Source organism: Scopulibacillus daqui (genome assembly GCF_016908855.1).
GTDB lineage: Bacteria > Bacillota > Bacilli > Bacillales > Sporolactobacillaceae > Scopulibacillus_A > Scopulibacillus_A daqui.
The window spans coordinates 1-57057 of sequence record NZ_JAFBER010000015.1 but is presented as its reverse complement, the minus strand read 5'-3'; the positions used below and the strand labels follow the sequence as shown (position 1 = coordinate 57057).

The following is a 57057-nucleotide window of genomic DNA, read 5'->3' as shown; positions in this document are numbered from 1 at the left end:
GAACTTCTCTTTTAGCAAGAACGTGATGTATGCTGTCAAGACATTTTTCGGTTGTCAGATCTTTAATGTAATCTTTTTGCAAAAAAAGCACAAGTTCAGCAATAGCCTCACAAGTGACGCCTCGTTCTTCCAGCCATTTTTTTGCTGTTTGTTCTATGATATCTGGCACAGAACAACTCACCGCCTTTTAAAGTATAGATCAGATTGCCAATCGGCAAGTTTCTTTACAATTTTTCATTAGAATTTACCTTTAGGGTACAGTTTATTCTCTGCGAGGGTCACTTGATATGAACAAAAACATAAACTGATATAAAATTGGGCTTAAAAAGGGTTGATAATGGTGAATAACAGAAGCTTTCATTATGATCAATATCGCAAAGACGCGGTTCAAAATCAGACTGTTGAGCTGCCGTTAGATAAATTTCATCATGATGATATTGAAGAATTGGCGGCTTTAGCTTATGGATTTCGCCAAAGGGGAGAAAAAGGTGTAGCTGTGATTGCCCCCGAACAAAAGAAAAAATGGGCGGCACGAAAAAATGAAGATACTGTTTTATTAATTGTACCGCCGCATTTTCGTCAAAACGTGCCGCTGCCAAAGGAACTTGCCCGGTTCCATCAATCTGGTTCATTCTTTCAATTTAGAAAGCTTGATGATACGCCTTATGTAAATAACGTTAATTATTGGATAAACCGCTTAGATGATCTTTGGGATCGCTACAAAGAATGCCAAAAGAGCCGAACAATCACTGATTTTGAAAATCACTTTATAAAAGTTTTCCCTTATTTTGCGGGATTAGGCGAAAATGCTGTTCAATATATGGTTGATTTAAGGCTCGATTATAGCGTGTTTGAGAAACCAGCCGTTTGTCATCATCGTTTTACAGATGATACATGGGCGTTTGGACCCTATTGGATAAAATCCCCTGCCGATTGGGTTATCGACCATCCTTCTCGTGATCTGGCTGAATGGATGCGGGGGGCGGTTTTGGACAATAAATCTTATCAAGAGATTGAATCATTTTTGCAGGCATATCATCAAGAGAATCCGATAACTTCACTCGGCAAATCACTGATTATGGGAAGGCTTCTATTTCCTCTGTCTTTTATAGAACTTAGTGAAGCTTATTTTGAAGACAAAAAGCGCAATGAATCATTATATATGGATGTTTTGTTAAAATCTTTATCGAGGATGGAACAATATGAATCCTTCCTCAAATGGTTTGCTCAAGAAAACTTAGCGGAAATAAAGACGGTTGATTGGCTTGTTTCAAATGTGAAAAGATAGGATATTTTTTCAATATTCCCTATTATGTTAAGATAATGAGTAACCATTTGAGAAAGGGGCCAGCCCATGAAAGAAACGGGTTCTAAAAACACATGGAATGCTAAGTTATATGATGAGAGTGCAAGCTTTGTATCGCAGCTTGGCAAAGGCGTTATCGAGCTGCTTAATCCCAAACAAGGCGAACAGATACTTGATCTTGGCTGCGGTACTGGAGATTTAACATATGAAATATCCAAAGCCGGGGCAATCCCTTTAGGCATTGATTCGGCTTCATCAATGATCGAAGCAGCAAAAAACAAATATCCAACCCTTGATTTTTTGGTGAAAGATGCCTTAACTTATAAAGCATCTAAGCCCTTTGACGCTGTATTTTCAAATGCAGTCCTCCACTGGATTAAAAACCCGTCTAAAGTCATAGAAACTGTTTGGCATGCATTAAAAAGCGGGGGACGTTTTGTTTGTGAATTTGGCGGTAAAGGAAATGTTGAAATGATTATTGACAGTATTTCATCTGTGCTTTCTGGATATGGCATCTCCGCCTCAGAACGCAATCCCTGGTATTATCCGAGCATTGGGGAGTACAGCACATTGCTTGAAAATCAAGGCTTTCGTGTCACTTATGCTCTCCACTTTGACAGACCGACTAAACTTAACGATGGCGTAAATGGATTAAACAATTGGCTGGATATGTTTACAAATGATTTCTTTTATGACATTCCTGGCTCTGAAAAAAAAGAGATTTATCAAAGAATTAATGAAAGATTAAAACCGGCTTTATATCGAAACGGCGCTTGGTATGCGGATTATAAAAGGATTCGGATGAGGGCAGAAAAAAATTAATGTCTCATTTTTGCAGAAGAAAACGGGCTAAAGGAAGGAGAAATGCACATGACAAAACCCAAAATTTATATTACTCGGAAGCTCCCTGATAAAAACTTGCAAATCCTTAAGGAGAAAGCAAACGTTGATATGTGGGATGATGAGTGGGAGCCGGTGCCGCATCATATTTTATTAGAAAAAGCGCAGCAAGCTGACGGGATGTTAACCATGCTGACTGAACGAGTAGATAAAAGCTTTTTTGATCATGCGCCTCATCTTAAAATTGTAGCCAATATGGCTGTCGGTTACGATAATATTGATATACAGGAAGCTAAGAAACGAGGCGTCATCGTCACTAATACGCCGGATGTATTAACTGAAACAACAGCAGATCTTGCTTTTGGACTATTGATGGCGGCGGCAAGACGGATTGTTGAGGCCTCAGAATACGTTAAAGCGGGATCATGGAAGAATTGGGGGCCGTTCTTGTTAGCCGGGAAGGATCTGCACCGCAAAACACTCGGAATTGTCGGCATGGGAAGGATAGGGGCTGCTGTCGCGAAGCGCTCTAAAGGTTTTGACATGAATATTTTGTATCATAACCGCTCAAGAGACTTGGAGACCGAAGAAGAATTGGGCGCTTCTTATGTGTCTTTTGAAAAGCTATTGAAGGAATCTGATTTTGTTGTTTGTTTAACGCCGCTGACCGAAGACACGAAAGGCATGTTTAACAAAAAAGCTTTTGAATTAATGAAGAATGATGCGGTATTTGTTAATGTTGGACGCGGTCCCGTCGTTGATGAACAAGCGCTGTATGAAGCGCTGAAAACAGGTGAAATTGGCGGGGCCGGACTTGATGTATGCAATGAAGAGCCGATCAGGCCGGATCATCCGCTTCTTTCATTAAGACAAGCTGTTATTTTACCGCATATTGGCAGTGCAAGTGTGGAAACCCGCCATGCCATGATAGATCTTGCCGTTAAAAATTTATATCAAGTATTAATTGAAAGTCACTCACCGTTAACTCCCGTTTGAGGAAAAACAAAACCACTTAACATTTTGCTTGTTAAGTGGTTTTCTCTCATGTTTATTAAAAAACCTGCTCTAGTTCTTTTACACCTGGCACTTCTTCAAGTAGAGCACGTTCAATGCCTGCTTTTAATGTAATAGTTGAACTAGGGCAGCTGCCGCATGCACCCATCAATCGAACTCTGACAACACCGTCTTCAATATCGACAAGCTCTACATCGCCGCCGTCACGCAATAGAAACGGGCGAAGCTTTTCAAGGACTTCTTCAACTTGTTCGCGCATTGCAGTTGACCCCTTTCATTATTCATATGGTTTCATTATAATATCTTTTTATAAAAAAATCTATGATATTAATTTGCGATCGAAAAAATAAACTGAAAGGATAGCTGAGCTGAAAAATTGCCGCCGGCTTTCTCCACCGTAAAAAAACATTGATTTTTTGAATATTGAAAACTCATTTAATTATAGTTCAATGATGTAAAATAGAAATAAGCAGAGGAGAAACCAATAGGGAGGAGGCTTTAGGATGGCGGAATCATTCAATATAACGATATACGGCGCCAATCAGCCGTGCCCAAGCTGCATTCATTCTCCATCATCAAAAGAAACGATGGAATGGATTCAAGCGGCAATAAAAAGGAAATTTCCCAATGAAGACATTCGTATCCGGTATATCGATATTTATTATCCTGAAACCGAAGAAGATCAAAAATTTGCCGAAAAGGTCATAAATGATGAATACTTTTACCCTTTAGTTGTTTCTAATGGAAAAGTTATTTGCGAAGGCGATCCGAAAATTAAAAGAATTTATCAAGAATTAGAAGAAAATGGCTTTAAAGCTGTATAAATTCAGAAAACCGGGCGCATCTGCCCGGTTTTCTTAACCATTATGGTGACGATACATCCATAAGATGCCTGATTTCAACAGTCTCGCTACACGTCCGGTTAACGGTTTGCCCATAAATTCGGCAAACCCTTTCTTTTTGCCGAGTGATCCAACCATGCCTTTTAATTTAATTTCTTCAAGTTTAGGCTCCGGCTGGTTATTCCATCTTGCTTTTAATACTTTATAAATCTGATCGCCCTGGGCCTCTGACAGCTGGGCGCTCGGGGCTTGATCATAATAAGCGCAGTCACCGACGACAAACACTTCAGGATGGTCCGGCAAATAGTGATGTTCAGTCACAATGGCACGGCCGCCGCTGCCTTTTTCGATATCAAGCTCTTGGACAAGATGGTGAGCTTGGATACCTGCAGTCCAAATGACAACATCGGTATGATTTGGCTCATCATTATTATACAAGCAGTCGGGCTCTACCTTCGTAATATTGCTGTTATTAATCACTGTCACACCGTTATTCTCGAACCATTCTTGTATATAATGGCTGACGCGTTCCGGGAAAGTAGAAAGAATCCGTTCCCCCCGGTCATAGAGACGAATGTTAAGATCTTTCCTGCTTTCGCACAGCTCGCTTGCCACTTCTATGCCGCTGAGCCCCGCGCCGACAATTGAGACAGTGCTTCCGGACGGCATGCTATGTAATTTTTGGGCGGTATAGCGAACATTTCGAATGGATTGAATACTTAGCGTATACTCAGGGGCACCGGGAACGCCGTGATACTTATCTTCACACCCTAACCCAATAACAACGGTATCATAAGAGACATCTTCCGCATTTTTTAAATGAATTTTCTTATCGGCAAGATTAATTTTTATCACTTCGGCGTTGATGATTTTTAATTGCGGGTGTTTTGGAAAAGAAACTCTGACATCCTGATCAGAAATTGTTCCTGCTGCAAGAGCGTAGTATTCAGTTTTCATACAATGATAGGGTTCTCGGTCAATCAAGGTCACTTCAACATCATTTGGCAGTCCGTCGGAGAATAGGTGGTTCATAACACGAACGTTACCATATCCGCCGCCTACTAGTACTAATCTTTCCATATGTCTAAGTCCTTTCTCTAAGAAGATGTTCAAAACACTCCGGGAAACATGGCCGGCGAATGTCTTCGCTCTGTTGACCCCCGTTTTTTTGAACACATACTTAACACGTCTATTCCAATAGAAAGTATATCGAATTGTTCATATAAAATCCAATGTATCTTATTGAATTTTATGATGAAGTTTGAAAAATCCGCAAGTCCTAGGGGGAAAAGATTGAAGTGTGTGCGGCCTCTGTGCAGCCGCCTATTCATCTTCACAAGAAGCATCGCTCGGTTCAATCCGCTCTCAGCCTTATAGGAAGCGTTTATCGTTCTTCATTTTTTAATGCGCATGTTAAGTAAAAGTTGACGTTAGGCTTTCAGAGGGGTAGGATATAAAAGAGGTGAGCCCTAATGAAGCCTATTATAGAGTTTTGCATGAGCAATCTTGCTGGCGGCTCCCAAAAGGCATTAGAGATGCTTGAGAAGGATCCTAATCTTGATGTTATTGAATATACTTGCCTTGGAAATTGCGGATTATGCTATGAAGGCCCATACGCCCTTGTAAATGGTGAGTTCGTTTCAGGCGAGACGCCAGATCAACTCGTTAAAAATATTTATCAATACTTGGAAGAAAATCCAATGTTTTAATAGACGCTTATGCCTAACACCGCTGTCCTTCATGCGGTGTTTTTTATACATCCGGAGGTGGGGAGCTTTTGTACAATTTTCATCATACATGGCCTTATGAAAAAATGATGGGGGAAATATATTTAAATGAATGTCCGTTTTGCCATGAATCCTCAGTGCACATTCATATGAAGAAAGACGATTTTGAAAAAGCCTTTGAAGAAGTCAAAACCCATGTTGTGATGCCTTGCTGTCACGAAAAATTAGTCATTCTTAAAATGGATGATGACTATATTTGGTCAGACCGCCCATTAAGATAATGAAAGAAGGTAGTTTTAATGAGTATAGAAATCCCATTTACTAAAATGCACGGTCTTGGAAATTGTTATGTTTATATTGATTTAGTCAGCCAATTAATAGATATCCCTTCTTATTCTGATTTAGCTGTCAAGGCAGCTGATGCGCATACAGGCATAGGCTCCGATGGTCTTATCCTTATTGTGCCTTCAAATCGGGCAGATATCATGATGCGTATATTTAACAAAGACGGTTCGGAAGGAAAAAATTGCGGCAATGGTTTACGGTGTGTTGCAAAGTATGCTTATGAACACGGGTTAGTTAATCGGAAGTCTTTTAAAATAGAAACATTAAGCGGAGTTGTTGATGCTGAGGTTCATTTGAAAGACGGACAGGTTGATCTCGTAACGATTGACATGGGCAAACCGGTTTTGGACCGCAAACGCATACCAATGAAAGGCGGTGACCAAGAAAAAGTGATTGACGAACCGATCTCTTTTAACGATCAAACATTCAATATAACCGCTGTATCAATGGGCAATCCGCATGGGCTGTTTTTTGTTGAAAAAATAGATGAAGCGCCTATTCATGAACTTGGACCATTCTTGGCAGATCATCATCCAGCCTTTCCCGAAGGCTTAAATGTTGGTTTTATTGAAAAAATTGCAAATGATGCCATTGAATATAGAGTATGGGAAAGAGGCTCCGGAATGACACAAGCGTGCGGAACGGGTGCTTGTGCAGCTGTTGCGGCTTCGGTCTTAACCGGTCGGTTGTCCATGGACGAAACCAACACTGTTCATTTAGCCGGCGGCGATTTATATATTAAATGGTTGTCCGATTCACAACATGTCCTCATGACAGGCGGAGCGACAACCATTTGTAAAGGGATTTTCTATTTATAGCGGATTCTGTTAGCAGCAAATAACAGCAAAAATGAAATGATCATTGTAAGAATAACCCATGCCCACGCTAAGGATGTTTCGTTCGTTTCCACTGCCAGATAAATGGCTGTCGGCATCGTTTGTGTTTTTCCAGGAATATTTCCGGCAAACATGAGTGTTGCGCCAAATTCGCCTAAGGCACGGGCAAATGATAGGATTCCCCCGGTTAATAACGCTTGCTTTGCCAACGGCATTTGAACAAAAAGGAAGCTGCGCCAAAACCCCGCCCCGTCAATTTTCGCAGCTTCCTTAATGGCAGGCGGAATAGAAGAAAAGCCTATTTTTACGGTCTGATACATAAGCGGAAAACTGACGACAGATGAAGACAGAATCGCTGCCCAAACCGTAAAGACAACAGGCTGATGGAAAAGCCATTCTATCCATTGGCCGACCGGGCTGCTGCGGCCAAAGACGGCCAGTAAGGCAAAGCCGACAACAGAAGGCGGTAAAACTAAAGGAAGCATCATGATTGTTTCTATGACTGATTTGCCCCGAAAATTTTTTTCAGCCATGAAACCTCCTATAAATATTCCGAAAAAAAAGACGATAATTAAAGTAACAGAAGCTACAAATATAGAACGGCAAACGGGATCCCAAAAAGATTGTTCCGACAAAAAATCAGGCATGGATCTTATCCTTTCTAACCGGGAGAAAGCAATGTTTCTGTAGGTTTAAAGAGTTCGCGCCATTGAATGATAAAATGGCAGGTACTAGACAAAAATTGCCGGGAGCCATCGAAATTCTCCTTTATGTAGTTTTATTCCACGATTTTTTTGATGACATAGGTTTATTTCATTATAAAACTGACTAAACAAATAAGACAAGAAGCATTAAAGGAAAACGATTCAAGGTGGTACAGCCATGACCGAAGAAGATTTGAATGATATTTATCGGAAAATTGAACAGCTGCGTCAAATGATGATTCAAACCGCAGATCAATTAGGTTTAAACCATCCCAAAGTTCTATGCTACAGCAGGAAAATCGATGATCTGTACAATATGATCTTCAGAATAAAAAACACTCATGCTTAAATGGACATGTGTGTTTTCTTGAGCTGCTATGAGTATGGCGATATAATGTAGTTAAAAGGAGATGCCAAAGAGGCCGGGATAATAGCTTTTACAAGGGCGGTGCTCCTTTAACGCAGCTCGAAGCCGGCCGGTCATTGCCCGGAGGAGGCGCTTCTAAACTTTGACGTACAGGATATGTACTGGTATTGTTTGTGTCATATAGTGTGATGTTTTTTCGTATCGGTTTCTTTTTGTCCCCTTTTTTGAACACTATTAAAAGTGGAGGAGGTATCTTTCATGGATTTGAATATAACAGTGACAGATGCTGCTATGCATCGTATAAAAGAAATGAGAAAAGAAGAAGGAAACGAAAGTCTGTTTCTTCGCTTGGGTGTTAAAGGCGGCGGATGTACTGGATTGACATATGGAATGGGATTTGACAATGAACTGAAAGATGATGACCAATCATTTGAGAATAAAGGTTTAAAGATCGTTATTGATTCGGAAAGCGCGCCGCTGCTTCGAGACGTTACGATTGATTATAAGCAAAATATGATGGGCGGCGGCTTTATCATTAATAATCCCAATGCCATTGCTACATGCGGCTGCGGACAATCATTTAAGACGGCAGCAAATGCAGGGACGCCTGCGAAGGATTGCTGATCATCGAGAGAAAAGAGGCCGGCTCTAGTTGTCCACTTTGGAGACTTTTGAGCCGGCCTCTTTTCTATTTTTCTTTTTGAAGAGGATTCCTTGTGGAAAAATGTGTGAACATCATTACTTTTTGTAAATCTTTATAAAACCTTTGCGAATCTATTGTTAAAACCCGAAAACCGCAAGTCCGCGTATATTTTGAAAGTTTTCGAAGCTTAATCATTTGCAATGTTTTGTTTTCATTAGGATATAGGCAGAGAATAATAATGTTGTGTTCGGGAAGGTAAAGATCGGCAATATAAGGTCCAATAGGTTCATTAATCTTAACTTCGAAACCTTGCATTTTTAATGTTTCAAAAATAACGTTCTGCAAGGAAGTTATTTTATTTTGCGGCTGACACTTTTTGAAGTCAGTTTGTTCTATGCGAAAAAATTTGTCATATAGCCATTTTTTAAATTTAATGATAACGTGCTTTATTTTCATTAACAACCACCATCTGACAGTGTTGACAAATCCTTTTTATGTTATGCGAGTAAAAATGAATTGCTTGGACGAATTTTGTTTAAAAAGGCAATGATTTGGGTAAATATTAAATAAAATATGTTTATATGAACTAACGATAAAAAATTTAAGCTGTGTGTTTTAACTAAAAGGTTGAAATATTTCAACAAAAATCATATGATTGATGTGGAAGCAGGGCGGGCTTAATAAGTGAAATACATCACAAAGCCTGCGTATCGAGACATTGCGACAAACTTTTAAAGATGGATGTGATGATAGTGAGTAAGCCAAGAATTCTTATCATTGGTGCCGGCTACGGCGGCATGATGACAGCAACGCGTTTGATTAAAGAATTAAGTCCTAACGACGCTGAGATTACTCTAGTAAACAAACACAATTATCATTATCAAACAACATGGCTGCATCAGCCGGCTGCGGGTACGCTCCATCACGACCGTACGCGCATGCTTATTAAGAAAGTTGTTGATCCAAGCCGAGTTAAATTTATCCAAGATACGGTTACAGAAATCAAGCCAAAAGAAAATAAGGTTATTACTGAAAACGGCGAGCTGGCGTATGATTATCTTGTTATCGGGCTAGGATTTGAGTCCAATACTTTTGGCATTAAAGGGTTAGACACACATGCCTTTACCATTCGCAGTATTGATACAGTCCGTAAGATTCGCGACCATATTGAATATCAATTTGCCAGCTATAATCACGATGAAGAGCCAAAAGATCACAAATTAACGATTGCTGTCGGCGGTGCCGGCCTAACTGGTGTTGAATTTGTGGCAGAACTGGCAAATCGCGTTCCGGAACTTTGTCGTGAATACGATATTGATCGGAGTAAAGTCCGCATCATAAATATTGAAGGCGCGCCGACTATTCTTCCAAACTTTGATAAAGAGCTTGTAGATTATGCTATTCATCAATTAGAGAGCAAAGGCGTCGAATTCAAATTAAACACATTTATTAAAGAATGCACTGAGGAGAGCGTTATTGTTCAGGAGAAAGACTCGGAAGATCTTGAAGAAATTAAAGCCGGCACAATCGTATGGACTGGCGGGGTTAAAGCTAACTCAATCGTAGAAAAATCCGGTTTTCAAACAAACCGCGGTAAGATTGAAGTTGATGACGCGCTTCGTTCACCGGAATATCCAAATGTTTTTGTAGTTGGGGATTGCTCGCTTGTTATGGACAAAGAAACCAATCGTCCTTGTCCGCCGACTGCACAGCTGGCAATGCAGCAAGGCGTGGCCTTAGCCAAAAACATTCGTCATATTCTCCATAATGAACCAACTGAACCGTTTGTTTATAAGAATAAAGGTACAGTCGCTTCTCTTGGTGCCGGTGATGCGATTGCTGTTGTCGGCAATAAAAGAATAAAAGGCGCACCTGCGGCCGCACTAAAGAAAATTGTAGATGATCGCTACTTATTGATGCTTGGCGGCGTAGGTCTTATGGTTAAAAAAGGCAAGCTGAATTTGTTTAAATAAAAGAATCAAAAGTCAGTCGAAAAGGTTTGGACCTTTTTTCCTCAGACTGCACGATATAAAATTCAGCAGCAATCAATGAGAACCGTCCTTTCTGTAAAATGGGTTTAGGCCATTACATTTTACAAGATCGGGCGGTTTTTTTTATGCCTTTTCCTACGTACCGCATTGGTCCGCAGATCATATGCTTTTCCCGCAATTCAGGGTTAGTCCTTTAAGCATTTATATTATTCAATCCATCAAGTATTCATTTAAGGTTAACAATAAGAAAAGAAGAATTCAAGTAATTGGCAGAAAATTTAAATAATAATTAGATTGATTAAGATGTACCCGCTTACATTAAGAAAAATCGATGCAAGTATCCCTTTTCATTATTGATCAAAAGTGGTAATATTATCAGAAAATTCGTGAAGGGGTGTTGATCTTGAAGAAAACAGGTGAAAAGAATAATTGTCCTTATTGCAAGGGGAAAGGTTACTTTCAGCTGTTGCTGGGAGGTTCTGAAACGTGCAGCCACTGTTGCGGCACCGGTAAGGCATAGCAGCCACTTGTTAAGTGGCTGTTTTTTTATTGTTTAGGAAATTATAAAATGTCGATTTGTGGATAATTGTTCGGTAAAATGTTCGTAGATTTACTTTGGGGTGGTAACATGGGGAAACATAAAAGTGGTGTTATTAAACAAATTCTAAAAGAACATTTTGACGGTTTCTGGAAGCTTCATGCTAATTTATTACCCGAATCCTATCGGAAAGATATCAAAGAAGCTGTTCAGAAAACAATTAAGTGTGGTACTCGTGACCTAGGCTATGCACGGTATGAATGTTTAGGATGTGAAGGTAACCCTCGTCCCGCTTTTTTTAATGCTCTTTCCAAAATTTGGATATAGACACATTTGTTATCAATGGAAATTTGACGATTCTGACATTTTTAAGTAAACTAATTTTAAATAAAAAAGGGGGAAAAGGCGTGTTTTTACCTCAGTTTATCATATCAATGCTGCTCTTTATGGTATTATTTTTCGGCATTGCTTTTATTATCAATATGTTGTTAAAAACATCTTGGTTAATGGCTTTTTGCTATCCATTTATTGTTATTATCATGATCGATAATGTGTCAACGCTTGATTATTTTACGCATCCCGCGGAGACTTTCAAAGCGGTTGGACATCGTTTGGCCAGTCTGACCATTCCGGATCTTATTGTTCTTAGCACAGGATTTATGGGAACGATTATTTCCGGATTTGTTATTAAAACGTTAAGGTCAAGGGGCTACCAAATGTTTTAAAATCAACCTGAGTATTTCGAGTTTTTGATCGTATTTCTAGCTCTGAGAACAACCGTTTCAATGTAAGACGAGTAGTATAAATTCCTCCTGTTTTGGGAACGATGAAACAGGAGGAGAGTGGAAAACATTGCAAACGGTTAAAATAGTCAAAAGGGCTGCGATGACATTGCTCTTTATTTGTGCCATTTTGACAAGTTTTCATGCGTTAACGGGATTAAAAGCTAGTGACTTTATTGATAGTTTTTTAAAAACAAGCCACAAGCCATTAAACGGAAATACCCCTAAAAAAACTCAAGCCTCTGAACCAAAAGAAATGACATTAGAAAAAACATTAGATTTAAAAAAATATCCGGCACAAAGAGTGATAGCGACGGGTTATACGGCCGGGATTGAATCAACGGGAAAAATGCCGGATGACCCAGGGTACGGCGTTACATACAGCGGGGTAAAGGTCCGCCGAGATTTATATTCGACAATCGCTGCCGATCCTAAAGTATTTCCGATTGGGACGATTCTTTTTATCCCTGGATACGGTTACGGCGTTGTTGCCGATACTGGATCAGCTATACACGGAAACAGACTTGATCTTTATTATAATACCGTAGATGATGTTTATCGCCATTGGGGCAAGAAAAAACTTAAAGTGTATGTTATAAAAAGAGGCAAAGGCACGCTTAAGGAGGACACGCTTAAGAAGTTAAACAACTCAAAGCATTTGCAGGTTTTTCGCCAAAAAATATTGGATAATTAAAGAAAACTTGGTCAGCGGGTACTGCACCCCGGAAGTTAGAGTAAAAAATCTAACTTCCGGGGTGTTTTTATATGGCAAAGTACAGCGATGAATTTAAACTAATGATAGTGAAGGAATATCTTGGTGGTCCTCTGGGTTATAGTTTATTGTCTAGAAAATATGGCATTCCAGATGGATCAATCATTAAAAAATGGGTAAATGCATATAAAGCATTTGGTAAAGAGGGATTGAGTAAAAAGCGTTCTAAAAAGGTTTATACTGTTCAATTTAAGTTAAATGTATTAAACTTTATGAAACAAACGGGCGCTTCTTACCAGGAAACTGCAATTGAATTTCAAATGAACGAACCATCTCTTATTGCGAAATGGAACATAACTTTTATTAAAGAAGGGATAGAAGGGCTCAAAGAGAAAACGAAAGGACGGCCTTCTATGTCTGGAAAAAGAAAACCGAAACAATCAAAACAAGAAAAAGTCATATCACGTGAAGAGCAATTAGAGCATGAAAATGAACTGCTTCGTTTAGAAAATGCTTATTTAAAAAAGTTAAAAGCTTTTCAGGACAACCCGAATGCCTACCTCGAAAAGCACAAGCAGCGTTGGCATTTGAACTCAAAGAAGAAGGATTTAAATTAAAAAATGTGTTAAAGGTAGTAAATATACCAGAAGCAACCTATCATTATCATATTCAACAATTAAAGAAAGAGGATCCAGATAAAGAATTGAAAGAGAAAATTACCGAGTTGTTTCAAAAACATGACGGAAAATATGGTTATCGTCGTATCCATTTAGAATTAAAAGGTGAAGGCAAAACGAATTAAAGTAAAATTGGCTGGTTTAAGCCCAGTACAATACCGAACTCAAACCAGCCAAACAGCTACATAATTAAAACTCTAACTTTTGGGGGTCACCACCTCAGCGCTAAGTTTTCTTTAATTTATATAAGGAATCTTCATTATTTGAAAAAGCCGGGAAAATCTCCGGATGCAAAAGTGCGGCTATCTTTTTCAGGCCCATTAATAATCTTGGCGACGGGCGGCAAAAGTATGCTTCTTCAAGAACATGGATATTTCCTTTAATAACAGCTTTCATGGTTTTCGCCTGGTTTCTTTTTATAACGAAATCCGGTTTAACTTTATGGCTGTCAACACCAACCCAAATCATGCAAATATGATCCGGCTGACGCGCTATCACATCTTCCCAAGAAGTTTGAACATTGGCCTTTGGCTCATTCTCAAAAAGGTTAATAGCACCAGCCAGCCTGCTTATTTCTGTCAGCCAATTGCGCCCGCCGGGAGTAAAGACAGGCTTTGGCCACCATTCCCAATAGATCGAAGGTTTATTTGAAACCTTATGTGCCAGTGTTTGATACTGATGTATCGTTTCATGATAACGCCTCACCACTTCTTCTGCCAAAGACTTCCGATTCGTCAACTCCCCAAGCATTATTAAATCATCGCCAATCTGCTTAAGGGAATGAGGATTAAGAACAACGTACGGAAGGCCGCGGGCTTTAAGTTCTTCTATGTTCCTTTCCATACCGGGAACACTAAGCGAAGCCACCACAAGATCCGGTTTTAAAGACGCCGTTTTATCCATATCAATAGATAAATCCGGACCAAGCCGGGGAAGCGTTTTAATATCTTCCGGCCAGTCAGAATAATTATCGACACCTACAACTTGAGGCATTAACTGAAGGTAGGCCAGCATTTCAGTGTTACTGGGGCAAATTGAAACAATTCGCAAGGTTATCGCTCCTTTAATATAGAGCCTTTGTAAGCCAATTTTGAACGGCAAGCTTCTTTTGTTGATTATAAATCGCGCCCCGCCAGCATTCATCTGTCATTAAAAAAGAGTGCCGAAGAAAGTGAGTAGCATACGTTATACTCCCGTATTGGATGCCTATAGCATTTTTAAGCTCTTATCTTTGGATGAATGAATGCTGATTGTTTTTGGGCTATGATTTTTCGGATTGATTGAGCGGATGCGGTTTGCGGTTAGGCTATGTATAACAATTTTACTTTCCATTAAAAAAGTCCTTCTTCTGATTTTAAATTCAAGTAAATTAGGATTATTGTCCATACATGATTGGGATTTTGCCGTAAGATATATAGTATGGGAAGGAGGCATTGATATTGAATAGCGGTTTGAGGAGCTGCCCTTGTTATTCGGCAGATAACTATGGATATGGGTATCCAGCTTATACAAATAAAATGTATGGCGACATTGATTCAGTCGTCTATGCACCTTATCAATCTTGTGATTGGTGCAAAACATGTTATATGCCGCCGCAAGCATGTTATCAACCAAGTTATGAATGTAAAGCAGTACCTCCCTGTTCGCCGGCCGTACCGCCATCTCCTTGCCAGACATACTGTCCCCCTCAACCTTATTGTTGTCCTCCCCGGCCAAGGGGCGGAGCTTTTGCACTAGGGGTCGTATTGTTTATCATTTTAGTTATCGGCGGCGGCTATTTTCTATACAGGTCAGGCTATTGGTTTGCCGGCGGCAGGTGTTAAGTTAAATTAAAAGCAGCAAAGGTTATTTTATCGCCTTTGCTGCTTTTCAATCTTTTAGGATGAGATAGATTTTTTTTAATTTATGAAAGAGCTCCTCATGATTTAGAAGATCATGAATAAAGGATTCAATTTCAGGAGCATTTTTAATGGATTTTATCAGCTTAATGTCCTCTTGGCTTAAATAAAGAGAAGCGTTTTCCTGAACTGTCGTTGAGGTTAATCCCAATAAGAAATCAGTCGGGACTTTAAAGAATTCTGCAAATGCAGCAATCATTTCTGGATCGGGTTTCCGGTCACCTGATTCGTAACGGCTGAGTTGGACGTTGCTGATGCCAAGAAGCTTTGCAAGCTGCTTTTGAGAAAGATCATGCTTTTCTCTAAGAAAACGAATTCTAGAACCAAGTGTATTTCCTATCAGAGGAAACACCCTTTCATTTGTTTTTTTTCTTATACTTTCAGAAAGTTTATCATGATAAATTTTTTATACTTATATTGTTGCCAAAAAGGATAAAAAATCTTGATATATCTTGTTTTATGAAGTAAAATAGGTTAAAAAGTTACCAATGTGGCAAGGAGATGCGGCGGTGAAATTAGTCGTTAATTTAGGTAAAATAAAGGAACTTCGAAAAGCTTCCAAATTGTCGTTGAATGATATGTCAAAACAGCTTGGATTTAAGAGTCCCAACGGTTATTTTTATTTAGAAACCGGAAAAACCAAAATATCAGCAGAAATGCTGGCAAATATTGCGCTTATTTTAAATGTTCCGATTGATGATTTGTTTATGGAAGTTGAGTCAAAGCCTTAGGGGATTATCCCCTGAGGCGTCTTTTTTTAATTTAATATCACCATAAATGAAATTGGCATAACGATATATATAACGTTAAAATAAAGGATGATACTAATTTTGTAAAAATAAAATCAACATATATCTAGGCAAGTTTTTATCAGAGTGATAAACTTAGGAGATGATGCCTAAATTTTTATCGATTTGGGCTAAAGAAAGGGGCAATCATTGTGTGCGGATTTGTTGGTTATATTTCAAATAAATTACTAAAACCAAATGATCACGAACAGAATTTAATGCCTGAAAGAACAGAAATTATTACTCATAGGGGCCCTGATGATGATGGGTTCTATACGGATGATACTGTTCAGCTGGGATTCAGGCGTCTGAGCATCATTGATTTAGAGGGTGGACACCAACCGCTTTCGTACGAAAATGATCGTTATCATATTATTTTTAATGGTGAAATTTATAATTATCTAGAGCTAAAAAAGACCTTAAAAGATAAAGGATACCAATTTGCAACAACATCTGATACTGAAGTGATTTTGGCGCTCTTCACTGACAAAAGGGAAGAGGCTTTTAAAGAGCTTCGCGGCATGTTCGGCATCGTCATTTGGGATAAGCAGGAAAAGGAACTTTACGCAGCCAGAGATCCGTTTGGCATTAAGCCGTTTTATTATATGGAAACAGAAGACGGCACATTTTTTGCATCTGAAAAGAAAAGCTTGTTAATTGGAAAAGACACTGATCCGGTTTCACAAGCTGCCTTGCAGCATTACCTGACTTTCCAATTTGTTCCAGAACCTTATACAATGGCAGAATCTATTAAGCGTTTGGAGCCGGGCCATTACTTAAAGAAAAAAGTCGGTGATGAACTCAAGGTACAAGCTTATTGGAAACCGGAATTTCACCCGGTTAATCAGACATTAGATGAAGTGAAGGAAAAAATTCGCAACGTATTAAGGGATTCCGTAAAAATTCATATGCGCAGTGATGTGCCGGTCGGCGCGTTCCTTTCCAGCGGCATCGATTCAACAAGCATCGTTGCCTTGGCTAAAGAATTCCATCCAGCCATCAAAACATTTACGGTAGGATTTGAGCGCCAAGGCTACAGCGAGATTGATATTGCTAAGGATTCTGCGGAAAAGCTTGGAGTAGAGAACATACATACTGTTATCACTCCAGAGGCTTTTGTGAATGAATTGCCGAAAATTATTTGGCACATGGATGATCCTGTCGCAGACCCTGCCGCTATTCCGCTGTACTTTGTGGCGAAAGAAGCCAGCAAACATGTTAAAGTTGTCCTGTCCGGAGAAGGGGCCGACGAACTGTTCGGCGGCTATAATATTTATCGCGAACCGCTTGCTTTAAACTGGTTTAATAAGATTCCATCTCCAGGAAAGTCAGCGATTAAGGCGATTGCACAAATGCTTCCGGATGATGTCAAAGGAAAAAGCTATTTCATGCGCGGCTGTACGCCGATTCAGAAGAGATATATAGGCAATGCCTTTATGTTTGATGAAGACGAGAAAAAATTCGTCTTGAAGACACATCAGGATACCAGACATTTTACTGATATCACATCGCCGATCTATCAACGTGCCGCATCTTATCAAGACGTTGAAAAGATGCAATATGTTGATATGCATACTTGGCTGAGAGGTGATATCTTAGTCAAAGCTGACCGGATGACAATGGCTCATTCACTGGAATTGCGGGTGCCGTTCCTTGATAAGGAAGTCTTTAATGTCGCTTCATCTATTCCTGCATCACTAAAAACGGCAGAAAAAACAACGAAATTTGCTCTGCGCGAAGCAATGAGAGGCATTGTTCCTGATTCAATTCTTTACCGGAAAAAGCTTGGATTCCCTGTTCCGATCCGTGTCTGGTTAAAAAATGAATTATACGATTGGGCTAAAAATATTATTCGAGATAGCCAAACAGAAGAATTTATTAACAAATCCTATGTCTTAAAGCTTTTGGAAGACCATAAGAATGGCAAGCGTGATAACAGCCGAAAGATTTGGACAGTGCTTGTCTTTATGATCTGGCATCAAATTTATATCGAAAAGTCGATAACCTTTGATCATGAATTAGTTCATGCATAAAAAAGAGACCTTTTCAGGTCTCTTTTTTTTCGACCATACATGGCAAAAACATGTGAAATATTTCCCGGGACATGAAAAATCGTGTTAAATGATCAATCTTCTTAAACGAATGTTTCCTTCTTGTTTATAGGGTTTTGTCTTCTGTTCTTTCCTATGTTATAATTAAAAAGTTAATAAAGTGAAACCTCCGTCAGCAGGCATTTTCCTGCTGGCGGTCAGATAAATAAATCGGGGGGTCAGCTCTGTCGGCTCCTATTTAGGCTTGCTCCTAAATAAGAGATTGGCGGATGCCTCACACCGGTATAAATTGTTAGGAGTTGTTTTCATGTCGGATAATTATAATGTTGGAGACATCATCGAAGGCAAGGTAACAGGCATTAAGCCTTTTGGGGCGTTTGTTGCTATAGATGATGATCATCAAGGTTTGGTTCATATTTCCGAGGTTGCCCATCAATATGTTAAAGATATCAACGAATTTCTTAATGTCGGCGATGTTGTCAAGGTGAAAATCTTATCAATTGATGAAGAAGCAGGCAAAATTTCTTTATCTATCCGTTCAACATTACCAAAGCCTGAAGAAAAGGTTCAAAAAGCGCCAAGAAACACTAACAAGCGTCAACCTTCATCATCATCGAAGCCTGGCTTCAACACGCTTGAACAAAAATTAAAAGATTGGTTAAAAGAATCTAATGAACGCCAAGCCCAATTAAATAAGCGCTTAAAAAAATAAAGCAGCCTGTCAGGCTGCCTTTTTTAATGATCTGATCACCTATTTTGTTGTTGGATCTGGATCGGCAGCAAATGCTTCTGACGGCTTAAATAGTAAAGTCAAGCAATACAAGGCGCTTATTCCAATGATCCCATATAGGACTCTTGATACTACGGCAGCCGGACCGCCGAAAATAGCTGCGATAAGATCAAAACGAAAGAATCCAATAAGTCCTAGATCGATGCCGCCAATAATAAGGATCGCTAAAGCGGTACGCTGTAAGCCATTCATTATATAAAGGCCTCCTTAAATAAGAAGATTCATTTCTTTAATAGCGTTTCTTTAGTAAGAATAATTTATTCGCATCCCTTATTATGCCAGGTTCATCTATGATCTAAATGAAAGAAAAAATGATAAAAAACGATGTTATTACGCATATTATTAAAGATTAAGGTTTAATTTGCTTATTAAATCAATTAAGTTTTTCTTTTGAAAGATAAATGTCAATATTCTCATTGTAAAATTTTTAAAGTGTACGCGTTTTCACAAACCAATTATTTGCTTTAAGAAAGACCATTTTGTAAATTAAAAGAAGAACGTTACATATTGGGGGCATTAATATGAGTAAAAAAGTGACTTTTGATTACAGTAAAGCATTACCTTTTTTTTCTCAACATGAAATAGACTACTTGTCTAATGCTGTTGAAGCAGCACACCATGCACTTCATAATAAAACAGGGCAAGGAAGCGACTTTTTAGGATGGCTTGATTTACCCACTAATTATGATAAAGAAGAATTCGCCCGAATAAAAAAAGCGGCTGAAAAAATCAAATCAGATTCTGATGTTCTTCTCGTCATCGGTATCGGCGGTTCCTATTTGGGCGCAAGGGCTGCCATCGAAATGTTAAATCATTCCTTCTACAACTTATTGGATAAAGAAGAGCGGAAAACACCGCAAATCTTCTTTGTTGGGAACAGCATTAGTTCAACTTATACAAAGGAACTGTTTGCGGTCCTTAAAGACAAAGATGTTTCTGTCAATGTTATTTCTAAATCCGGAACGACAACAGAGCCTGCGATTGCCTTTCGCATTTTCCGCAGTTTCCTTGAAGAAAAATACGGTAAGGAAGAAGCGAGAAAACGCATTTATGCGACCACAGATAAAGAGAAGGGCGCTTTAAAAACTTTAGCTGATAATGAAGGTTATGAGTCATTTGTTATTCCTGATGATGTAGGCGGACGTTATTCGGTTCTAACGGCTGTTGGTTTGCTGCCGATTGCAGTGAGCGGTATTGATATTGATGAAATGATGAAAGGCGCACGCGATGCCCAAGAAGACTTTAGCGTTCCAAGCCTTAAAGAAAATCAGGCCTATCAATACGCAGCAGCACGTCATGTTCTGTATAACAAAGGCAAAACAATGGAATTATTAGTGAACTATGAACCAGGATTACACTACTTCTCAGAATGGTGGAAGCAGTTGTTTGGCGAAAGCGAAGGCAAAGATTATAAAGGCTTGTGGCCGGCTTCTGCTGATTTTTCAACAGACTTGCACTCCCTTGGACAATATGTGCAAGAAGGCCGCCGTCAAATGATTGAAACAGCCGTATTAGTTGAAAAACCTCGGGAAGAAATCATCATTGAAGAAGATGCGGAAAATCTTGATAAACTCAATTATTTAGCAGGAAAAACAATGGACTTTGTCAATAAAAAAGCCGCTGAGGGTACACTCTTGGCACATACTGACGGGGACGTTCCAAACCTTAAAGTGGTTATTCCTGAGTTAACGCCATATCATTTCGGTTATACTGTATACTTCTTTGAAAAAGCATGTGCGATGAGCGGCTATCTGCTTGGCGTTAATCCATTTGACCAACCAGGTGTTGAAGCTTATAAGAAGAATATGTTTGCCCTTCTTGGTAAACCAGGGTTTGAAGCTGAAAAAGAAGCGCTTGAAAAACGATTAAATCAATAAAATTAACGCCCTCTTGCTGTAAAACAGGAGGGCGCTTTTTATTAGTTATGAAGCAGGATTTTGAATGTAGTGAAGCAAATGATCAGCATTTTTCTTACTATTCATGCTATATTAATGACGTGAGACATCTTTGAATAAAAGATGAAAATGAAAAAAGGAGTGAAGATTTTTTGATGAATGAGGAGAGCGTTTTTAAGCAATTAGACATTGTAAGAGCTGCTACAGCGGGACTTTTAGAATCAATTCCAGAATCAGATTGGGATGTTATACCTAAAGGATTCAGAAACAATATTCGCTGGAATGCAGGACATATTCTAACGATTCAAGACTTGTTTGCCAATGGTTTGCGCTCAATGACACAAAATCTTCCCGGCAATTATTTAGCTTATTTTGCGAAGGATACGAGCCCTGCTGATTGGAATGAACAGCCGCCTTCAAAAGAAGAGCTCATTAAATTTTTAAAAGACCAACCGGGTTGGATTCGTGAGGTATGCAAAGGAAAGCTAGATCAGAAATTAGACAAACCGTTTAAAGGTTTTGAGACAATCGGCGAATTGTTAACGTTCAGCGTTTATCATGAAGGGCTGCATGACGGTGTCATTAATACGCAAAGCAAGATAGTCAGTGCAGATAAATAATTTTATATTGAAAGGGATAGTCCGATAATCCCGATAAAATAAAGCAAGCGGAGAAAATCGCCTTTTTTCTCCGCTTGCTTATGTATGTTGTGAACTCATGCTGCGATGCCCTGAGAGTCATCCGGCAAAAGAGCAAAGGCTTTTCCGCTCGTTAAACTTAACCATTTACAATGGTGCCGCCGTTCACATGAAGCATTTGTCCCGTCATGTAAGAGGAGTCATCGGATGCAAGAAAGACATAAGCAGGAGCCAGTTCTTTCGGCTGTCCCGGGCGTTTCATCGGCGTATCTTTGCCAAAGCGGTTTAAGTGATTTTCTGTAAAAGTTGCCGGGATGAGCGGTGTCCAAATAGGACCGGGAGCGACACCGTTAACTCTTATGCCTTTATTTAAAATATCTTGGTTTTGAGAAAGCGAACGGGTAAAAGAAACGATAGCCCCTTTTGTTGAAGAATAATCAAGCAAAGTTGGGTGGCCTTTATAGGCTGTAATGGATGCGGTATTAATCACTGTGCCTCCAGGGGGCAGGTGATCGACCGCCGCTTTCGTCAAATAAAACATGGAAAAAATATTTGTTCTAAAGGTGCGGTCGAGCTGTTCTTTTGTAATGTCTTGTATGCGGTCGCAAACATGCTGCTCCCCGGCATTATTCACTAAAATGTCTAAGCGTCCAAAGCTTTCGGCGACTTGATTAACGGCTTGCTGGCAAAAATCTTCATCACCAATATCGCCGGCAATTGTTAAGCAGCGCTGTCCCAGCTGTTCGACGAAGTTTTTTGTATCGTCCGCATCGCTGTGTGCTTCGTAGTAAATAACAGCAACATCGGCGCCCTCTTTTGCATAAGCGATTGCGACTGCTTGGCCAATACCGCTGTCGCCGCCGGTAATAAGAGCAGTTTTTCCTTTTAGTTTGCCGCTGCCGACATAATGAGGATTGTCGGTTTCAGAATGAGGAACCATATTCTTTTGGATATCAGCTTGTAAATACCCGTGCTGAGGTTCTTGAGTCGTAAGTTCTAATGGTTTATTATCCGCCATTATTCATCTCTCCTAACTTATTTTGTCCTTAACTTTCCCGAAAGCGATCTGTCTAAAACAAACATGATGAAAAACTTTGGAGAGTGAATAAAAAATTTGATATAAGAAATGGAGAAGCCATCATGAATGAAAAGAACATGTTAAAGAGTGACACTTAAGGTCATCCAATGATAAAATAAATAAAGTGATTAAAGGGTTGAAACGGATTGTTGAATGTTCTCTTTAACACATATACTGTCATTTATCGGTTTATGATACGAAACATTTAGTGTTAAAGGGGAAGAGGTGTTATAAGATGACAAAAAATGCGAAACAATCATTTTTAGCTAAAATCATTAATATTATTCTTAGCATTGTTCAAATTATAATTGCCCTTTATATTGTTATCAAACTATTCGGCGCTTCGAACGTGCCGTTTGTTCAGTGGCTGAATACAATAAGCGAGCCTTTGCTTCGACCATTTGAGGGAATGTTTCATCCTGTCGAAATCAGTAAAGGGTATATATTGGATCTGTCAGCTGTATTCGCATTGATTGCATATAGTGCTATCGGTTATATCTTAATAAGGCTTGCCTCTATGTTAAAACTGTAAAAATAAAAAGCACTTGCCAAGTGCTTTTTATTTTTGCAGTGAAAAGTATTTGTTAAAATTGTTACAATAAAAAAACACAGTATCCCGCTTGGAGAATCTGTGTTCGAATAGGCGTTGTTATGGTGGAGCATAGGGGGCTCGAACCCCTGACCTCTACGCTGCCAGCGTAGCGCTCTCCCAGCTGAGCTAATGCCCCGTTGTTTCCGACAAGTAATAATTTATCATACTAATAGTGACATGTCAACAATCTCATGAAAAATTAATTATTAATAAAAAAGTTTGTAATAGAACCCCAATAAAAACAAGTTTGTAACGAATTTTTTAATAAAGTTACAGTTTCATAATATGACTCCTGATTCGTACACCATTAACGCCTTTTTGAAAAGGCGTTAATTTTTTCATTGCATGAAGTCAATCGATGCATGAAGTCAATCGAAGCAGTAATGTTTAAACACCTGTGGCAGATAAATGAATGACAGTTCATCTTTCTGAAAACGATAAAGTGTAATAAATGAGCGGACAAAATTAAAGCGCTTCCAAAGGAAGCGCTTTAATTATCCGTGCAAATCATTTTTGATGGTTGCTTTAATTGGATAATTGCCGAATACAATTTTATTAATTGCATTAATTTCTGTTTGGGTTAAATGAGCGTTCTTTTCGATTTTATTTACTAATTCTAAAAGAACTTGGCAAATCTCATCTTGTTTGTGCATTCTTCTTGTTTTCTTTTTGAGCTCGTTCGCTAAATAGTGCTTCTGCTCACTGGTTAATGGCAGAGATTCGATAACATTGCTCATGGAAGAAGTGAATTGCTTTAATTTTACGGTGTAAGCAATAGCATGTATCACTGCAAGTGCTGCTAAAACAATAAAGAATGGTACCATGATCCCCATATCCATTAAGGTTCCGTAAATCAAGATTAGAATGATTTCGCAGATTGCTGATGTGGCTAGAAAGGATGTGATATAATATGCTAAGTTTGGTTTGAGTTGATGATGTTTATTTGACAAAACCATGCTCATGTTCATCACTCCTTTTCAAATGTTCACAAAGTTTTAACATTTTTCGTTTTCATTATATAATATGCACTTGACAAATTGCAATGATTAAAAAGATAAATTTCCAATTATTCTAAATTATCATAACAAACGTAGTTTTGTTATAAAATTTTCTATAGTTTATTGGCGGTCGAATTAAAATGATAATCAATACGCCGAAACAATGAGGTTTACATGTTAATTCATGTCAACCATATAAAGCACAGGATTAAATATTTTGTAATCAGGGAATAGGATTATAAGCGGAATAATATTCGCGATAAATGGTTTCTATGCTTCTTCATAAAAGATGTTTCCAAATTGTTAATCATAATTGGAGGTCTTTAAATGATAGTAAGAGAGCGGGATACGGAGTTTGTTATGATTCGCCAAGATGATCATGCACGCATTTCCGGAGAATTTGCGCGGTCGTGGAGGGAGGATTATTTTTCCGGCAAAGAAAAGAAAAAAGAGGTGGTGACGGCTGTTAGTGAGCATGATCGCGGCTGGATTGGACCGGACAGTGAACCGTTTATTGATGATAAAACAGGTAAGCCCTTTTCCTTTTCAAATTATCCTTTAAATACAAAGCTTATTTTTTATAAACATGGCATTGATGAAACAGAGGCGATGAATGCCTATGCCGGATTGCTCTCAAGCTGCCATTATATGCGGTTTGTTGAGGAGGAAAATGCTTCGGAAGCAAAGGGGTTTGTTCACTTGGAAAAGCAAAGGCAGAAGCGGATCGTTCAGCAAATCAGTCCATTGAATCAAAACAGCTTTATTTTTCATTATGATTTACTCAGGTTTTGCGATTCCTTATCGTTATACCTTTGTTTAAATGAACCAGGCGCATCAAAAAAGCATGAGCACCCTTGGTTTAAAAACGGCATACCTGTACCGGAAACTTTCAAATTCGCCCGATCTGAAACGTTTGATGTTAGATGGATAGACAGACAAACCGTTTCTTTAACCCCTTATCCCTTTATCAGCCATTTCACCATTTCTCTAAAATACAAATGTGTACAAAAGGAAGACATGGCGTCTCAAGGATTAATAGAGACATACAAAAAAGCGCCTTGGATGGAGCTGCGGATTCTCATAAAAGAGCCGGAAAGCAAAAATGAAACAGGATTCTCCTTTTCATAAGAACATTTAAGGAGAATCCTGCTCACGTTAAATATTTACGGCATGCTTTGTCTTTGTTAGCTGATCTTTGATTTCTTCGCTTTCTTTATCAAAAATGGCATCAACTAGACGAACCGTCGCCAACCCATCTTCTAAACCGCAATATTTTTCATTAAAACGGTCATACCTTGCCTGATAATGCCTTTTAATGTGATCGATATTAAGGATTGACGTTATTAATTCATTTGTGTTCCTCAAAAATGGACCTGGTGCTTCTTTTTCAAAGTCCATGTAAAATCCTCTTAACTGATCACGGTAAATTTCAAGATCATAAGTGTAAAAAAGAATCGGACGTTTTAGATTTGCGAAATCAAACATGACGGAAGAATAATCTGTGATAAGAATATCTGATATCAAGTACAGCTCTTGAATATCGGAATACTCCGAGACATCATATATAAAATCCTGATATTCTTCCGGGATATCAATTTTGTTTTTGATGACGACGTGCATTCTTAATAAAAAGACAAAATCATCGCCCAATGAAGCATTCATTTTTTCAAAGTCTAAATTGAGATCAAAAGTAAATTTATTATTTTTTGCTGTTTGGTTGTCCCGGAATGTCGGTGCATACAGAATGACTTTTTTATCTTTTGGGATATTCAGCCTTTGCCGTATTTTATCGGCCTGGGCCGTTTTATCTTTTCGATAGAATATATCGTTGCGCGGGTAGCCTATTTCGAGGACTTTTCCGCGATAATGAAATGCGCTTAAAAAAGCCTTAGTTGCATAAGGGCTTGGCGAAATAAGATAATCCCATTGAGAAGTTGCCTGATAGACACGTTCTAAATAATCAGGATTTCTGCCTTGAATATGATCAATGTCAAAAAGCATCTTCTTAAGAGGTGTACCGTGCCATGTTTGAACGTAAGTTGTGCCCTTCCGCTTTTTTATATAGGTTGGGAAATTTTGATTGTTTACCCAATACTTTGCTCTGGCCAAATAATAGTAATATTGGGGTGACAGTCTTTTAATTTTGATTGTATCCGGATCATTAAAGCGGATGTTTTTATTATATACCCAAACTTTCTTGTATTTTAGACCGCGTTTCGCTAATTCTTCATAAATATAGCGAGGACTGTCAGCATACTGGTTTCCAATGCCGCTCTCAAAGACAATAAGCTGTTGATTCACTGGAAGCAGGCGTCTTGCAAGATTGTAAAACACCTTCATTGCCGGGAAATAGAGCTTACTTTTGCGGAATTTATTAAAAAGTGTCAGACAAAAGTCGCTTTCAAATAGCTCCTTAAAGTATTGTCTTTTTGGTTTAAATGTTGTAACGGCTTGGTAAATCCGGTCATTTGCATGGCAATCCCTGTATTTTAAGAACTTTGAAGCTCTTTCTTTATGCTCATCTTTCATTTTAAAGTTATTTTCGGCATATTCTTTCACGAGGTGGCAAATATCATATAATCTATTGACTATGTCCCCCGGCAGATCATTATCTAAATCAAGGTGCGAAGGGTGTTGGCCGATGAATCGCTCTCTATCGAATTGATAATAGATGATCGGTTTATGCAAAAAGCTGAAATCAAACCCTACGCTTGAATAATCGGTAATCATTAACATGCTTTCTTTTAACAGTTTTTGTACGTCTACTTCACCTTGGCTTATGACTCGAACAGGCGCGCTTGTAAAGTAAGAAGTGAATTTTTGCATATTTGGATGCAGGCAAAAGATGATCTCGAATTGATAGTCCCGCGATAATTGATGAAGCATTGGATTATGAATGAGCTGCATATAACGTTCGAAGTACTCGCTTTCCAAAAAAGTATCTTCGGTCACAATCCAATCGCGCCATGTTGGAATAATCAATATTTGCCTTTTGATATTGACATTGTTCGCTAAAAGACTGTCAAAACGTGATAAACCGGTAATTTCCACCTCTCGAGGATCGTATCCAAAATCTTGAACAATCATATTTTTTTCAAATTCTGAACTGACGAGAAATAAATCCGTATCAAACCCGGGCGCTTTTTTTCCATAATTGGCAACCATGTTTTTTGTTCCCATAACCCCATGCTGAAGAAATACTTTGGTTGCTTTGACAGCTTTTTGAAACCTTTTTGTACGTAAAGGAAACAGATAGTCGGGATGATGCGAACCGATAACTCTTGTTGCCATTAATGAATAAAGAACATGTCTTTTCGACTTATAATAGAGGACATGACCCAAATCTTTAATATTCTTCAGTTCCGGAGAATCTTTGTCAATGACATAATAAACATGTCTTTTTGGATATTTTTTCCGCATGTACTTAAAAAAGTGATACCCCGTATCTTGGGCTTTGTACGAACGTTCGCCTACAAGCCAAATGTTCTTTCTTTTGTAAAAAGGCCTTAAGAGCCAAGCCCAACGAAGCATTTTCTGCAAATACTTAAAGGTATCGTGATCAAATTCATCCACTTGGAGTGAAAGATTAAATTGTTTAAAAGTGTAATATGGCGTCATAACTAAAACTGTATCTTTGTTTGTAATATATCCGCCTTTGATAAAATGACGTGCAATAAAGCGCGGCTTACCGATCCGAACCAGTGTCATGTCATCTTGGTCATGGTATTTTAAATAAAAGAAAAAGTCATATATATCCTCTTCAAGTTCCTTGACATTAAACATTTGACTTAAGGAAATATCAGTTTTGTAATGGTATTGGTGCAGTCCATTATTTTTTTGATGATTTTCTTTTAATGTCAGGATAAGCGGGATTTTTTTCTCAATGTTTGTATCGCGCCCCCGCAATATGATATGAGCGCTTTCCACACGGGAGTGTCCAGTAAAAAGCTCCCCGAAAAAAGTCAGCCGATTATTTTTTATCTTTAATTGTTTTATATGATGGGATGCTACGGGCTTTAACTCTTTATTAAAAGCTAATGATAGATTGCCGTTCTTTGTCGTATATACGATTAATGAGTAGTTATCAATGGTTACTTTTTCGATATTCTCAACTTTCGTATCCGCAAACCTTCCCAATCGTATGGCGTATTCAATAAATGGCTCACCATTCTTTAATAAACCATAATCCGAATCGTTTTTGACTTTTTCTAGTCTTTCTTCACTGACATGCTTGATCGGCGTTCGAATTTTAATATAAAAATCAAAAATTGTTTCTTCTGATTCACCATAGTGAATAACATCGTCCAAGTTAATTTTAAATTCAAAGTTTGAAGACGGCGTAATATTTGCTAATAAGATTTTTCGGTCATCTGTCCGTGAGTGAATCCATATTTCCTTCGCTTGATAAGATTTTCTTGAGAATCGTCCGCTGATATATAGCTGGCGCTGCTTCTGTTTTAAGATTAGACGCTGCTTTAAAGGATTTTTTCTAACCGTCTTTTTACTTAACCTCTTTTTTAATCTTCCTAACGAGTCTTTGACATCCATATAAACACTTCACCTCAAAATAAACGAAACATAAACTAAACATTTTCCCTTATAAAATGAAAATATGATGCCCGAATTTGGCATCCTATGTAGGTTTAGTCCTATTTGGTCGATTTTAGTAACATGTTATCAGATTATGACCCTTTTCTATTTTTCAATTCATTTGTTTTTGTGTAATAAACATTGCAATTCATTACATGTTATTTAATAAAATATTAAATACATAACATACATTAAAATTGCGAAATACAATTGAAACATTTGTTAATTTATGAAGGTCTTTGTATTTAGTTCTATTTACCTAGTCAAAATTTAAAGCCGGGGAACCCGGCTTTAAATTTTGACTAGGTACTTTCCGATGTTATCTCCTTTAAATAAACCGAGAAACGCTTCAGGAATCCGTTCAAATCCTTCGATGATTGTTTCTCGGTATTTGATCTGTCCAGCTTGCATCCATTGGGCTAATTCTTCGGCAGCATCTTTAAATTGTGAAGCGTAATCGGAAACGATATACCCCTTCATTAACGCGCTTTTAATCACAAGCTGAGTTTGAGGACGCGGGCCAACATCGGCTTTTTCAAGATTATAAAGAGAAATTTGTCCGCATATCACAATCCTCGCTTGATGGTTTATTTGTTTCATCACTGCGTCAGAAATTTCTCCCCCGACATTATCAAAATAAACATCAATGCCGTTTGGACAAGCGTTCTTTAATTGCTTGTAAACGTCATACTCCTTATAATTAATCACTTCATCAAAACCAAGCTCATTCTTTAGAAAAGAAAGCTTTTCTTTCGTTCCGGCAATACCGATGACACGCGCGCCTTTAATCTTAGCAATCTGTCCGGCAGTGCTTCCAACGGCTCCGGCTGCACCTGAAATAACAACGGTTTCTCCATTCTTAGGCTGCCCAATATCAAGCATGCCAAAATAAGCGGTTAAACCAGGCATGCCAAGAACACCTAAATGAGCAGTGATTGGTGCGAGGTTTTCATCAATCTTTCTTATTTCTTCGGATTGGACCAATTGATAAGTTTGCCATCCCAGTTGACCGACCACAAAGTCCCCCTTGTTAAAATCAGGTGATTTAGACTCAATGACTTCTCCAACGACGCCTCCGCTAATAACCTTATGAAGCTCAAAAGGCGGCACATAGGATTCGCGATCGCTCATTCTGCCGCGCATGTAAGGGTCTACTGACACATACAGCGTTTTGATTAAAACTTCATTAAGCGCAGGTTCCGGTACATCAATTTCCTGGAATTTAAAGTTTTCAAGGGTTGGCATGCCTTTTGGGCGCTTGGCTAATAAGATTTGCTTTGCCTTGTATGCAGCCATATGATGACACCTTCCTTAATTGAAATTTTGACATCCTATGACCATTATAATTCTTTTTTGCAGCCGCAGCAGTTATTCTGTTTCTTCACCGGGCTTACAGCAGTTTGGGAGGCATCGCTCTGCTTATCAAAGAGGTTGGCGGGTCATCAATGTCTAAACCTAAACCTCATTAATAAAAAGGGCTGTTCAAGTCAGGGAAACAGACCTTGAACAGCCTTCTTATCTAAGATTTTCACGTATATATTTAATTGTTTTTCGCAAATTCATTGGCGTTGGCCGGCCGAATGGTCCGCTTTGCAGCTGCTGAAACAGCAGATTGCCGTGATCGTCAACGATAAAAATGGCCGGTTCTATATGCTCTGCGTGATCCGCATACGGTGCGTCTTCACCATGAACAAATATATCGTAGCCCTTCGCCGCTCTTCGTTCATTATCACTTAAGACGGGGAAGGCCAGGGATTGATTTTCAACAAGTTCTTTAAGTCTGTCAATTTCGTCAGATGATATGGCAATGATATGAGTATCCAGTGCTTTAAATTTATCAATATCCGCTTGCAGCGCTGAAAGAAAATCTCTTTCCGCCGGACACCATTCACCTCTAAAAAAGACAATCATATGCCAGCTTTTGTGTTCTTTTAAGTGATCTTTAAAAGAAAAAAATGCGCCGTCTGTTGATATAAGATTAAACTCAGGAGCTTTTTCGCCAATTTTCAATCTAGGCATGCTGTTTCCTCCTTTTTATGGAAAAACCATGCTGATAAAAGTGATCTATCATTACTGTTCCTCTTTTTATCAAAAATTAAACATCGAAATGATGTTTAGACAATACATGGCTGCGGGAAAACCACAAAAAAGGATAAAGGTGAGTGGTTCCATGCCATTAACTAAAAAAACAAATAAGCGAATTAAAGGAAGACTTAATGGCTAGACAAAAACAATTAATAACTTTGTTAAGTAAACGGCCGGATTTAGAAAATGAAAGCGAGATGTCTTCGGTTGATAATCATTTGGTTGATTCCGCGGGAGATATGGTGGATCGCGAAAAGGTCATATCGGAAAAGATGCTTATTGAAAATGAACTTCAAGAAATTAATGAGGCATGGGAACGTATAGAAGAAGGCGGTTATGGGATTTGTGTTGATACGGGAGAAGATATTCCTTATGAATGTCTTAAAGCTTTGTCATATGCCAAAAGGACAAAAGAAGCTCAAGAGAAGCTTGATAGCCATAGGGACACCGGTGAATCTGACAAATCAACAACAAGCCGCCTGCAAAAACCAAAAGGAAAAATAGAAGACTCAAAAAATAGGACAATGAAGCGAATTGAAGAGGAGCATCATCATATAGAGAAATCTGGTTATCCATTTAAATGAAAAACGTTTTGTGATTTGCTTTAAATAAACAGATCACGCATGGTGCATTGGAAGCAGACATTGATCAAAGAAGCTGGATGCTTTTTCTTGACAAAAAACAAAAAACCCCTGAAGCATATCAGGGGCAAAATAAAGGGGGAGAAGATATTCAGCTTATCTTTATTATGGGGTAAGATTCCAGATTTTATACCTTAAAACCATTTTTTAGACGGAATTTTTTTAGGAAATACGAAAATAAGTTACAATAGGATTAGTTTCAGTTAGTTTCAGCAGGAGGTCATGCAAATGGATTTAGGATTAAAAGATAAAAAGGTATTAATTACAGGCGGGTCGAAAGGCATTGGCGCCGCGGCAGCCGAGGTTTTAAGAGAAGAGGGCGCCGCTGTCGGCGTGGTTGCCAGAGGCCGGGAAGCATTAGACAAAATAAAAGATCAATTAGGCGTCGCTGTCTATCAGGCAGACCTGTTTAACCATAATGAAAGAGAACGGGTTTTTAATCAGTTTGTACAAGATCATCGAGGCATCGATATCCTTGTCAATAATATCGGAGGAAGCAACGGCGGTTCAGCTCTGGAAACTGATATGGAAACTTTCAAGGAGGCGATGGAATTAAATTATTTTGCCAATGTTCATTTTAGCAAAATGGCTGCCGGCGTTATGAAAGAACAACAATCAGGCAGTATTATAAATATCACTTCAGTCTACGGCAGGGAAAGCGGCGGCAAAATCACTTATAATAATGCCAAGTCAGCCTTGATCAGCTTTACGAAGGGCTTTGCTGACGAAGTGATAAAATATGGGATTCGCGTCAACAGTGTTGCCCCTGGATCAATTCTGCATCCTACCGGGAACTGGCAGAGACGATTAGAGGAAAACCCAGAACAAACCAAACAATTTGTGAAAGACAACATTCCAGCGGGACGTTTTGGACGCGCTGACGAAGTGGCTCACGTGGTCGCGTTTCTTGCATCTGAGAAAGCTTCCTGGGTTGTCGGAGCATCTATTAATGTGGACGGCGGACAATCATATATGAATTTTTAAACATTGAAAAGGGCTGTCCTTTATAGACCAACTATAAAGCGGCAGCCCTTTTCCGTTCTTTTATCTCTAAATCATACTTTACCTTTAGCATTTATTAAAACCCTTAGCCGTCATTGAAGAAAATCTCTCGCGGAATAATTTTTCACTTTGCCTTGCAATATAATACTAGTTTGTACAACTTGGGAGGAATGAAATGAATGAGACCTTAGTTGTAATGGTTAGGGGGATTATTGGGTTTTTTACACTTTTATTATTAACGCGGATTCTCGGCAAGCAGCAAATCAGCCAATTAACTTTTTTTGATTACATATTAGGGATCACCATCGGATCAATTGCTGCGTCATTGACAACGGATTTAACGACCCGGGCTTTTCCGCACTGGATCGGCTTGATTGTATGGGTTATTTTAGGGCTGTTACTGCAGGGCATCACTTTGAAATGGCGGCGCGGATCAAAATTTCTTGATGGCGAGCCGACAATTGTCATTATGAATGGGCGTATCATGGACAAGGCATTGAAGAAAATGAGGTATCGGGTGGCCGATTTATTAGAAGAACTTCGAGAAAAAGGGATATTTGATCTTAACGAGGTTGAATATGCTGTTCTCGAAACAAACGGTAAATTATCTGTATTGAAAAAAGCGGCAAATCAGCCCATCACGCCAAAAGATTTAAATCTATCGGTTCCTTATAAGGGGATAAGCACGGAGCTTATATATGATGGTGTTGTTATCGATGAAAATATCAAAGCGGTTAATCGAGACCGTGCATGGCTGGAAGCTGAATTAAAAAAGCGATATATTAACCATCCGTCTCAAGTGTTTCTAGCCTTGTTAGATCCAAACGGCCAATTATTCATTGACAAGTATAGCGATAACCAAAAAAACATCATTGATATTGGCGATTATCCCGGCCCAAATTAAAGGAGTGACATGATTGGCGAAGTTTTTATATTATTGTATTCCGATGGTTATGATCATCGGCTTTGTACTCATTATGGCAAGCAGTCCCCTCCTTAAACAGCCTATGGGCAAAAATGATAATGTGGAAAAATATATTAAAATTGTTAATAGGAATATAATTGATGAAAAATGGACTGACGCTGCAAAGAATCAGAAACAATTAAAGTCTGCATGGGAAAAAGTTGTTCGGAGAATTCAGTTTGGCGCAGAAAGAGATGAAATGAACGATATTAATAAAAATATAGCCAGGCTCAAAGGCTACATAAAAGCTAATGACAAAGCCGATGCTTTGGCGGAGCTTAGCGAGCTTAAAAATCACTGGTATAATATTAGGTTTTGATATTTTTGAGGCCGTTCAAAATAAAATTTCATAAGAATCACTCCCTTTGCAAAAAATAAAAAATAAAAGGAGTGATTTGTTATGAAAAGACGGCTAGTCATTGCTTTGCTATGCTTAATGATCTTTCCGTCAATTCCTCCGTCAACAGGACAGGCATCAGAGGATAGCTGCCAAACGCTTGAGAATGTTTTTAAGACTAAAATGAACGGCGGCGGCGGAATATGCAAATTAAATATCCCGCGGAAAAAATTAAATGTGACAATGAACGGATTGAAATTGCCGGCTGATTTTATGAGCATCGGCTTCATGGTGAATTTTAAACAAGTCGGTGATAAAACTGCTGTTATGGGCGAGTTTGCTTTATTGGGCGATGAGGTGAATCCTGTTATCGACCAGTTAAGAAAGGGCCAGCTGGAAATAACAGCGCTTCATAATCATATGATTGATGAAAACCCGAGAATTTTTTTCCTCCATTTTAAAGGGGTCGGCGATATTAACCGTATGAGCCAAGCCGTTAAATCGGCGATATTAGAAACCCATGAAAAAAACAAGAATAGGCATTATATAAACCTCACAAATAAGAGCGGCTTATCTGAATAAGCTGTTCTTTTTTTGATTTAAATTGTGGCAAGTGCGATAATTTTGTAAAATTAAAAAGATAAAAACAATAACAGAGACTTACTAATAAGCCGTATTCATGGGAGGGGAATCAATGGATCAGTCGGTTCGATTATTGACGGTTCATGATTTATTGAGGCGGCCGTCTTTTTCCGATGCGGAGCTTGTGGCAGGAAAAAGCGGGTGTCAAAGAAGAGTCCGCTGGGTACACATCCTTGAAGTACCGTCTATTGAAAAATTTATTCATGGCGGCGAGTGCATTTTGACAACAGGATTAGGCTTAAAAACCTTTCAAAAAGAACCTGTCCAATACTTGAAAAAACTGATTAAAGCTGATGCGGCTTGTTTATGCATCGAATTGGGCAATGATATAAATGAGATTTCAAGCGATTTAATGGATTATGCCAATCAGCAGCATTTTCCGCTTATTGTCTTTAAGAAAGAGGTTCGCTTTGTTGATATTACCCAAGATATCAACAGCTTGCTTATTCATCAACACGTGGATCAATTAAAAGCCATTGACAATCTTTCAACTGCATTTAATCAGGCGATTGTACATAATCATGGAGAAAGACAGATCCTCAAGCTCCTTCACGAACACTCACAGGCACATATCTTTTATGAAAAAGGCCGAGAACATGAGTGTTACCCTGTCCATTCAAAAACGATGTTTCATGATGATTTGAAGCTGATGAATCAATTAAAAAATAAATGTTTTCAAGGGGGCGGGCCATCAACGCATGAGTATCTAGATGGAAATGGATTTTATTGGCTGGTTCAGCCTGTATGTGTTTTGGGACAAACTCTTGGTTATTTATATTTAAAAAGGTATGGTGCTGCAATGACTGAATGGGATAAGCTCATGACAGATCGAGCGGGACTTGTTTTGGCGGCCAGTTTGTTCCAGAAGCAGTTGACCGTTGAAAGGAAACGGGAAAAAGAGCAGAAAATCATCGAGGATCTCATCCAAAATCGGTTAATAGATGAAGAACCTTTGAAAGATTTAATAGGAGATCCCTGGAAAAGTTCGTATTCTTATCGTTTCATTTATATTGATATTGGGAATTTATGTGAACAGACACTTGAAAACCTGCACATCGCTTTAAAAAAAATCGGCATTTATCCGCTATTCTCTCATACGCCGTCTCGATTAATTATCCTTGCTTTTCATTTTAGCGGAAAAAACGGCTGCTGGCGCCAAGCTGTTCATGACATTGAGAAGTTAAATCTTGGCGGTGAAACGGGTGTCAGCCGTTTAAGAACTCAATTAAAAGAAGCGCCGTTAAGCTGCCAGGAAGCTAAGTCAGCGGCTCAATGGAAGCGGCGCCATCCCCGCTTGAGCCCATTTTACGAGGAAAACGGCCTTTATCAATTAATGGATTTATCCAATGACAAAGAAGCGTGGCAGAGATTTATTTATGACCAAATAGGCCCTTTAATGCATCACGATAAAATGGAAAATCGTGAGCTTTTCACAACTTTGAAAGTGTATTTAACCCATCAAGGTTCAAAGACAAAAACAGCTGAAGCATTATACATTGTCAGGCAAACACTTTATCACAGGCTGAAAAGAATTAAGGGCTGTCTTGGAGAGGATTTCATGAAACCAGAACGCCGCATACCTATAGAAGTGGCTGTGCGCATATATGAATTGATGAATGAATCTTAATCATCCTCTTGCAATCCTGATGCCGTTTCTTTATGATAATATAGCTTGTTGGAATCGTACGGAAATCTAAATAAGAAGGGGTTTAAGGATGATTTTTAAATCACAAAGTGTGCTTCCTGCTGTTAGAAAAATTAAAGATTTTGAAAGGCTGATGGATTCGAAAAATGATTTTGTTGTGATTTTGGACAGCCATGTAGCCCAATTAAGATCGCTGGTAAATATCGCCCGCCAACATAAGAAGAAAGTTTTGCTGCATGCTGATCTCGTTCATGGCTTGAAAAACGATGAATATGCGGCGGAATTTTTGTGCCAAGAAATTAGACCGAACGGCATCATTTCAACCCGGGGGAACGTTTTGTCAGTGGCCAAGAAGCGGGGGCTTATCACCGTGCAGAGATTATTTTTGCTTGATTCGCTTGCGCTTGAAACAAGCTATCGATCATTGGAAAAAGTTCAGCCCGATGTGATTGAAGTGCTGCCGGGGCTGGTTCCGAAAATGATTATTGAGATTCGTGATCGGACAAAACTTCCCGTGATTGCCGGCGGATTAATCCGTACAGAAGAAGATGTCCGCCAGGCCTTTGAAGCCGGCGCTTCAGCTGTGACAACATCTTTGAAAGGTTTGTGGCACCTTAATGCTTAAGCTATAACAGCTTAATAGCCGCCAAAAACGGCCGCCTTGAAAACTGAGACGGTCGTTTTTGGCGGCGCGGCTTGGAACAATGCAGCAATTAAAAATGCCTTTTTTCCTATTTGGATTGAACGCATGAATAATCTTTCATAATTTATTGACAACGCTTTCATAGTATGGTAGTCTTATTATAAGTTAATAATCGAGATTGAGACGATGAGACTCACAACTGCTGTAAAATCCTTTTAAAGTTTTTACAGCTTATTGGTTGTGAGTCTTTTTATTCGAGGAGGCAGTCAAGATGTCAGGATTTCTGGGAGAAGTCATTGGAACAATGATTTTAATTATTCTTGGGGGCGGTGTATGCGCCGGCGTTAATTTAAAAAAATCAGGTGCTGAAAATTCCGGATGGATAGTAATTACCTTTGGCTGGGGTCTAGGCGTTGCAATGGGGGCTTATGCTGTAGGACAATTTAGCGGGGCCCATTTAAATCCGGCTGTAACGTTAGCGTTTGCAATGATTGGGAAATTCCCATGGTCTCAAGTGCCAATCTATATTATTGCACAAATGATTGGGGCATTTATTGGTGCATGTATTGTCTATCTGCATTACTTGCCGCATTGGAGAGCGACAAAAGATCCAGCTGCAAAATTAGCTGTTTTCTCCACAGGTCCAGCCATACCTCATACCTTTTCAAACTTGCTGAGCGAGATTATAGGGACTTTTGTTTTAGTGATAGGTTTATTATCTATAGGGGCTAATAAATTTACTGAAGGATTGAATCCATTAGTTGTCGGATTTTTAATTTTAGCCATTGGCTTGTCACTGGGCGGAACAACAGGATATGCTATTAATCCAGCACGTGATTTAGGACCGAGAATAGCTCATGCAGTTCTGCCTATTGCCGGGAAAGGGAGCTCCAATTGGGGTTATGCATGGATTCCTGTTGTGGGCCCAATATTGGGCGGTATATTTGGCGCGTTATGTTATAAGGGGTTTTTCCTTGGGGAATTTATGCTGAGCTTTTGGATTGTAGGCTTTATACTATTAATCGTAATCATAGCCGCTTATATCACAGAAAAGAAGATTCCAGCGAAAAGCTATATGGAATCACAGTCTGTTAATGTACAGGAGCAATAAGAATGAGGTGGATATTAAATGGAGAAAAAGTATATTCTAGCGCTTGATCAGGGAACAACTAGTTCACGCGCGATTTTATTTAACCAAAAGGGGGACATTGTTCAAATTTCACAAGAAGAATTTAAACAATATTTTCCTAAGCCAGGCTGGGTTGAACACGATGCGAATGAAATTTGGGGCAGTATATTATCGGTTATTGCCGGCGTTTTATCTACCGCCGATATCTCGCCAAATGAAATTGCCGGCATTGGCATTACCAACCAAAGGGAGACAGCGGTTGTTTGGGACAAAAACACAGGCAAACCTATTTATCACGCCATTGTATGGCAATCCCGCCAAACTGAGGATATTTGTGAACAGCTGAGAAAGAAGGGCTACAATGAGCTGTTTAGATCAAAAACGGGATTGCTGCTTGACCCGTATTTTTCGGGAACTAAAGTTAAATGGATCTTAGATCACGTTGACGGCGCGCGTGAAAAGGCTGAAAGAGGCGATTTGCTGTTTGGAACGATAGACTCTTGGCTTGTTTGGAAGCTGTCTGGCGGAAAAGCGCATGTTACCGATTATTCCAATGCATCGAGGACGTTAATGTATAATATTCATGATTTAAAATGGGATGACGAGTTGTTGGATATTTTAGGCGTCCCGAAATCGATGCTGCCTGAAGTCAAATCTTCTTCAGAAGTTTATGCTCATACGATCGACTACCATTTCTTCGGCGAAGAGGTGCCGATTGCCGGGATTGCCGGCGATCAGCAATCCGCGTTGTTTGGGCAAGCATGCTTTGATGTCGGCATGGCGAAAAATACTTACGGCACCGGTTGTTTTATGCTGATGAACACAGGGGATAAGGCTGTCCAATCTGATCACGGCCTGCTGACAACCATTGCATGGGGATTGGATAATAAAGTGGAGTACGCGTTAGAAGGCAGTATTTTTGTAGCCGGCTCTGCCATACAATGGCTGCGCGATGGTCTGAAAATGATTGAGAGCGCACCGGAGAGTGAAGCCTATGCAGAGAGAATTTCTTCTACTGACGGGGTCTATGTTGTTCCGGCTTTTGTAGGTCTCGGTACACCGTATTGGGATAGCGAGGTCAGAGGCGCTGTCTTTGGTTTAACGAGAGGAACGGAAAGAGAGCATTTTGTCCGGGCAACATTAGAATCGCTTGCTTATCAATCGAAAGATGTTTTGGATGCAATGGAGACGGACTCAAGAATACAATTAAAATCCCTTCATGTTGATGGAGGGGCGGTCGGAAATAACTTCTTGATGCAGTTCCAAAGCGATATTCTTAATGTCCCTGTCGAGCGCCCGACAGTCAGTGAAACGACTGCTCTCGGCGCAGCTTACCTAGCGGGGTTAGCTGTGGGGATATGGCAAAGCAAAGATGACATTGTCGACAGATGGAAAATAGACCGCACCTTTGAACCGAAAATGAATGCTTCCGAGCGTGATAAATTATATAATGGATGGAAAAAAGCTGTTCAAGCAGCAATGGCATTTAAATAATTTACAAATCACTTTTTATGCGGTATAATAAAGATAAGTTAATAAAGTACGGTCAAGGTTAGTGAGAGACCATAATACCCTATGTATTGTTGTATTATTGCGCATTCATGGGAGTATTGTGGTCTTTTTTTGTGCTTATATTGGCTGAAAATGAGACTTTTTACAGCGGAATTGACGGCAATTCCGGATGGATGGGGTTTAAAGCAAATTTCTTTTATTGATAATTATTTATAGGGGTGATCACTATGACATTTTCAAGCAGAAGACGGACTGAAATTTTAGAGAATATGGCAAATGAAACGCTTGACCTTCTTATTATCGGCGGCGGGATTACAGGCGCCGGCATCGCGCTTGATGCCAGTGTACGCGGATTAAATACAGGACTTGTAGAGATGCAGGATTTTGCGGCCGGGACATCGAGCCGTTCAACTAAGCTTGTTCACGGCGGTTTGCGTTATTTAAAGCAATTCGAAGTTAAGCTTGTCGCTGAAGTCGGGAAGGAGAGAGCCATTGTATACGAAAATGCCCCTCATGTGACACAGCCTGAATGGATGCTGCTGCCGATTTATCAAGGCGGAACCTTCGGCAAATTCTCAACATCCATTGGTCTTGCAGTCTATGATTTCTTAGCGAATGTGAGAAAGCATGAAAGAAGAACCATGCTGAATCGCGAAGAAACTCTTAAAAAAGATCCGTTATTAAAGAAGGAAGGCTTAAAAGGCGGCGGCTACTATGTCGAATATCGCACTGATGATGCGAGGTTAACTATCGAAGCCATGAAAGAAGCCGTTTCTCGCCGAGTTAAAGCTGTTAATTATACGAAGGCTGAAGACTTGCTTTATGACGATCAAGGGAAAGTGACAGGGATTAAAGCTGTTGACCAATTAACCGGTGAATCGTATGAAATTTACGCTAAAAAAATTGTCAATGCCGCAGGCCCTTGGGTCGATACATTAAGGGAAATCGACCATTCAAAAAAAGGGAAATACTTGCATCTGACCAAAGGCATTCATATTGTTATTGACGGCGAGCGTTTCCCAATGAAGCAAGCTGTATACTTTGATACAACAAACGGCGACGGACGGATGATTTTCGCCATTCCGAGAGAGGGCAAAGTATACGTCGGCACAACGGATACAACTTATACCAGCGATCCAATCAACCCGCGTATGACAGCTGAAGATCGTGATTATTTAATTGAAGCGATTAACGGCATGTTCCCAAGTGTTCATCTAACGGCTGAAGACGTTGAATCCAGCTGGGCCGGGGTAAGGCCGCTGATTCATGAAGAAGGCAAGTCGCCGTCTGAAATTTCCAGGAAAGATGAAGTTTTCTTATCTGATTCGGGCTTAATTACAATCGCCGGCGGCAAATTAACCGGTTATCGCAAAATGGCTGAACGTGTCGTTGATATCGTTTCCGAACAGCTTCTCCAAGAAGAAGGCAAACAATTCCCGCCATGCGCAACAGACGGCATCAGACTATCCGGCGGAAATGTCGGAGGATCAGACGGCTTTCCCGCTTATATAGAAGATAAGGTGAAAGAAGGCCTAAAAGCCGGTTTAACGCATGATCAGGCAGAACAATTGGTTAAAAAGTACGGATCTAATGTTGAGCAATTATTTGAGATCATTCAAAAAGAAAAAGATCATACATCAACAGACCGCTTGCCAATTGACATTCTGGCAACGGTTATTTACGGTATTGAAAATGAAATGGCTGCAACGCCGCTTGATTACTTTTTAAGAAGAACAGGAGCGCTGCTTTTCAATATCGATTGGGTTCATCAATGGAAGGAGCCGGTGATCGCATTTATGGCAGATTATTGCCAATGGACGGCCGATGAACAGGAGAAATACACCGAAGAGCTTGAACAAGCGCTGTATCAAGCGGTTCACCCGGCAGATTAAGAGCTTGTCTGATAAGTCCTTAAAATGAAGCAAGTGGAGGAAAACAATTTGTTTTTCTCCGCTTGCTTTTATATTTTTTCGATTTTTCTTCGAAAGCAGCTGGCGGCTGCCGGCTGCTTTCAGTATAAGGTGGCATCTTTGTCCGTTTTTGAAAAGCTGTTGCGATCCCCAAAGTTTTCGATCTATTCCTTGTACTTAGCTAGTCGTGGTATGTAATCTTCCCGAATCAGTTTTAAAGGTTTCTTCCATTGACTGCGTTCTTGGCGCTTTTCCTTACGAATCTTGGCATCTGTTTCCTTTTCAATTTCCTCTGTCAGTTTTTCTACTTTTTCTTCTAATTCCTTTGCGGCTGTCTCCAAATTTTGTTCGGTGATCTCTGTATTTTGCTCGTTTTTCTTTTCTCCCGTTCCAGCTTCTGATTGAGTGAGTTCATGTATGTGCTCTAGTGTTTCTTGAATTTTTTCCTTTAATTTTGCTTCGAATTTCTCTGTCGATTTTTTCCACACAAAAGAATACTTATTGGCATTGGCCTCAATCTTAGTGCCATCCAAAAAGTAGTTTTCCATGGTGATGTATCCGTCTTCAATTAATTGTAGAATCATGGTCTCAAATAAATCATCCATTAAGACTTTCATCCGTTCCCCGCGGAATTCATTGATCGTGCGAAAGTCTGGCTGCTGCATCGCCGCCAACCACATGGCAGGGATATTTTCTCTTGTCAATTTTTCGATGCCGCGACAAGAGTAAACCTTTTGGGAATAAGCATAGAGAATAATTTTAAGCATCATTTTCGGATGATAGGAACTTCTGCCGCCGCCTTTATAATGAGAAAACAATTGGTCATCTGGCACAGCTTCAACCATTTCATCCACCACACGTGCGACATGATGCTCTGGTATGAGTGATTCAATATCAAAAATAGCTTGAACTTGACGGTTATTATATGGTTTGAAAGTAGGGGATAATTGTCTTTTGGCGTTCTTTTTATCCTCTGTCTCTGGAAGAAATGTCATTTGCGTGTTATAATTATCATGATTACTCATAAAAAATCGTCCTTTCTTTAAATGTTTGTTTGGTAACTTCATTTTACAAGATTGGGCGGTTTTTTTGTGTGCTTTTTTAAATAAAAAATGAAAAAGGGGCGCCAAAAAGTCAGTTATACTGACTTTTTGGACAGCCCCTTTTTCTTATAAGCGAAGCGATTTTATCAGGCATAAAGTTGAGTCAGTTAGGCTAAAGGACATCATTTTCATACGATTCTCCTATTTTTAGTCATAGTTAAAGGTTTTTGTAGAATCCTGAAGAATTCTTAAGCCAACCATGTGAAGACACTTGGGAATACATTATGGGAGTGAGTATATGATAAAGGGTTTTAAAGCCTTAATGATGTCATTAGCCTTATTCACATGCCTTGCTCTGCCCGTTACAGGCGCAGAAGCCCATGCAAAGGGACCAGGTTATACGCCTTCTTCCGATCAAGAGATTGCTCCGCATGAACTTATTGTGCATTTTAAGCCGTCAGTTTCTGCCGCTTCATCCAAGAACATCGTTTCACAGACCGGCGGCAAGGTGATAGATCAAACGGATAATTTTGTTGTCATTAAAGTAAAAGGAAAGCTTTCAGATGCTGTTAAAAATCTTGAAAAGCAAAGCACTGTCGACTATGCCGAACCCAATGTTATTTTCCACGCCATGTATATTCCCAATGATCCGGCCTATACCATCCGGCAATATGCCCCTCAAAAGATTAATGCTGAAAAGGCATGGGATGTCACACAAAGTTCTCCACAAGTTAAAATTGCCATCGTTGACTCAGGTGTGGACTACAATCACCCCGATTTAGCAGGAAAAGTCATAAAGGGACACGATTTCGTCGACAATGATAATGATCCAATGGATGAAAATGGCCACGGCACGCATGTGGCAGGAATCGCAGCCGCAAACACAAATAACGGCAGAGGGATCGCAGGAATCGCTCCGAAGGCGTCAATATTAGCCGTTCGTGTTTTAGGTGCAGATGGGGACGGTACATTGAGTCATGTTGCCCAAGGCATTCGCTATGCGGCTGATATGGGAGCCCAAGTCATTAATTTAAGTATAGGAGGAAATACGGGCTCCAAAACTTTAGAAGATGCAGTAAATTATGCGTGGAATAAAGGATCTGTCGTTGTTGCGGCCGCTGGAAACGAAGGTTCATCATTGCCAAGCTACCCTGCCTATTATTCTCACGTTATCGCCGTAGCAGCAACTGACCAAAAGGACAAGCTCGCACCCTTCTCAAATCACGGTTCGTGGGTAGATATTGCAGCCCCGGGGGTTGACATCTATTCAACCATCCCTGGAGGAAAATATGCAAATTTATCGGGAACATCCATGGCTTCCCCGGTTGTGGCCGGTGTAGCTGGTTTGCTTGCTTCACAAGGGGAAAATGCTCCTGAGATTCGTTCTACGCTAGAAAAAACAGCTGATAAAGTTCCCGGCACCGGGGTGCTCTTCCAAAATGGCCGTATAGATGCAGCAAAAGCTGTTAAACAGTAAGAATCGAAATTTAAATAGAGGGTATATTTTCAAAGCTTCTGATCGCTTAAATGCCGGCGATGCAGGGGCTTTTTATTGACATTTGACAACACATGCAGCCTTCAAACTTTAAAAGCTGAACGGTGTTCGGTGTTGGTTGTCGAAATATACGAGGCGTTTTATTATATCGTTGCCTCATACTGAATATTATGGTAAAGTCGATATACAACTAAAATTCGGAACCTTCATACCGATTTTCGGAACAATAATAGCAAGGTGTTTATTTTTTTAAATAAACAATGATACCGGTTACAAATTAAATCAAGAGGAAGGCGTACCTTATGAATACAATTGATTTAAATTGCGATTTAGGAGAAAGTTTTGGCGTCTACCAATTAGGCCATGATGAAGAAATTTTAAATGAAGTGACTTCAGTCAATGTGGCATGCGGATTTCATGCAGGCGATCCGTCTGTGATGAGAAAAACGGTGCAGCTGGCCTTAACTAAAAATGTACGGATCGGCGCTCATCCAGGCTTACATGATTTAGTTGGTTTCGGGCGCAGAAATATGAACATTTCGCCCAGAGAAGCTTACGATATCGTTGTCTATCAAATTGGCGCTTTAAATGGATTTTTGCAAGCTGAAGGCGGAAAGATGCAGCATGTCAAACCTCATGGCGCTTTATATAATATGGCTGCAAAAGATAAGCGTTTATCCGAAGCGATTGCTGAAGCTGTTTACAAAGTGAACCCTGAACTGATTTTATACGGATTATCCGGCAGTGAATTAATACGAGCTGGAAAAGCCATTGGATTGCGAACAGCAAGTGAAGTTTTTGCGGACCGAACTTATCAGCAAGACGGTACATTAACCCCTCGAACAGAAGAGAATGCCTTAATTGAAGATGACAGGGAAGCTGTTTCCCAAGTGATCCGCATGGTTAAGGAAGGGAAAGTTTTGTCTCAGCAAGGCGTCGATGTACCGATACAAGCTAATACCATTTGTATTCACGGGGATGGTGCCCATGCCCTAACTTTTGCGCGTTATGTAAGGTCTTCTTTGGAATCTTCAGGAATTGCAGTTAAAGCAATCTGCGGGTAGCGGGCAGATATAGGCACAAACCAATCATGCATCACTCAAAAACACTATTCGGAAAGTTAATAGGGCTATCGGATATCATAAACGATTAGAAGATGATAGAGCTGCATGCTTATCCAGCTGAAGCAGACGATTTGAACAGGATCCTTTTGCCCAAAAGCTAAAGCGATTTTTATGATTACTCATGCTCCGAATCATCAGTTTAGCAGATATGCTTGATAAGCAATGAGGCGTACTATGGAAAGTGGTGAGCATTATGTCAAAGTTTGCATTTGATGTGTCGCCTTTAGGCGATTCTGCTGTTTCGGTTACTTTTGGCGAGGAAATAAACTATGAAACGCATAAAAAGATTAAAATGTTAATGGATTTACTTGAAAGAGATTCGTTTGCAGGATTCATTGAATGTGTTCCGGCATTTGTGAATGTGACGATCTATTACGATCCGCTCATTGTTCATCAAGAGCATAAAAAAAGAAAAAAGGATGACTTTATATCACCGTTTAAAGCGGTGAGCAATATCATTGAACAGAAATTAGAACAATTAGAAACTGATAAAACGTTCCAGCAACGGACCATATCGATACCCGTTTGCTACGGCGGAGCATTTGGGCCTGATTTGGAATATGTGGCCCGTTTTAATGATTTAACGACTGACGAAGTCATTCATATTCACTCTGCCGGTGAATACCTGGTCTATATGATAGGTTTTGCACCGGGTTTTCCGTTTTTGGGCGGACTGTCCGAAAAAATTGCCGCACCGAGACGCTCCTCGCCGAGAACTTCTATTCCGGCAGGCTCTGTCGGTATCGCCGGTATGCAAACCGGTGTTTATCCTATTTCAACGCCGGGGGGATGGCAGCTCATTGGAAAAACACCAATGAAACTATTTTTGCCAAATGAAAATCCCCCGAGTTTATTACAAGCGGGAGACGTGGTTAAATTTTATCCAATATCTCGTGATGTCTACGAGGAGATGGTTTATAAGGAGGGGGGACAATGAGTTTTCGCGTCGTCAAACCGGGGCTGTTGACAACCGTCCAGGATCTCGGAAGGAAAGGATTTCAGCAGCATGGCGTCGTTGTCAGCGGAGCAATGGATTCATACTCACTTCGAATCGCCAATTTGTTAGTCGGAAATAAAGACAATGAGGCTGCGCTTGAAATGACGTTAACCGGTCCAACGCTAAAAATAGAAAAAGATTGCTTAATAGCCATTACGGGCGGTGATTTGACCCCTTCAATTGACGGACAGTCCGTTCCGATGTGGAAGCCTGTCTATATTAAGAAAGGGCGCACTCTTAAATTTGGCCCATGCCGATCAGGCTGCCGGGCTTATTTATCCGTTTCAGGAGGATTTCTTATACCGAAAGTCATGAATAGCAAAAGCACCTATTTAAGAGGCCAGTTCGGCGGCTTTAAAGGCAGAGCATTGCAGGAGGGGGATGTTATTCCTTTTAATCAGCATGAATGCCGCCGCAATGAGTATAAGAAGGAACGATTTACTGGCCCGTTCGCTGCTTGCAATTGGTCTGTTAATGTTGAACCATTATTGCCGTTTACCGGCAGCCCGGTCATTCGGGTAACAAAAGGCAGACAATTTGGCGGTTTTTCAGGCTCTAGCCACGAATCTTTTGCCAAAGAGGCGTTTGTTGTTACGAATCAATCAGATCGCATGGGCTATCGGTTATCAGGTCCTTTATTGGAATTAGAAAATAAACGCGAGTTATTGTCCGAAGCCGTCACAAATGGATCCATTCAAGTGACGCCGGACGGCAATCCTATCATTTTATTGGCGGATTGCCAAACAACAGGCGGTTATCCAAAAATTGCTCAAGTGATTACGGCAGATTTACCATTAATCGCCCAAGTCAAACCAGGGGAATCTATACGATTTTCTTATGTCTCCTTAGAAGAAGCTGAGCAACTATATCTGGAAAAGGAACAGCACCTGCAACAATTAAAAACTGGCATTTTGCTGGCTTTTAATAGAAAACACTCGACAAAAGCCTTGATAAAGCAGGCGTGCGCGAACGAGAAAACAAGAAGAGGCAATGAATAACTATTTTCAAAAAAATGCCGCAGGGCTTGAGGGCATTTTCTCATATAAAGGAGAAATATCATGCAAGCGAGCAACAAAACGGTTATAAAATCTATGAAAATACTTAAACTTTTCCTGACGCATGCCAAACTGAGCTTCAATGACATGATGGAGCATTCGGGTATTCCGAAAACCTCTTTGCATCGCATGATTCGTTCACTTGAAGAAATGGGATTTTTAACAAAAGATGAAGACGGCTATTATTCACTTGGATTGTTATTTTTGCAATTTGGGCAGCTTGTTGCTGATCGTTTGGATATTCGAACCATTGCCCGGCCTTTTATGAAAGAACTTCGAGATGATGTGGAAGAAGCTGTTCATCTTATAGTGAAAGACGGAAATGAAGCCATGTATATTGAAAAGCTAGATACGCCTCAGCCGGTGCGGTTATACACATCAATCGGAAGACGTTCGCCTCTCTATGCTGGAGATTCTCGAATTATTCTTGCCTATTTACCAAAGGAAGAACAAGAGGCTTACATCGAAACGGCAGAATTAAAGCCGGTTGGGATGGGTACGATTACGGATAAGCGCATGCTCCGCCAGTTATTAGATGAAGCAAGAGAAAATGGTTATGCCGTTACCAGGTCCGAATTAGAAGATTATACGGCATCAGTGAGCGCGCCAATATTCAATGGCCAAAATCAAGTGGCGGCTGCTATCAGCATCGCCGGAATTGAGGCTCGTTATCGAGAAGAGCGTTTGCCGGAATTAATTGTAAAAGTGAAAGAAACGTCTATGAAGATTTCGAAGAAGCTGGGTTATTCTTTTTAAAAAGATTCGTCTCTGAGCTGCCTTAAATAATTGAGGTCAGCTCTTTTCTTATACGATGGAAAAGGAATTTAAACAATCGCATAGAAAGGATGAGATGAACAGGTGATTTCTAAGAAAGGAAGAGATTAAATGAAATTTATCTCACACGAAGACAATGTAGGCAACGAACATGTTTTAAAGGGGATTAAAAGTCTGCATGGGAAAATATTTCAAACTGATATAAGTGATCTTTCGAAAATAATGAACGACAAAAAGCGTCTATTCGTCTGTGCAGCCACAGACAATGAAAAAGTCAGTGGTTATAAAGTCGGTTACGAAAGAAAAGAGAAACAATATTACAGCTGGATTGGCGGCATTCATCATGATTATCGCCGCAAAGGGATCGGTTCTCATTTAATGAGAATACAGCATGAGTGGTGTCAATGTCATGGATACGAAACCATTCAAACAAATGTTTTGAATAAAATACGGTACCGGGGTATAATATAATCGAAGTTAGAGAGGTGAGGCTAATGTGTGAACATCATTCAATTGATATAGATATGCATCCGGAAAAGAAGCCAAGGACACCGAGGAGCGAACAAGAAAAGAAGCAAATTATTAATCGCTTAAAAAGGATTGAAGGCCAAGTCAGAGGGCTGCAAAAAATGGTTCAGGATGACCGTTATTGTGTCGATATATTAATCCAAATTTCCGCCATTCAAGCCGCGCTTAAAAACACCGGATACTCGCTCCTTGAGCGCCATACAAAATCATGTGTTGCCAATGCTGTAAAAGAAGGGGAAGGTGAGCATTATATTGATGAATTAATGAAGGTGATCCAGCAATTCTCCAAATAAGCAGGGAGGTGATATTGTTGAGTAAGGAACTGAATATCAGCATCACGGGCATGACATGTGCCGCTTGTTCCGCCCGGATTGAAAAGGTTCTAAATAAAATGGACGGTGTTGAGGCGAATGTCAATTTAGCTTTAGAAAAAGCTAATATAAAAATTGATGAGAACCTCGTCCATCCAAAGGATATAGTGGCAAAGATAGAGAAGCTCGGCTACGGCGTCAGAAAAGAAACAGTTGACTTAGATATTAAAGGCATGACATGTGCGGCTTGCGCCAGCCGAATCGAAAAAGTCCTTAAACGTATGGACGGTGTGGCAATGGCAAATGTCAATTTGGCGGCTGAATCGGGCACCGTCGAGTATGAACCGGACGTCGTCCATTTAGAGGACATTATTCATAAAGTAAAAAAACTTGGCTATAAAGCGGTTCTTAAACAAGACCAAGAAGAAAAAAACGCCGCCAAGAAGAAAGAAATACGAGGCAAAGAGATCAAGCTCGCCATTTCAGTTATTCTTTCTTTGCCGCTTCTTTACACAATGGCCGCCCATTTGCCTTTTGATACGGGATTACATGTCCCGGGTATATTAATGAATCCATGGTTTCAATTTGTTCTTGCTACGATTGTTCAATTTTATATTGGCGGACAATTCTATGCCGGTGCTTTTCGGGCGCTGCTGAATAAAAGCGCCAATATGGATGTGCTTGTTGCTTTAGGGACTTCCGCCGCATATTTTTACAGCTTGGCCGAGACGCTCCGCTATCAATTCGGCGCACTGGCGAAACCGGATTTATACTTTGAAACAAGCGCGATTCTGATTACGCTTATTTTATTAGGAAAATGTCTTGAAGCCAAAGCCAAAGGACGGACTACGGAAGCGATCAAAAAGCTTTTCGATCTTCAAGCCAAAGAAGCGGCAGTGGTCCGGGACGGCCAAGAAGTGAAAATACCTGTTAATCAAGTGCAAGTTAGCGATCAACTGATTGTTAGACCTGGCGAAAAAATACCTGTAGACGGTATCGTTATCGAAGGGCGCACATCTGTTGATGAATCGATGATTACAGGCGAGTCGCTTCCTGTTGGAAAGAATGAAGGTGATACCGTTATCGGCGCCACCTTAAATAAAAATGGAACCATTAAAATGAAAGCTGAGAAAGTCGGCAAAGATACCGCCCTCGCCGGCATAATCAAAATTGTTGAGGAAGCGCAAGGATCTAAAGCGCCTATTCAGCGGTTGGCAGATGTTATTTCAGGCATCTTTGTTCCGGTTGTTATTGGCATAGCTGTCCTGACCTTTTTAGTTTGGATAATCTTTGTATCACCTGGCAGCTTGCCGCAAGCCTTAGAACCCGCTATTGCTGTTCTAGTGATTGCTTGTCCATGTGCTTTAGGGCTCGCGACACCGACATCAATGATGGTGGGGACAGGGAAAGGCGCAGAACACGGCATTCTTTTTAAAGGCGGTGAATACTTAGAAGCAACGCAAGGATTGAATGCTGTTCTACTTGATAAAACAGGTACGATAACGAAAGGAAAACCGGAAGTGACCGACTTTCTGACTGTCAATGAGGACGAAAGTTCAATGATTTTGTCAATGGTCGCGTCTGCAGAAAAGTCAAGTGAACATCCATTAGCCCAAGCGATCGTTGAGTATGGCAATGAGCAAGGAATTGAAAATGTTAATATTGATGATTTTGAAGCGGTGCCCGGTCATGGGATCAAGGCGTTGGCCAATCAGAAGCCATTGTTCATCGGTACGCGCCGATTAATGGAAAAAGAAAATATAAGCTATTCCAATCTGGAAAATAAAATGTCCCAGCTCGAATTGGAAGGCAAGACAGCCATGTTGATTTCTTATGATAATAGCATAAAAGGCATCATTGCGGTTGCGGATACGATCAAAGAATCTTCAGCCAATGCCGTCAAAAAAATAAAGGCGCTTGGCATGGATGTCTATATGATAACCGGCGATAATACTCGAACAGCCAATGCTATTGCCAAACAAGCAGGCATTGATCATGTCTTCGCGGAAGTTCTTCCAGAAGACAAAGCAGAAAAAGTGCAAATGATGCAAAAAAAAGGCATGAAAGCAGCAATGGTCGGCGATGGTATTAACGATGCGCCTGCCCTTGCGGCCGCCGATATCGGCATGGCTATCGGCACTGGGGCAGACGTTGCCATTGAAACGGCTGATATCACGCTTGTGGGCGGAGATTTGGATCATATACCAAGAGCCATTGAATTAAGCAGAAAAACAATGGGAAATATCCGCCAAAACTTGTTTTGGGCGCTGATCTATAACGCTGTCGGCATACCGATTGCGGCTATTGGTTTATTGGCTCCTTGGGTTGCCGGAGCTGCAATGGCATTCAGTTCAGTTTCGGTTGTCATTAACTCATTGCGTCTCAAGCGTGTTAAAATATAAAAAAATCTCGTTTGACATTATCTGAAAAAGGAGTTTTTAATCATGGAAAACATAACACTTAACGTCCAAGGTATGACTTGCGGTCATTGCGAGGCGGCAGTGACGAATGCATTAAAAGAACTAGACGGTGTTTCAGCCGTTAAAGTGCACCTCAGCGAAGGAAAAGTTGACGTAAGCTTTGACAAAAGCAAAGTCACTATTGAGAAAATGAAAGAAGCTATTGAAGATCAAGGATACGATGTTGCCTAAATGAAAGGGGAAGACATACAGCGCCTTATGAAAGCAGGCGCTGTATTTTTGATTTTATGTCATGAGTTTGTTTGTCGGCATCCAAAATATCTTTTAAACATATTTGGTTTAATTGATGGAAAAAATCTTTATGGTATTTTCTTTCATAGTGCCATGGCGCTAAACCAAAGGCATAACTTCCATCCGCATAATATTCATTTTCCCGGATATCGACCTTTCGCAATTGGTATTTGCTCAACATATATTCATAAAGTTCATTAAAAAGTTTCGTCTCGGCATCAAGAAAACTATAACGCTCTTGATCAAACATGACTAATTCTCCGCTTTGATTAACATAGGAATTTGCATAACGAAAACAATTTAGGATAATTTTTGTATTAGGAAGATGATCTTGTACAAAATGATAAAAGTCGTCGAACGCTTTTTCCCATAATGGTCTGTAAATATTCATGTCGGCGCGAAATCGATAGCTGTTGTCATACCTTTTTTCGCGAAAGAACTTAGTTTTTCTGAAACCATTAGGGTTATTGGTTAAATAACAATTGCCTGACTGAACAATGCCGTACCGCATATCAGCATAAAAGTCAACAATGATATAATCTGGCTGATTATTTTTAATTTCATTTAAGTATTCTTTAGATAAATCCGCTAATAATGTGTTATGCCTATGTTTGCTTATTTCCTCCGACAATTCCAAATCGTCTTCGGAAAGGTTAACTTTCGGAGACATTAAGCTGATGATGGAACATTGCCATGCTGTGCTTATACATTCATAAAACGCTTTATACTCAGGAACAAAACTTCTATTAAAAACATCTCTCGAAACACAAGAACCTATGACAGAAAAGGTAATTTTCGACATTTATCATCCCTCGTTTGGTCTTGTAAACCCGTCTTAATGATTAATTTAAAAAATTCAAGCAAAAATTCATTGTAATATTTGGTTTCATAATGCAAATAACTTAGTTTCCATTCATGCATCGCAGATGAATGAAACTTGCGATGGGTAAGGTCTATATAGTATATATCATCATCATTAATCAAACCTTCTAAAGTTCTTAACAGCTTATTTTTCTTTTGAATATCGTTTCTTTGGAGACTTTTTAATTGATAATTTTTTTCATAATAAGAACTGACAAAGCATGCTGAATGAACAACAATTCTCGTTTGAGGGCAGACTATTTTCAATTGCTTAACAAACCTATTAAATGATGCTGCCCATTTTTTTGCATATTCGGTCTGATTTGAAGAAATAGTAAAGCTTTCTGCGTTTTCTGGTATCTCAGCATAGTCTAATTTCTTCTTATTATTAGTCACGTATGCATCCCCGATCCGGAGTGCACCGTAAGTGATGTCTGGAATAAAATCCATGACGACAAAGTCCGGCATAATGGTTTTTAATTTATCAAAAATGCCCTTCTCAAAATCTTCGGTCATGATTTTTTTTGTAAAGGGGCTTATCCCAGTTTTCAAGGCAACGTTTTTTACCGGATCAGACATGATGCTGATTAAAGAAGACTGATAATGGAGAAGAGAAACTTCCAAAATATTATCCAAATCAGATAGACTGCTTAACTCGAAGCATCCTCTAGTAGCAGCTGATCCTATGACAGCAACTTTAATTTTTTGCAAAAGCTATTCCTCCCGATGATGTCAAGCTTAATATCGATTCAATGAAGTTTAAAAACAACCATATATCAATCATTTTATAATGGGCAAACCTATTGTTAAAAAATGGGTTAAATATCAAAAAAATATATTTGAACCGTATCGTAACACAAAATCAATCATCTATCAACTTAGATTAATTTTGTAAGTATGTGTCATTAAAAAAGATAGAAAAACCGATGCCTAGATTCCTGGTATCGGTTTTCTATCTTCACTTTGATATACTTGTTTCAATGAATAAGCCGGCGAAACGTTCGCCCTGAAATGAACAGTCTATTTTGCATGATCTTTTATCACATGATGAAGGACATCCGGGTAATTTGTAAACATACCCGTTACGCCCCAATCCAATAATTTCTTCATATCCTCTTTACGGTTGACCGTATAAGGATGAATAAGCAGGCCATTATGTCTTATTTTTTGCACATAGTCACGATCGATAGCTTCATAATTTGGCCCAACGCCGACAGCATATTTTTTGATGTCATTTATTTCTTTTTGGGAAATCTTTGCCTTTTGAGAATAAGAAAGCAGCTGGATGAGCGGAATATCAGCATCCATAGCGTGAATTTTCATAAGGCTTGGTTTGCTGAAGGATTCAATGATTACTTTGCCGGATTTGCTGCCAGGTCCGATGAGCTTATTTTTCTTCAGTATATTAAGCAGTTTTTCTTCCATGCCTGGATAAACTTCTGGTGATTTTGTTTCAATATAATAGTTTGTACTCCGGCCGAAAGTATGAATAATGTCTTCAAGTGTCGGCACCTTTAGTCCGGCATAATCAGGGTTTGCTTTTTCAGGATATTTTTTGTTGAACCATGAACCGGCATCCAGCTTTTTAATCTCAGAAAGGGTATGGTCTTTAACCATTCCGGTGCCATTGGTGGTTCGATCTAACGTTTCATCATGCATAGCGATGAGTTTGCCGTCCTTAGTCATCTGCAGATCGATTTCAATATAATCTCCCTTTTGTTTCTTAGCTAGTTTGTAGGAAGGTATGGTATGTTCAGGCGCGTATCCCGAGGCACCACGGTGAGATATGTCCAAAATATGATTAGGATTCAATAAAGATTGGCTTGATTTCGCGTACGATTGATTAAATGAAGCAACTGTGCCAATAATCGCAACAGATGCAGCGATGAGGGTTGTTTTCATTATTTTTTTCAGCACTTCTTTTTTCCTCCAATAAAACATTAATCTTTCAAGTGAGATTAATAGATTGTTTCCATGATTTAAACATCAGTCATTTAATTCAAAGGCCAAAGAATTAAGATCTATTGCCAACATGTTGGTTATTGTCATACTAGCATAACGGGTGCTTCGTTTGAATGAAATTTACAAGATTCTAACAATAACTTTACTATAACTTCAAAATCTACAGCGTCATATATTTTATTTTCCAGCAATGGTTAATGAAGAGAGTTAAAACTTAATCATTTATTTACAATGCGTAAAAACTATCTTAACAACCGTAAAATATGATAGAGATAAAGAAAAGATAACAACCATTGGCTAAAGACGATTAGGAACGCCCCGTGAAAGACTTGGTTGAAATGATTCATCGGGAGGAAGTATTTCTAATTGTAAATCCAGGTTAATAAACTGAAAACGAGGGGTGAAGAACATGAATAAAGACATTTGCTATTCTGACTTAATTTTATTAACAAACAGCGTTGAACAAAATATCAGAAAATTGGTTAACTATGGGGCAGATAAGATTGAGCTGCTTATGGATGGCGTAGAATGGGATGAAATGGACAGCCAGATTGAAAAAATGAAAAAGGTTGTCAAAAACTATAATATTAAATTTATGGTTCATCCGCCGGCTTGGGATATCAATTTGACCAGTGAGAATAAAGCGATCCGCGACACTTCTTTTGAAGAATATAAAAGGTCTATCCTGTTCGCTCATGAGATTGAAGCTGAGCATGTTGTCATTCACCCGGGATTTTGCTTTTCACCGATCTTTGATAAAGCTATAGCAAGAAAAAGAGCAGAAGAATATATCGGACGTCTATGTCAGGTTGCCAAACCTCTAGGGGTAAAATTAGCGATTGAAAATGTTGGGTATAACGGCACATCAATTTTTACCGAAGATGAATTTGCCGCATTTCTTGATGAAACGGATGATATTGCCGGCTATTTAATTGACACGGGACATGCTCATTTGAATCAGTGGAATATCCCTGAAATGATTCGCTGTACAAACTCAAGGCTATTCGGTGTTCATATTCATGATAATTCCGGGGATCGTGATGACCATTTGCCAATCGGTGAAGGAACACTGGATTGGCGGCCGATTTTTAATGAATTAGAGAATGTCAATCCAAATTGCCAATTGATACTAGAATATGCTCCGGGAACCAAACTGGAAAAGTTAACGGAAAGCAAGCAGCTGATGCTGGAAAAGGGACTGATTTTTCATTGATGGACCTAAGTCTGTGTGAGGCTTGCCCCTTTGATTTTAACAGCACCATTTATCCCTTTAATTGGCATAATATTTGGAATACATCAACGAAAAGGAGGAGAATAAATGGGATTTGAACAACTGGATTCATTAAAACTTAGAGCCTTTCAAAGACGGGTTACCTTGCTGTCGGCGGCAGGTACATTCCTTGATGGGTTTGATTTGACCGTGATAGCGGTTGCCATGCCGCTCATTTTAAGTCAATGGAATGTAGGGCCTGTCCTCCAAGGGCTAATAACTTCTTCTGCTGTTGTCGGGTCGTTAATCGGCGCCCTTTGTTTAGGGAATTTGACAGATAAATTTGGCCGGAAAGCCATGTATGTCATCGACTTGCTCGCCTTTGTCGTTTTTGCCGCTTTAACGGCTTTCTCGCAAACGGCATGGCAGCTCATACTCTTTCGTTTTTTATTAGGCGTTGGCATCGGCGCTGATTATCCTATTTCCGCAACGCTTGTTGCCGAATTCAGTTCAACAAAAAGCCGTGGTCAGCACAGCACGTTTTTAGGCGCAATGTGGTTTGTCGGGGCTGTTGCTGCTTATCTTGCCGGAATCTTGCTGCTGCCCTTAGGCCCGAATGCATGGCGGTATATGCTTTTAACAGGAGCTGCTTTTGCATTAATTGTTTTCTTATTTCGAGTTAAGCTTCCGGAGTCGCCGAGGTGGCTCGCAGCAAAAGGACGCGTAAAGGAAGCAGAAGACATTATGAAAAAAGTTACGGGGCAGAAGGTAATTATAAATAGTCAAATCGGCCAAAGACAAAAAGTTACAGATCTATTTTCTAAAAAACTTTTTCGCCGCACTTTTTTTGTCTGTGGATTCTGGTTTTGTTATGCGGTTGCTTATTACGGCATTTCAATGTATACACCGACGATTTTAAAACCATTGTCCCACGGCTCGCAACTAATGACGTATATTGGGTCCGGAACGATCAGTATACTTGGTTTGCTTGGAGCCATCGTGGGACTCAACCTTGTAGAAAGAATTGGGAGAAGACCGTTGATATTGATATCCTTTTCCGGATTAACAGCCGCTCTTGTTGTTTTGGCTATCAATCCAAGTCCGTCCATGGCATTTTTGGTTATTCTTTTTAGTTTGGCGGTGCTTTTTGCCAACATGGGCGGCGGCATACTCAACTTTGTTTATCCTGCAGAATTATTCCCGACAAGTATACGGGCAAGCGCATCGGGGTTAGCAACCTCTGTCAGTCGAATAGGTTCAATAATGGGAATATTAGTGTTTCCTAATTTAGTTGCAGCGTGGGGAAACAGCCATGCCCTTTGGTTCTTTGCGATAATCAGTTTAACAGGATTGATCATTTCAGCGCTGTTAGCCCCGGAAACAAAAGGCTGCAATTTAGAGGAATTAAATCATGAGGCGATGTTGCAAGATCAAACTGCAAATCCCGATCGGCCTGTATTTCGTAATATGTAGCTCAAATAAAAAATTGCTCTAACCCCTTTAGAATAGATTTAAAAATATAGAAATCATATATGTAAGAATGAGGGTGTCCCTTAAAAGCCGAGCTTTTGGAACACCCTCTTTATCATTTATTGCACTTGTAGATTTTTGAGACTTTAGAATCAATGTATGATTCGGGATAAAAGTATCAATTTTATCAAACTTCATTTGAAATGGAAGTGATTTGCTATAATTGGATAAGCAGAAACTTTATTTTAGGAGAGGAGCGATACCTGTGGACCCATTCATAAGTTCGGTTCGTAAAAGATCGCCATTTCAATCCCATTTATTTGAGTATTCAAAATCGACGCACACCATACATAAATGTCTCAAT

At 39.6% G+C, this 57057-nt stretch carries 62 protein-coding genes and 1 tRNA gene (1 of these 63 only partly in view); 45 read left to right on the top strand and 18 right to left on the bottom strand.

Features of this window, described 5'->3' with window-relative positions; translation table 11 throughout:
• Positions 1–169 carry the beginning of a phosphatidylglycerophosphatase A family protein gene (locus tag JOD45_RS11250; RefSeq protein ID WP_380898238.1) on the bottom strand. It extends 329 nt beyond the left edge of the window, so the window shows 169 of its 498 coding nt (coding positions 1–169); the start codon lies at positions 167–169; the stop codon falls past the left edge of the window.
• 171 nt (positions 170–340) lie between these two features.
• Between JOD45_RS11250 and JOD45_RS11245 the strand changes: the two genes are divergently transcribed.
• From JOD45_RS11245 to JOD45_RS11235, 3 genes are all read left to right on the top strand, one after another.
• Complete coding sequence (locus tag JOD45_RS11245) at positions 341–1288, top strand: protein kinase family protein (protein WP_205003987.1); 948 nt, start codon at positions 341–343, stop codon at positions 1286–1288.
• A gap of 66 nt (positions 1289–1354) precedes the next feature.
• Positions 1355–2128, top strand: coding sequence for a class I SAM-dependent methyltransferase (locus JOD45_RS11240; RefSeq protein ID WP_205003986.1), 774 nt, complete (start codon positions 1355–1357; stop codon positions 2126–2128).
• 48 nt (positions 2129–2176) lie between these two features.
• Positions 2177–3142, top strand: a complete 966-nt coding sequence (locus JOD45_RS11235; RefSeq protein WP_205003985.1) for a 2-hydroxyacid dehydrogenase — start codon at positions 2177–2179, stop codon at positions 3140–3142.
• Positions 3143–3197: 55 nt separating this feature from the next.
• Here the strand turns inward: JOD45_RS11235 and JOD45_RS11230 are convergent, their stop codons facing one another.
• A complete protein-coding gene (locus JOD45_RS11230; RefSeq protein WP_205003984.1) occupies positions 3198–3419 on the bottom strand; it encodes a NifU family protein in 222 nt (73 codons plus the stop codon).
• Between the two features lie 244 nt (positions 3420–3663).
• Between JOD45_RS11230 and JOD45_RS11225 the strand changes: the two genes are divergently transcribed.
• Positions 3664–3984 (top strand): YuzD family protein, encoded by a 321-nt coding sequence (locus JOD45_RS11225; RefSeq protein WP_205003983.1) that lies wholly within the window; start codon positions 3664–3666, stop codon positions 3982–3984.
• A 33-nt stretch (positions 3985–4017) separates the two neighbouring features.
• On the opposite strand, the gene JOD45_RS11220 is transcribed toward JOD45_RS11225, so the two are convergent.
• Positions 4018–5082 (bottom strand): NAD(P)/FAD-dependent oxidoreductase, encoded by a 1065-nt coding sequence (locus JOD45_RS11220; protein WP_205003982.1) that lies wholly within the window; start codon positions 5080–5082, stop codon positions 4018–4020.
• Between the two features lie 392 nt (positions 5083–5474).
• Between JOD45_RS11220 and JOD45_RS11215 the strand changes: the two genes are divergently transcribed.
• The 3 genes from JOD45_RS11215 (at position 5475) to dapF (ending at position 6892) form a co-directional block, all read left to right on the top strand.
• Complete coding sequence (locus JOD45_RS11215; protein ID WP_205003981.1) at positions 5475–5711, top strand: YuzB family protein; 237 nt, start codon at positions 5475–5477, stop codon at positions 5709–5711.
• A gap of 68 nt (positions 5712–5779) precedes the next feature.
• On the top strand, positions 5780–6010 hold the full coding sequence (locus JOD45_RS11210) for a hypothetical protein (RefSeq protein WP_205003980.1): 231 nt from the start codon (positions 5780–5782) through the stop codon (positions 6008–6010).
• Between the two features lie 18 nt (positions 6011–6028).
• The gene (dapF, locus tag JOD45_RS11205) at positions 6029–6892 is read left to right on the top strand and encodes a diaminopimelate epimerase (protein ID WP_205003979.1); all 864 of its coding nucleotides are present in this window, start codon (positions 6029–6031) and stop codon (positions 6890–6892) included.
• On the opposite strand, the gene modB is transcribed toward dapF, so the two are convergent.
• Positions 6883–7566 carry a molybdate ABC transporter permease subunit gene (gene modB / locus JOD45_RS11200; protein ID WP_380898250.1) on the bottom strand — a complete coding sequence of 228 codons (684 nt, stop codon included), beginning with the start codon at positions 7564–7566 and terminating at the stop codon, positions 6883–6885. The genes dapF and modB overlap by 10 nt on opposite strands.
• 226 nt (positions 7567–7792) lie before the next feature.
• On the opposite strand from modB, the gene JOD45_RS11195 reads away from it, so the two are divergent.
• Both JOD45_RS11195 and erpA read left to right on the top strand, forming a co-directional pair.
• Complete coding sequence (locus JOD45_RS11195) at positions 7793–7963, top strand: aspartyl-phosphate phosphatase Spo0E family protein (protein WP_205003977.1); 171 nt, start codon at positions 7793–7795, stop codon at positions 7961–7963.
• Positions 7964–8239: 276 nt separating this feature from the next.
• The gene (gene erpA, locus JOD45_RS11190; RefSeq protein ID WP_205003976.1) at positions 8240–8605 is read left to right on the top strand and encodes an iron-sulfur cluster insertion protein ErpA; all 366 of its coding nucleotides are present in this window, start codon (positions 8240–8242) and stop codon (positions 8603–8605) included.
• 64 nt (positions 8606–8669) lie between these two features.
• Here the strand turns inward: erpA and JOD45_RS11185 are convergent, their stop codons facing one another.
• A complete protein-coding gene (locus JOD45_RS11185; RefSeq protein WP_205003975.1) occupies positions 8670–9080 on the bottom strand; it encodes a hypothetical protein in 411 nt (136 codons plus the stop codon).
• A gap of 281 nt (positions 9081–9361) precedes the next feature.
• On the opposite strand from JOD45_RS11185, the gene JOD45_RS11180 reads away from it, so the two are divergent.
• The 7 genes from JOD45_RS11180 to JOD45_RS16895 all read left to right on the top strand — a co-directional run bounded on the left by JOD45_RS11180 (position 9362) and on the right by JOD45_RS16895 (position 13449).
• Positions 9362–10597 carry an NAD(P)/FAD-dependent oxidoreductase gene (locus tag JOD45_RS11180; RefSeq protein ID WP_205003974.1) on the top strand — a complete coding sequence of 412 codons (1236 nt, stop codon included), beginning with the start codon at positions 9362–9364 and terminating at the stop codon, positions 10595–10597.
• A gap of 418 nt (positions 10598–11015) precedes the next feature.
• Positions 11016–11135 (top strand): YuiA family protein, encoded by a 120-nt coding sequence (locus JOD45_RS11175; RefSeq protein ID WP_338056087.1) that lies wholly within the window; start codon positions 11016–11018, stop codon positions 11133–11135.
• 108 nt (positions 11136–11243) lie between these two features.
• Entirely contained in the window at positions 11244–11480 is a 237-nt protein-coding gene (locus JOD45_RS11170) for a transposase zinc-binding domain-containing protein (protein WP_205003972.1), read from the top strand.
• A gap of 80 nt (positions 11481–11560) precedes the next feature.
• Positions 11561–11878, top strand: a complete 318-nt coding sequence (locus tag JOD45_RS11165) for a YuiB family protein (protein WP_338056085.1) — start codon at positions 11561–11563, stop codon at positions 11876–11878.
• A gap of 160 nt (positions 11879–12038) precedes the next feature.
• Positions 12039–12629 (top strand): 3D domain-containing protein, encoded by a 591-nt coding sequence (locus JOD45_RS11160; RefSeq protein ID WP_205004005.1) that lies wholly within the window; start codon positions 12039–12041, stop codon positions 12627–12629.
• 71 nt (positions 12630–12700) lie between these two features.
• On the top strand, positions 12701–13264 hold the full coding sequence (locus JOD45_RS11155; RefSeq protein ID WP_205003971.1) for a transposase: 564 nt from the start codon (positions 12701–12703) through the stop codon (positions 13262–13264).
• Positions 13265–13269: 5 nt separating this feature from the next.
• Positions 13270–13449, top strand: coding sequence for an IS3 family transposase (locus JOD45_RS16895; RefSeq protein ID WP_205003970.1), 180 nt, complete (start codon positions 13270–13272; stop codon positions 13447–13449).
• Between the two features lie 100 nt (positions 13450–13549).
• On the opposite strand, the gene JOD45_RS11145 is transcribed toward JOD45_RS16895, so the two are convergent.
• Positions 13550–14374 (bottom strand): cobalamin-binding protein, encoded by an 825-nt coding sequence (locus JOD45_RS11145; protein WP_205003969.1) that lies wholly within the window; start codon positions 14372–14374, stop codon positions 13550–13552.
• A gap of 435 nt (positions 14375–14809) precedes the next feature.
• On the opposite strand from JOD45_RS11145, the gene JOD45_RS11140 reads away from it, so the two are divergent.
• Positions 14810–15061, top strand: a complete 252-nt coding sequence (locus JOD45_RS11140; RefSeq protein ID WP_205003968.1) for a hypothetical protein — start codon at positions 14810–14812, stop codon at positions 15059–15061.
• Between the two features lie 132 nt (positions 15062–15193).
• On the opposite strand, the gene JOD45_RS11135 is transcribed toward JOD45_RS11140, so the two are convergent.
• Positions 15194–15574, bottom strand: coding sequence for a helix-turn-helix domain-containing protein (locus tag JOD45_RS11135; protein WP_338056084.1), 381 nt, complete (start codon positions 15572–15574; stop codon positions 15194–15196).
• A 136-nt stretch (positions 15575–15710) separates the two neighbouring features.
• On the opposite strand from JOD45_RS11135, the gene JOD45_RS11130 reads away from it, so the two are divergent.
• The 3 genes from JOD45_RS11130 (at position 15711) to yugI (ending at position 18773) form a co-directional block, all read left to right on the top strand.
• Positions 15711–15953, top strand: coding sequence for a helix-turn-helix domain-containing protein (locus JOD45_RS11130; protein WP_205003967.1), 243 nt, complete (start codon positions 15711–15713; stop codon positions 15951–15953).
• A 209-nt stretch (positions 15954–16162) separates the two neighbouring features.
• Positions 16163–18043: an asparagine synthase (glutamine-hydrolyzing) gene (asnB, locus tag JOD45_RS11125; RefSeq protein ID WP_205003966.1), complete on the top strand. Its 1881-nt coding sequence runs from the start codon at positions 16163–16165 to the stop codon at positions 18041–18043.
• Positions 18044–18368: 325 nt separating this feature from the next.
• Positions 18369–18773 (top strand): S1 domain-containing post-transcriptional regulator GSP13, encoded by a 405-nt coding sequence (gene yugI, locus JOD45_RS11120; protein WP_205003965.1) that lies wholly within the window; start codon positions 18369–18371, stop codon positions 18771–18773.
• A gap of 39 nt (positions 18774–18812) precedes the next feature.
• Here the strand turns inward: yugI and JOD45_RS11115 are convergent, their stop codons facing one another.
• Positions 18813–19043, bottom strand: coding sequence for a DUF378 domain-containing protein (locus JOD45_RS11115; protein ID WP_205003964.1), 231 nt, complete (start codon positions 19041–19043; stop codon positions 18813–18815).
• 329 nt (positions 19044–19372) lie between these two features.
• Between JOD45_RS11115 and JOD45_RS11110 the strand changes: the two genes are divergently transcribed.
• Both JOD45_RS11110 and JOD45_RS11105 read left to right on the top strand, forming a co-directional pair.
• Positions 19373–20728: a glucose-6-phosphate isomerase gene (locus tag JOD45_RS11110; protein ID WP_205003963.1), complete on the top strand. Its 1356-nt coding sequence runs from the start codon at positions 19373–19375 to the stop codon at positions 20726–20728.
• Positions 20729–20901: 173 nt separating this feature from the next.
• On the top strand, positions 20902–21366 hold the full coding sequence (locus JOD45_RS11105; protein ID WP_239549231.1) for a DinB family protein: 465 nt from the start codon (positions 20902–20904) through the stop codon (positions 21364–21366).
• A gap of 157 nt (positions 21367–21523) precedes the next feature.
• Here JOD45_RS11105 and JOD45_RS11100 read toward each other — a convergent pair whose 3' ends face one another.
• Positions 21524–22402 (bottom strand): SDR family oxidoreductase, encoded by an 879-nt coding sequence (locus tag JOD45_RS11100; RefSeq protein ID WP_205003961.1) that lies wholly within the window; start codon positions 22400–22402, stop codon positions 21524–21526.
• A 295-nt stretch (positions 22403–22697) separates the two neighbouring features.
• On the opposite strand from JOD45_RS11100, the gene JOD45_RS11095 reads away from it, so the two are divergent.
• The gene (locus JOD45_RS11095) at positions 22698–22994 is read left to right on the top strand and encodes a YggT family protein (protein WP_205003960.1); all 297 of its coding nucleotides are present in this window, start codon (positions 22698–22700) and stop codon (positions 22992–22994) included.
• 120 nt (positions 22995–23114) lie between these two features.
• On the opposite strand, the gene JOD45_RS11090 is transcribed toward JOD45_RS11095, so the two are convergent.
• Both JOD45_RS11090 and JOD45_RS11085 read right to left on the bottom strand, forming a co-directional pair.
• Positions 23115–23190: transfer RNA gene (locus JOD45_RS11090), tRNA-Ala, on the bottom strand.
• A gap of 358 nt (positions 23191–23548) precedes the next feature.
• The gene (locus tag JOD45_RS11085; protein ID WP_205003959.1) at positions 23549–24016 is read right to left on the bottom strand and encodes a hypothetical protein; all 468 of its coding nucleotides are present in this window, start codon (positions 24014–24016) and stop codon (positions 23549–23551) included.
• A gap of 363 nt (positions 24017–24379) precedes the next feature.
• On the opposite strand from JOD45_RS11085, the gene JOD45_RS11080 reads away from it, so the two are divergent.
• Complete coding sequence (locus JOD45_RS11080; RefSeq protein WP_205003958.1) at positions 24380–25180, top strand: DUF3891 family protein; 801 nt, start codon at positions 24380–24382, stop codon at positions 25178–25180.
• A gap of 27 nt (positions 25181–25207) precedes the next feature.
• On the opposite strand, the gene JOD45_RS11075 is transcribed toward JOD45_RS11080, so the two are convergent.
• From JOD45_RS11075 to JOD45_RS11065, 3 genes are all read right to left on the bottom strand, one after another.
• Positions 25208–28600, bottom strand: a complete 3393-nt coding sequence (locus JOD45_RS11075) for a CDP-glycerol glycerophosphotransferase family protein (RefSeq protein WP_205003957.1) — start codon at positions 28598–28600, stop codon at positions 25208–25210.
• Between the two features lie 333 nt (positions 28601–28933).
• Positions 28934–29938 (bottom strand): NADP-dependent oxidoreductase, encoded by a 1005-nt coding sequence (locus JOD45_RS11070; protein WP_205003956.1) that lies wholly within the window; start codon positions 29936–29938, stop codon positions 28934–28936.
• A 219-nt stretch (positions 29939–30157) separates the two neighbouring features.
• Positions 30158–30661: a peroxiredoxin family protein gene (locus JOD45_RS11065; RefSeq protein WP_205003955.1), complete on the bottom strand. Its 504-nt coding sequence runs from the start codon at positions 30659–30661 to the stop codon at positions 30158–30160.
• A gap of 197 nt (positions 30662–30858) precedes the next feature.
• Here JOD45_RS11065 and JOD45_RS11060 point away from each other — a divergent pair, with 197 nt between their 5' ends.
• From JOD45_RS11060 to JOD45_RS11015, 10 genes are all read left to right on the top strand, one after another.
• Complete coding sequence (locus JOD45_RS11060; protein ID WP_205003954.1) at positions 30859–31311, top strand: TraR/DksA C4-type zinc finger protein; 453 nt, start codon at positions 30859–30861, stop codon at positions 31309–31311.
• 285 nt (positions 31312–31596) lie between these two features.
• Positions 31597–32352: an SDR family NAD(P)-dependent oxidoreductase gene (locus JOD45_RS11055; protein ID WP_205003953.1), complete on the top strand. Its 756-nt coding sequence runs from the start codon at positions 31597–31599 to the stop codon at positions 32350–32352.
• Positions 32353–32545: 193 nt separating this feature from the next.
• Positions 32546–33274 carry a DUF421 domain-containing protein gene (locus tag JOD45_RS11050; RefSeq protein ID WP_205003952.1) on the top strand — a complete coding sequence of 243 codons (729 nt, stop codon included), beginning with the start codon at positions 32546–32548 and terminating at the stop codon, positions 33272–33274.
• A gap of 13 nt (positions 33275–33287) precedes the next feature.
• Positions 33288–33653 carry a DUF4363 family protein gene (locus JOD45_RS11045; RefSeq protein ID WP_205003951.1) on the top strand — a complete coding sequence of 122 codons (366 nt, stop codon included), beginning with the start codon at positions 33288–33290 and terminating at the stop codon, positions 33651–33653.
• A gap of 81 nt (positions 33654–33734) precedes the next feature.
• Complete coding sequence (locus JOD45_RS11040) at positions 33735–34253, top strand: DUF1259 domain-containing protein (protein WP_205003950.1); 519 nt, start codon at positions 33735–33737, stop codon at positions 34251–34253.
• A 112-nt stretch (positions 34254–34365) separates the two neighbouring features.
• Complete coding sequence (locus JOD45_RS11035) at positions 34366–35940, top strand: PucR family transcriptional regulator (protein ID WP_205003949.1); 1575 nt, start codon at positions 34366–34368, stop codon at positions 35938–35940.
• 88 nt (positions 35941–36028) lie between these two features.
• Entirely contained in the window at positions 36029–36583 is a 555-nt protein-coding gene (locus JOD45_RS11030) for a glycerol-3-phosphate responsive antiterminator (protein ID WP_205003948.1), read from the top strand.
• 289 nt (positions 36584–36872) lie between these two features.
• Positions 36873–37712 (top strand): MIP/aquaporin family protein, encoded by an 840-nt coding sequence (locus tag JOD45_RS11025; protein WP_205003947.1) that lies wholly within the window; start codon positions 36873–36875, stop codon positions 37710–37712.
• 18 nt (positions 37713–37730) lie between these two features.
• On the top strand, positions 37731–39224 hold the full coding sequence (gene glpK, locus JOD45_RS11020) for a glycerol kinase GlpK (RefSeq protein WP_205003946.1): 1494 nt from the start codon (positions 37731–37733) through the stop codon (positions 39222–39224).
• A gap of 245 nt (positions 39225–39469) precedes the next feature.
• Entirely contained in the window at positions 39470–41134 is a 1665-nt protein-coding gene (locus tag JOD45_RS11015) for a glycerol-3-phosphate dehydrogenase/oxidase (RefSeq protein WP_205003945.1), read from the top strand.
• 182 nt (positions 41135–41316) lie between these two features.
• Here JOD45_RS11015 and JOD45_RS11010 read toward each other — a convergent pair whose 3' ends face one another.
• Positions 41317–42177: a transposase gene (locus JOD45_RS11010; protein WP_205003944.1), complete on the bottom strand. Its 861-nt coding sequence runs from the start codon at positions 42175–42177 to the stop codon at positions 41317–41319.
• A gap of 316 nt (positions 42178–42493) precedes the next feature.
• Between JOD45_RS11010 and JOD45_RS11005 the strand changes: the two genes are divergently transcribed.
• The 9 genes from JOD45_RS11005 (at position 42494) to copZ (ending at position 51130) form a co-directional block, all read left to right on the top strand.
• Positions 42494–43672: a S8 family peptidase gene (locus tag JOD45_RS11005; protein WP_205003943.1), complete on the top strand. Its 1179-nt coding sequence runs from the start codon at positions 42494–42496 to the stop codon at positions 43670–43672.
• 320 nt (positions 43673–43992) lie between these two features.
• A complete protein-coding gene (gene pxpA, locus JOD45_RS11000) occupies positions 43993–44754 on the top strand; it encodes a 5-oxoprolinase subunit PxpA (protein WP_205003942.1) in 762 nt (253 codons plus the stop codon).
• Positions 44755–45007: 253 nt separating this feature from the next.
• Positions 45008–45751: a 5-oxoprolinase subunit PxpB gene (gene pxpB, locus JOD45_RS10995; protein WP_205003941.1), complete on the top strand. Its 744-nt coding sequence runs from the start codon at positions 45008–45010 to the stop codon at positions 45749–45751.
• Positions 45748–46809, top strand: a complete 1062-nt coding sequence (locus JOD45_RS10990; RefSeq protein ID WP_205003940.1) for a 5-oxoprolinase subunit C family protein — start codon at positions 45748–45750, stop codon at positions 46807–46809. The genes pxpB and JOD45_RS10990 overlap by 4 nt, the downstream gene beginning before the upstream one ends.
• A 60-nt stretch (positions 46810–46869) precedes the next feature.
• Positions 46870–47622 carry an IclR family transcriptional regulator gene (locus tag JOD45_RS10985; RefSeq protein WP_205003939.1) on the top strand — a complete coding sequence of 251 codons (753 nt, stop codon included), beginning with the start codon at positions 46870–46872 and terminating at the stop codon, positions 47620–47622.
• Positions 47623–47751: 129 nt separating this feature from the next.
• Positions 47752–48111: a GNAT family N-acetyltransferase gene (locus JOD45_RS10980; RefSeq protein ID WP_205003938.1), complete on the top strand. Its 360-nt coding sequence runs from the start codon at positions 47752–47754 to the stop codon at positions 48109–48111.
• Positions 48112–48134: 23 nt separating this feature from the next.
• Positions 48135–48461, top strand: a complete 327-nt coding sequence (locus tag JOD45_RS10975) for a metal-sensing transcriptional repressor (RefSeq protein ID WP_205003937.1) — start codon at positions 48135–48137, stop codon at positions 48459–48461.
• 50 nt (positions 48462–48511) lie between these two features.
• Positions 48512–50881 carry a heavy metal translocating P-type ATPase gene (locus JOD45_RS10970; protein WP_239549229.1) on the top strand — a complete coding sequence of 790 codons (2370 nt, stop codon included), beginning with the start codon at positions 48512–48514 and terminating at the stop codon, positions 50879–50881.
• Positions 50882–50923: 42 nt separating this feature from the next.
• A complete protein-coding gene (copZ, locus tag JOD45_RS10965; RefSeq protein WP_205003936.1) occupies positions 50924–51130 on the top strand; it encodes a copper chaperone CopZ in 207 nt (68 codons plus the stop codon).
• A gap of 25 nt (positions 51131–51155) precedes the next feature.
• Here the strand turns inward: copZ and JOD45_RS10960 are convergent, their stop codons facing one another.
• From JOD45_RS10960 to JOD45_RS10950, 3 genes are all read right to left on the bottom strand, one after another.
• Positions 51156–51992, bottom strand: a complete 837-nt coding sequence (locus tag JOD45_RS10960; protein WP_205003935.1) for a DUF6270 domain-containing protein — start codon at positions 51990–51992, stop codon at positions 51156–51158.
• Positions 51965–52762, bottom strand: a complete 798-nt coding sequence (locus JOD45_RS10955) for a DUF6270 domain-containing protein (RefSeq protein ID WP_205003934.1) — start codon at positions 52760–52762, stop codon at positions 51965–51967. Before JOD45_RS10955 ends, JOD45_RS10960 begins: the two co-directional genes overlap by 28 nt.
• A gap of 309 nt (positions 52763–53071) precedes the next feature.
• Positions 53072–53965 carry a glycerophosphodiester phosphodiesterase gene (locus tag JOD45_RS10950; RefSeq protein ID WP_380896873.1) on the bottom strand — a complete coding sequence of 298 codons (894 nt, stop codon included), beginning with the start codon at positions 53963–53965 and terminating at the stop codon, positions 53072–53074.
• Positions 53966–54422: 457 nt separating this feature from the next.
• Between JOD45_RS10950 and JOD45_RS10945 the strand changes: the two genes are divergently transcribed.
• Positions 54423–55226 carry a sugar phosphate isomerase/epimerase family protein gene (locus JOD45_RS10945; protein ID WP_205003933.1) on the top strand — a complete coding sequence of 268 codons (804 nt, stop codon included), beginning with the start codon at positions 54423–54425 and terminating at the stop codon, positions 55224–55226.
• A 105-nt stretch (positions 55227–55331) separates the two neighbouring features.
• Positions 55332–56696: an MFS transporter gene (locus JOD45_RS10940; RefSeq protein ID WP_205003932.1), complete on the top strand. Its 1365-nt coding sequence runs from the start codon at positions 55332–55334 to the stop codon at positions 56694–56696.
• The last annotated feature ends 361 nt before the right edge of the window (positions 56697–57057 follow it).

Excerpts from the sequence above, each read along its gene's own strand:
- JOD45_RS11240 (WP_205003986.1), top strand. The coding sequence starts at position 1,355 with ATGAAAGAAACGGGTTCTAAAAACACATGGAATGCTAAGTTATATGAT.
- JOD45_RS11235 (WP_205003985.1), top strand. The coding sequence starts at position 2,177 with ATGACAAAACCCAAAATTTATATTACTCGGAAGCTCCCTGATAAAAAC.
- JOD45_RS11230 (WP_205003984.1), bottom strand. The coding sequence starts at position 3,419 with ATGCGCGAACAAGTTGAAGAAGTCCTTGAAAAGCTTCGCCCGTTTCTA.
- JOD45_RS11225 (WP_205003983.1), top strand. The coding sequence starts at position 3,664 with ATGGCGGAATCATTCAATATAACGATATACGGCGCCAATCAGCCGTGC.
- JOD45_RS11220 (WP_205003982.1), bottom strand. The coding sequence starts at position 5,082 with ATGGAAAGATTAGTACTAGTAGGCGGCGGATATGGTAACGTTCGTGTT.
- JOD45_RS11215 (WP_205003981.1), top strand. The coding sequence starts at position 5,475 with ATGAAGCCTATTATAGAGTTTTGCATGAGCAATCTTGCTGGCGGCTCC.
- dapF (WP_205003979.1), top strand. The coding sequence starts at position 6,029 with ATGAGTATAGAAATCCCATTTACTAAAATGCACGGTCTTGGAAATTGT.
- JOD45_RS11195 (WP_205003977.1), top strand. The coding sequence starts at position 7,793 with ATGACCGAAGAAGATTTGAATGATATTTATCGGAAAATTGAACAGCTG.
- erpA (WP_205003976.1), top strand. The coding sequence starts at position 8,240 with ATGGATTTGAATATAACAGTGACAGATGCTGCTATGCATCGTATAAAA.
- JOD45_RS11185 (WP_205003975.1), bottom strand. The coding sequence starts at position 9,080 with ATGAAAATAAAGCACGTTATCATTAAATTTAAAAAATGGCTATATGAC.
- JOD45_RS11180 (WP_205003974.1), top strand. The coding sequence starts at position 9,362 with ATGGATGTGATGATAGTGAGTAAGCCAAGAATTCTTATCATTGGTGCC.
- JOD45_RS11170 (WP_205003972.1), top strand. The coding sequence starts at position 11,244 with ATGGGGAAACATAAAAGTGGTGTTATTAAACAAATTCTAAAAGAACAT.
- JOD45_RS11160 (WP_205004005.1), top strand. The coding sequence starts at position 12,039 with ATGACATTGCTCTTTATTTGTGCCATTTTGACAAGTTTTCATGCGTTA.
- JOD45_RS11155 (WP_205003971.1), top strand. The coding sequence starts at position 12,701 with ATGGCAAAGTACAGCGATGAATTTAAACTAATGATAGTGAAGGAATAT.
- JOD45_RS11140 (WP_205003968.1), top strand. The coding sequence starts at position 14,810 with ATGGATATGGGTATCCAGCTTATACAAATAAAATGTATGGCGACATTG.
- JOD45_RS11130 (WP_205003967.1), top strand. The coding sequence starts at position 15,711 with ATGTGGCAAGGAGATGCGGCGGTGAAATTAGTCGTTAATTTAGGTAAA.
- yugI (WP_205003965.1), top strand. The coding sequence starts at position 18,369 with ATGTCGGATAATTATAATGTTGGAGACATCATCGAAGGCAAGGTAACA.
- JOD45_RS11115 (WP_205003964.1), bottom strand. The coding sequence starts at position 19,043 with ATGAATGGCTTACAGCGTACCGCTTTAGCGATCCTTATTATTGGCGGC.
- JOD45_RS11110 (WP_205003963.1), top strand. The coding sequence starts at position 19,373 with ATGAGTAAAAAAGTGACTTTTGATTACAGTAAAGCATTACCTTTTTTT.
- JOD45_RS11105 (WP_239549231.1), top strand. The coding sequence starts at position 20,902 with ATGAATGAGGAGAGCGTTTTTAAGCAATTAGACATTGTAAGAGCTGCT.
- JOD45_RS11100 (WP_205003961.1), bottom strand. The coding sequence starts at position 22,402 with ATGGCGGATAATAAACCATTAGAACTTACGACTCAAGAACCTCAGCAC.
- JOD45_RS11095 (WP_205003960.1), top strand. The coding sequence starts at position 22,698 with ATGACAAAAAATGCGAAACAATCATTTTTAGCTAAAATCATTAATATT.
- JOD45_RS11085 (WP_205003959.1), bottom strand. The coding sequence starts at position 24,016 with ATGAGCATGGTTTTGTCAAATAAACATCATCAACTCAAACCAAACTTA.
- JOD45_RS11080 (WP_205003958.1), top strand. The coding sequence starts at position 24,380 with ATGATAGTAAGAGAGCGGGATACGGAGTTTGTTATGATTCGCCAAGAT.
- JOD45_RS11075 (WP_205003957.1), bottom strand. The coding sequence starts at position 28,600 with ATGGATGTCAAAGACTCGTTAGGAAGATTAAAAAAGAGGTTAAGTAAA.
- JOD45_RS11070 (WP_205003956.1), bottom strand. The coding sequence starts at position 29,938 with ATGGCTGCATACAAGGCAAAGCAAATCTTATTAGCCAAGCGCCCAAAA.
- JOD45_RS11065 (WP_205003955.1), bottom strand. The coding sequence starts at position 30,661 with ATGCCTAGATTGAAAATTGGCGAAAAAGCTCCTGAGTTTAATCTTATA.
- JOD45_RS11060 (WP_205003954.1), top strand. The coding sequence starts at position 30,859 with ATGGCTAGACAAAAACAATTAATAACTTTGTTAAGTAAACGGCCGGAT.
- JOD45_RS11055 (WP_205003953.1), top strand. The coding sequence starts at position 31,597 with ATGGATTTAGGATTAAAAGATAAAAAGGTATTAATTACAGGCGGGTCG.
- JOD45_RS11050 (WP_205003952.1), top strand. The coding sequence starts at position 32,546 with ATGAATGAGACCTTAGTTGTAATGGTTAGGGGGATTATTGGGTTTTTT.
- JOD45_RS11040 (WP_205003950.1), top strand. The coding sequence starts at position 33,735 with ATGAAAAGACGGCTAGTCATTGCTTTGCTATGCTTAATGATCTTTCCG.
- JOD45_RS11035 (WP_205003949.1), top strand. The coding sequence starts at position 34,366 with ATGGATCAGTCGGTTCGATTATTGACGGTTCATGATTTATTGAGGCGG.
- JOD45_RS11030 (WP_205003948.1), top strand. The coding sequence starts at position 36,029 with ATGATTTTTAAATCACAAAGTGTGCTTCCTGCTGTTAGAAAAATTAAA.
- JOD45_RS11025 (WP_205003947.1), top strand. The coding sequence starts at position 36,873 with ATGTCAGGATTTCTGGGAGAAGTCATTGGAACAATGATTTTAATTATT.
- glpK (WP_205003946.1), top strand. The coding sequence starts at position 37,731 with ATGGAGAAAAAGTATATTCTAGCGCTTGATCAGGGAACAACTAGTTCA.
- JOD45_RS11015 (WP_205003945.1), top strand. The coding sequence starts at position 39,470 with ATGACATTTTCAAGCAGAAGACGGACTGAAATTTTAGAGAATATGGCA.
- JOD45_RS11010 (WP_205003944.1), bottom strand. The coding sequence starts at position 42,177 with ATGAGTAATCATGATAATTATAACACGCAAATGACATTTCTTCCAGAG.
- JOD45_RS11005 (WP_205003943.1), top strand. The coding sequence starts at position 42,494 with ATGATAAAGGGTTTTAAAGCCTTAATGATGTCATTAGCCTTATTCACA.
- pxpA (WP_205003942.1), top strand. The coding sequence starts at position 43,993 with ATGAATACAATTGATTTAAATTGCGATTTAGGAGAAAGTTTTGGCGTC.
- pxpB (WP_205003941.1), top strand. The coding sequence starts at position 45,008 with ATGTCAAAGTTTGCATTTGATGTGTCGCCTTTAGGCGATTCTGCTGTT.
- JOD45_RS10990 (WP_205003940.1), top strand. The coding sequence starts at position 45,748 with ATGAGTTTTCGCGTCGTCAAACCGGGGCTGTTGACAACCGTCCAGGAT.
- JOD45_RS10985 (WP_205003939.1), top strand. The coding sequence starts at position 46,870 with ATGCAAGCGAGCAACAAAACGGTTATAAAATCTATGAAAATACTTAAA.
- JOD45_RS10980 (WP_205003938.1), top strand. The coding sequence starts at position 47,752 with ATGAAATTTATCTCACACGAAGACAATGTAGGCAACGAACATGTTTTA.
- JOD45_RS10975 (WP_205003937.1), top strand. The coding sequence starts at position 48,135 with ATGTGTGAACATCATTCAATTGATATAGATATGCATCCGGAAAAGAAG.
- JOD45_RS10970 (WP_239549229.1), top strand. The coding sequence starts at position 48,512 with ATGACATGTGCCGCTTGTTCCGCCCGGATTGAAAAGGTTCTAAATAAA.
- copZ (WP_205003936.1), top strand. The coding sequence starts at position 50,924 with ATGGAAAACATAACACTTAACGTCCAAGGTATGACTTGCGGTCATTGC.
- JOD45_RS10960 (WP_205003935.1), bottom strand. The coding sequence starts at position 51,992 with ATGTCGAAAATTACCTTTTCTGTCATAGGTTCTTGTGTTTCGAGAGAT.
- JOD45_RS10945 (WP_205003933.1), top strand. The coding sequence starts at position 54,423 with ATGAATAAAGACATTTGCTATTCTGACTTAATTTTATTAACAAACAGC.
- JOD45_RS10940 (WP_205003932.1), top strand. The coding sequence starts at position 55,332 with ATGGGATTTGAACAACTGGATTCATTAAAACTTAGAGCCTTTCAAAGA.